Raw genomic sequence first — 57671 nt, 5'->3', positions numbered from 1 at the left:
GGCCGCCACCGCGGCCTGGTCCCCGACGCTGCGGATCGGCACCGGCATCGTCCCGGTGCACACCCGCGGCCCGGCCGTGCTCGCCCAGACCGCCGCGACGCTCGCCCAACTCGCCCCGGGCCGGCTCCTGCTGGGCATCGGCGCCTCCGTCCCCGCACACGTCACCGACATCAACGGCATCCCGTTCGACGAACCGTTCAAGCGCACCCGGGACGTGCTGCGGTTCGTCACCCGGGCGCTGCGCGGCGAATACGTCTCGGGCGGGTTCGACACCTTCGACATCACCGGCTACCGGCTGCCGCACCCGCCGGCCGAACCGGTCAAGGTGATCCTGGGCGCGCTGCGGCCCAACATGCTCCGGCTCGGCTTCAACGAGGGCGACGGCGCCATCACCAACCTGCTGTTCCCGCACGACGTGCCGAAGATCCTGGACGCCGTCGGTCCGCAGCCGCCCGGGAAGGAGCTGGTGGTCAAGGTCTTCGTCTGCCCCACCGAGGACACCGACTACGCCCACCGCGCCACCCGCCCGTTCCTGGCCTGGATCCTCAACCGCGAGCCGTACCGCAAGTTCCACGAGTGGCTGGGCCACGGCGACCTGCTCGCCGAGACCCACCGTCTCTGGGCCTCCGGCGACCCGGAGGGCGCCCAGAAGGCGCTGCCCGACGAGGTCGTCGACGGACTGTTCGTCAGCGGCTCGCCGGAGGAGTGCCGGGAGCGCATCCTCGCCTACCACCGCCCCGGCGTCACCACGATCCAGCTGTACGTGTCGCTGCCGCCCGAGGTGTTCGTCAGCCGGGCCAAGCTGCTCGACACCCTGGCCCGGCTCGGCCCGGCCGCCCACTGACCGTCGCCCTGCATCCCATCCGTCCTCCGCCCCATCCGCCCTGCCCACCATCCGTCCTGCACCCCCATCCGTTCTCACCGCATCCGTCCTCACAGCCCGAGGAGAGCCGTGCCCCTCGAAATCCGCGGCGGGGTTCGCGCCGCACCCGTACCCGGTCGCACCCCGCAGGAGCGCCAGGCGCTGCGCTGGGCCCCCGACGGCCGCGACCGCACCGCCGACCCCGAGCACGTCGCCCGCACCGCGCGGGAGAACGAGGAGGACGGGCTGGACAGCGCCCTGGTGGTGCAGTCCAGCTCGTGGCCCGACCCGTGGCTGGTCGCCTCGTGGGCCCTCGCCGCCACCAAACGGCTCCGCATCGCGGTCGCCCACCGCGTCGGCACCACCGCGCCGACCGTGGCCGCCCGCTCCCTGGCGACCCTGGACCGGCTCTCCGGCGGGCGGGCGGCGGCCCACGTCATCATCGGCTCCAGCGACCACGACACGGCCCGCGACGGCGATCTCCTGGACAAGCAGGACCGCTATCGCAGGGCCGACGAGTACCTCGACCTGTTCACCCGCTACCTGGCCGCCGACCAGGACATCGACCACAAGGGCGAGTTCTACACCGTGGCCGCCGCCCGCCCCGGTCTGCACCCGAGACCGGGCGGCGAGCTGGTCTCCTTCGGCGGCTCGTCACCGCAGGGCCTCGACCTCGCGGCCCGCTACGCGGAGGTGTACGCCGTCAGCCCGCTGCCCCTGCCGGACACCCGCCGGCGGATCGCCCAGGTCCGCGCCGCAGCCGCCGCACACGGCCGGACCCTGCGGATCTGGCGGCACGTCACCCTCGTCCTCGCCGACACCGACGAGGCGGCCCGCGACCGCGTCCGCCAGCTGCGCCGCGACGCCCTGCGCCTCACCGCCGGTGGCGGCGGCGGACGCTGGGCGGAAGCCGTCCAGCTCGACCGGGACCGCGAGCGCGGCCGCTCCGACCCGTCCCGCGGCGACGAGCAGGTGGCCGCCTACATCCGCCGCTCCCTCACCGCCGCCTACGCCGGCTCCCCCGCCACCGTCGCCGCCCGCATCGGCCTCCTCCGCTCGGCGGGCGTGGACATCGTCCAACTCGACCTCCCCGTCGAAACCGACCACGACCGCGATCTCCGCCGCACCCTCATCCGCCACCTCCGCACCGGCCGCGGCACCCCCGCCGACCGCCGCGTCTGGTAACCCGCGCCCTTGCCCCGGGCGCCCCCGCCGTTCTCGCCTCCGCCCACCGTCCGCCCCTCAGGTCGCGGTACCGGGCGTACGAGGCCTCGGGGGCGCGCACCGGCGCGGTTGCTGAGGGGCACCACGGGACGGGCCCGCACCGACAGCCCGGGCCCGCGCCGACAGTCCGGCAGGAAGGCCAGGACATCGCATCGGCACGGGCCCGGTCGGGTCAGGGGACGTGGCCCCTGGTGGAGGTCTACTGCCAGGCGTCGTTGACCGTGGCCGCGTAACGGTCGTTGTTCGTCAGCGGGTTGAGGCCGAGTGCGCCGTCGATGGTGCGCAGCAGGCCGTACTGGTCGGTGCGCTGGTTCGACTGGTAGCCGGTCTTGACGGTGTTCTGCGAGCCGAGCAGCAGGGTCGGGGTCCGGTTGGGGTAGCTCGGGCCGTAGGCCTTGGTCGCGCCCTCGTCCCAGGTCAGGATCAGCAGCGAGCGCTGGGTGGTCCACGCGGGCGAGTTGAGGATGGTCGGCAGGGTCTGCTTGAGCCAGTTGTCGCCCGCGGTGACGCCGCAGGCCTCCATGTCGGTGCAGTCGTCGGCGGCGAACCAGGCGAAGTTCGGGGTGGTCGCCGTGGACCGCAGGTCGGCGGTCAGCTGGGTGAGCGGCTGCATGTGCGCCTGGCAGTAGGCGGCGTTGCTCTTCATGTTCTGGAAGTAGTAGAACGGTGCGTCGTCCGGCGCGTAGTAGCCGTGGCTCGACGTGTCGCAGTTGCCGTTCGCGCCGTCCAGGTACTCCTTCCAGGTCTTGCCGGCCTGTTCCACCGAGTTGCCCAGGTGCGGGGCGTTGATGGTGGTGGTCGAGACGCTGTTGTCGGTCAGCCCGTACAGGCCGCCTCCGGCCAGTGCGACGTAGTTCGGGTCGCTCGGGTGGGTGGTGGCGAACGACTTGGTCAACGACGTCGCCTGCGGGAGCAGGCTGTTGATGTACGGGGCCTGCGAGGTGTTGCCGATGATGTTCTCGTAGTCCTGGTTCTCCATGTAGACCAGGAAGACGTGGTCGTAGCCGGGAACCGAGTTGACCGGAGCGGTCAGTGCCGGGGTCGGCACCGCCGTGGTCAGGGTGAGCGAGAGGTTGTCGGCGTATCCGTCGGTGGTGTTGCCGGCCGTCCAGGTGAAGGCCAGGTCGACCTTGATCGAGCGGGTGCCGGCCGGGACCGTGCCGGTGGCCGTCCGCTGCAGGAGCGCGGTGGCCAGGCCTCGGTCGGTGCTGGTCACCGGGGCGATCTGGGCGGTGGAGAGGGTGGCGCCGCCGGCGTTCAGGAAGGTGGCGGTCAGGCCGACCCGGTCGTTCTGCGCGGCGTAGCCGCCGAGCCAGCCGGAGAGGTTGTAGCCGACGGTGCCGGTGTCGATCGACTGCGCGGCCGCCGAGACGTCGACGCTCTGGGAGAGACCGGAGTTGCCGGTGGCGCCACCGGCGAAGAACGCGGCCCCGCGGCCGGTCGGGCCCGGGGTGCTCGCGTCGGGGTAGCCGCTGGCGCCGTAGCAGACCAGGTTCGGCATGCCGCTGGTGATCGTCCAGCCCGGGACGGTCATGCCGTCCAGGCCGTTGGGCGAGCAGATCGCGACGGACTCGGCACCGGGGTCGACCAGCAGGTTGTCGCTGGTGACGGAGCCGACGGCCGGGCCGGCCCACTGCTGGTTGGCCTGACCGCTGCCGCAGGTCCACAGATCGACCCGGGTGCCATCGGCGGAGCTGCCGCCGAAGACGTCCAGGCAGAGGCCGGAGACCGGGTTGACCAGCGTGGTCCCCCGCACCGCCCACTGCTGGCGGGCCTGGCCGTTGCAGGTGTACAGGTCGGCGTAGGTGCCCGCGGCGGTGCCGCCGGCGGTGGCGTCCAGGCACTTGCCGAGCGTACGGATGGTGCCGTCACCCGGCAGGGTCCAGGTCTGGTTGTCGGCGCCGGTGCAGTGCCACAGGATGATCTGGTTGCCGTCGGCGGTGCCGGCACCGGAGTCGTCCAGGCACTTGCCGGCCAGGCCGGTGATCGGGCTCGACACGGCGGCGGCCTGCGCGGCCGGAGCCGCCACGAAGGCGCCGACCAGGGCGACCAGACAGGAGATGACCGCCGTCAGGGCTGTGGCGCGAACGCGCCCGGGAAGTCTGTGCAGTGGCATGGCGAAGCCTCTCGACACATGGGTTCTGGGAGCACGGAACAGAGTGGTGCGAGGTGGGGCGGAGACATGCTGGGGAGCAAACCTGTATGGCCAACAGCGCTGAAGCAGCCCAAGTATGACGATCAGGCGGACTTTGGGGGGCGAAGTTGTCCGAACAAGTACCCCGCCGCACCGGCCGGGCCCGCGCGACCCCCGCGCTCCTTCCCGCCGCACACCCCCGACCCGCACCCCCGGATGTCGCACGACCCCGCACGGCCCCGATCACGGCGCGCCGGCTGCCGCCCGTACAACGCCTGGTGGACGGCGCCCCAGGGGAGTCTCCGGCCGTGCCCGTGCGTCTCGGTTGACGGCGGTCACAGGGCTGCCAGGGCTGCCTCCAGGTCGTCCAGGCCCAGGGAGCCCTGCCGCAGGGCCTCCAGGTGCCAGCGCTTGAGGTCGAAATCGGCGCCCAGCCTGCGGCGGGCCGCCTCACGGCCGGCCAACCAGGCGCGCTCGCCGAGTTTGTAGCCGATGGCCTGGCCGGGCCGGCCGAGGTAGCGGACGATCTCACTGTGCAGGTGGGCCGGCGCCAGACCGACGTAGTCGGCCATGAAGGCCGTGGCCAGCTCCGGGGTCCAGCGCTCGCCCGGGTGGAACGGGGAGCCCGCGGGGATGACGCTCTCCACGTGCAGACCGATGTCGACGATGACGCGGGCGACGCGCATCATCTGCTTGCCGAGGTAGCCGAGGCGGTGTCCGGGATCGGTGAGGAATCCGAGCTCGTCCATCAGCCGCTCCGCGTACAGGGCCCAGCCCTCCACGTTGGCGCTGATCTTGCCGAGGGTGACCTGGTAGCGGGACAGCTGCTCCGCTGCCGCGGTCCAGGAGGCGAGCTGCAGATGGTGCCCGGGAACGCCCTCGTGATACCAGGTGCTGACCAGGCGCCAGGTGCGGAACCGCTCCTGCGCGTCGCCGTTGGCCAGCGGAAGGAAGGTCCGGCCCGGGCGGGCGAAGTCGAGGCTCGGCCCGCTGTAGTACGGCGCGGCCGCGCTGCCGGCCGGGGCGATCCGGGTGCGGCAGCGTCCAGTTCGGGGCGGAGCCGCTGCGGCGCGGGAACGACGAACTCGGCGAACCAGCCGGGCCCCCCGGCCGGCTCGCCGGTCCACGCGGTCAGCTGCGCGCACAGCACGTCGGCCTGGCGCGGCGCGGCGAGCAGTCCGCGGGCGATGCCCTCCGTCAGCGTGGCCCGGTAACCGTCCAGCGCGGCGGGCAGGTTGCGCAGTCGGCCCAGGACCGGGGCCCAGTCGTCGTCCTCGGCGGTGGGCATCATCGTGAAGATGCTCCGGAGCTGGTGCACCGGCGTGTGCAGGTTCCGCACGGCACGGAAGCTCTCGCCGGCCTCGTGCACCCGCACCTCGGCGTCCAGCCGCTCCCGCAGCAGCCGCGCGCACGTGAGCTCCGCCGGATCCCCGTCGGGCCCGGCCGCCGGGAGGGCGTCCAGGCGCGCCAGCGCCTCCCGTGCGAGCCGGACCGTCTCCTCGACTCCGTCCGGCGACAGATCGGGCATCCGGCCGTCGCCCGGCGCCAGGCCCAGGGACGTGGAGGTGACGGGATCGTGCGCGGCGACCCGGGCCACGTACTCGTCGGCGATCTGTCGTGGAGTCATTGCCAGCTCCTCCTTCGGTCCGCCAGTTGCCGTGGGGCCCACCGAAGCGGTCGGGGCGGCCGTGCTGACGCGGTCACGGAAGTAGCCTGTGCCCCGGGGCACTTCGATGGCGAGCGGACGGGCGGGATTCGACCAGGAACGAACCGTCAAGACCCGGATGGCCCCGGAAGACGGACCGAACCGCCCTGTCGGCGCGTCCGCTACGCCCCCACGCCCCCTGCTGCGCTCGGCCCCGCGCTCCTGACCGGGCGGGGACCCGGGCACGGCTGACGGGCCGTCCGGAGCGGACGGCCCGTCGGTTTGCGACGTGTCGGTCACGAGGCCAGGTCGTCCGACCTCCGCCAGCTCACCAGGTGGGCCCCGTCCGGCGGGAGGTCCACGACCGCCTGTCCGAAGACCCGGTTGATCGAGCTGTCCCCGTTCCGCGAGATGTCGGCGCCGTAGACGTGCAGGGAGACCGCGCGACCGGTGCCGCCGTTCGACACCCGGTGGATGTCCTCGTCGGGCGGCACCAGGAGCTGCACCCGGCCGGGAGAGCAGGTGGTCCGGCCGGACGGCACCAGCACCCTGCGACCGGATCTGGGGAGCCGCCACAGCCGGAACGCCTCGTCCACCTCGACGCCCTCCACCACACCTGACACGCACCAGGAGACGTGGTCGTGGATCGGGGTGGACTGCCCGGGCAGCCAGGTCAGGGCCACCACGGAGTGCGTCCGTGCGGCATGCAGCAGCCGCTGCGAGTAGCCGTCGGTGTCACCGGCGCACAGGTCGTCGGGAACGATCAGCCCGGCCCGCAGGTACTTGCGCAGGGTGTCCGCGGTGAGCTCGGCGGTCAGGACGTCCGCGGCGGCGTAGCGCGCGAGGTCGGCAAGGAACTCGTCGAGGTTGGAGCCTGGTTCCACGGTCTACCGCCCCACCCCGGTGAGCGCGCGGACCTCGAGCTCCTCGAAGCTGCGCCGGTCCGACTCCTCGTCGCGCCGGCGGCGGCGGCCGACCAGGGAACCGAGGACCGCGGCCGCGAACCCGATCGGGATCGAGATGACGCCCGGATTCTGCAGCGGGATCGGTGCGGTGGTGGTGCAGGAGATCAGCGCCGTGGCGTTGCCGACCTGCTTGCTGGACGCCTCCACCCCGCAGTCCTTCGCCTGGGCGGCGGTCAGCTTCACGGCGTGGACCGTGCCGGTCGCGCCACCCCAGCAGATCGGGGAGAGCAGCACCAGGCCGATCGAGCTGACCAGGCCCGCGTAGATGCCGCACTTGGCGCCGACCGTGGTGAAGCGCTTCCAGAACAGGGTCAGCAGGATCGCCGGCAGGTTGGCCGAGGCCGCGATGGCGAAGGCCAGCGCCACCAGGAACGCCACGTTGAGATCCCTCGCGAAGATCGACAGGGCGACCGCGACCGCGCCGATGACCACGGCGGCGATCTTCGCCGTGACCAGCTCCTGCCGCTCCGTGGCCCTGCCCTTGCGGATGACGCTGGCGTACAGGTCATGGGCGAACGACGACGACGAGGTCAGGGTGAGCCCGGCGACGACCGCGAGGATGGTGGCGAACGCCACCGCCGCGATGAAGGCGAGCATCAGGGAGCCGCCGGTGGTGCCCGCGCCACCGCCGAGGTGCTCGGCCAGCAGGGTGGCGGCGGTGTTGCCGGACGGATCCTTCTCCTTGATCGTCGCCGTGCCGACCAGCGCGGCCGCGCCGAAGCCGAGCACCAGGGTCATCAGGTAGAAGACCCCGATGATGCCGATCGCCCAGTTCACCGACTTTCGCGCGTCGCGGCCGGTCGGGACGGTGTAGAAGCGGACCAGCACATGCGGAAGCGCCGCGGTGCCCAGCACCAGGGCGACGCCGAGGCTGACCAGGTCGAGCTTCGACCAGCCGTCGGTCGACCCGTACTTCAGGCCGGGCTGGAGGAAGGCGTCGCCCTTCTTGGACGCCGTGGCGGCGTCCCCGAGCAGGTGGCTGATGTCGAACCCGTACTTCGCCAGTACCCACAGGGTCATCACGGCCGCACCGGCGATCAGCAGCACCGCCTTGACGATCTGCACCCAGGTGGTGCCCTTCATCCCGCCGACCACGACGTAGACGATCATCAGGGCACCGACCCCGACGATGGTCCAGATCTGCGCGGAGGCGCCCTTGACGTCGAGCAGCTGCCCCACGATCGTCGCCGCGCCGACCATCTGCGCGATCAGGTAGAAGATCGAGACCACGATGGTCGACACGCCAGCGGCGGTCCGCATCGGCCCGCTGCGCAGCCGCGCGGCCAGCACGTCGGCCATGGTGAACCGCCCGGTGTTGCGCAGCAGTTCGGCGACCATCAGCAGCGCGACCAGCCAGGCGACCAGGAAGCCGATCGAGTAGAGGAAGCCGTCGTACCCGGAGAGCGCGATGATCCCGGCGATGCCGAGGAAGGAGGCCGCGGACAGGTAGTCGCCCGAGATCGCGATCCCGTTCTGCAGCGCGGAGAACTGGCCGCCGCCGGTGTAGAAGCCGCCGGTGCCCCGGGTGCTGCGCCGTGCCCAGAGGGTGATGCCGAGGGTCAGCGCCACCAGGGCGACGAACAGGCCGATGGTCAGGCCCTTGTTCGATGCCGACTGCGCCGTTGCCGCGGCGAGCGGAAGGTGCTGTGTCATGCCTGGTTCTCCGTCAGTTCCTGGTTGCCGCCGCGGCCGGCCGGGGCCGGGGCGATCGGATGGGACGCCGCCGCGCTCCGCAGGGCCTCGGCCAGCGGGTCCAGCCGCCGAGCGGCGAACCGGCCGTAGGCCAGGGCGATGCCGAAGGTCGAGACGAACTGCAGCAGTCCGAAGACCAGGGCCACGTTGACGCTCCCGACGACCTTGGTCGCCATGAAGTCGCGGGCATAGGCCGAGCAGAGTACGTACGCCAGGAACCAGAGCAGGAACGCCGCCGTCACCGGGAACACGAACCTGCGGTAGGCGGCGCGCAACTCGGTGAATCGCGGATCGTCGCCGATCCAGGGTGTGTCACCGCGCGACGACGCGGCCGGGTCGATCATGGGAATCCTTCTGAGCAGTGCGGAACTTGCCGAAGGCCTGACCGTAGGAGTCCGTGGTAGACAAGCGATCAACGCGCGCGCGGCGACGGTCCCGGCCCGCTTGACGGGCTCTCATCAGCCGTGGATCCGCTCCATCAAGGGCCACGGACGGCTGGGCCCCCGACTCCTACCCACGGAGAACGTCCATGACACACAGGCTTTCCACGCCGTCGGGGCGGCGGTGCGCTGCGTGGTGGACCGGCAGGCCCGGCCGGTCGCCCGCCGGTCCACGGTGCGCCGTGCGGCCCCGGCGGGCTCTCCGGCGCGGTGCGGGAGAGCGTGGACGCCGGCCGGGCGGGGCGCGGGGGGGGCCGCGGGGGGCGGGGCGGGGGGGGCCCCCCGGGGGGGCCCCCCCCCCGGCGGGGGGGGGGGGGCCCCCGGCCCCCCCCGGCCGGTTGGTGCGCTGCGGTGTGTTCAGGCCCGGGTGGGCTCAGTAGCGGGTCTTGATCTCGGTCCGGCCGTACGGCATCGTCCAGTAGTGCTCCTGCCAGACGCCGACGGTGATCTTCACCCCCCTGCTGCCCCGTCGGTTGTTCGCCTGCTCGACCGCCTTGCCGAAGTTCTTGAGCAGGAAGCCGAGGACCTTGAGGATGCCGCCGATGATCTTCGCCGCGTAGTGCGGGAAGAGGCCGACGATCAGGCCGATGATCGAGCTGATGCTGCCGGCCTTCTTCATCTTCTTGGCGAGCCGGGCCGCACTCGCCTTGCTCAGCTTGGTGTGCCACTCCTTCACCCAGCGCAGGCCGTCGAGGTCGTCCATGGTGATCGGGTCGACCGGGTAGCCGTAGGCGTTCGGCGAGCCCTTCAGGACGGGGTCGGTCTGCAGGAAGCGGCCGGTGGTCGGGTCGTAGACCCGCACCCCCATGAGGATCAGGCCGCTGAGCGAGTCGCCGGCCCGCAGCTGGCCGCCGTGCCAGCCGTACTCGGTGGTGCCGGTGGCGTCGACGACGTTGCCGTACTCGTCGTAGTGGTAGACGGCGAGGTCCTGGGTGCCGTCGGGCGACATCTGGACGGAGGCGTCGCCGTGCAGGTTGGTCAGGATCAGGATCGCGCCGCCGTCGGTGCCGGTGGCGGCCACGAGCTGGCCGCCGAGGTCGGTGACGTTGCGGGTGAGCTTGCCGTTGACCTCGCGGGACCACGTGGGCTTGTCGTCGGGGCCGTCGTAGTGGTTGGTGGAGCGGGCGGTGATCGTCCAGGTGCCGTCCTCGCCCTTGGTCTCCGTGGTGGCCGTCGCGAGGCGCCCGGCGGCGTCCAGGTCCCAGGTCTTGCGGGTGTCGCCGAGGGTCTCGCCGCGGACCAGGTCGTTGGCGTAGTAGCTCAGCTGGGTGCCCCGGGGCAGCGTCGTGGTGCGGCCGTAGGCGTCGTACGCGTAACCGGCGTCGGTGATCCGGTCGGCGGCGTCGTACGTGTGGTTCTCGGTGGCGGTGACGGAGTCGGCGGTGGCCGGGTCGCAGTCGTCGCTGACCGTGGTGCGGTTGGTGCGGTTGCTGCTGCGGTCGAAGGCGTAGCCGCGGGTGGCGCACTCCAGGCCGTTGCCGGAGACCGTCTTCAGCAGCCGGCCGGTGGCGTCGTAGGTGTAGTCGTCGGTGGTGCTGTTGCCGTCGGTCTGGGTGCGGCCGGCCTGCTGCCCGTGGACGGTGTAGCTCGCGGTGTCGGCGAGCAGGACGGTGCCGGCCTGGTCGGCGTACGTCTTGCCGGTCTGGATGCCCCGGCTGTCGTAGCTGCCGGTGAGGGTGTTGCCGCCGGGCAGCGTCTGGGAGACCAGGCGGCCCTCGACGTCGTAGCCGGCGATGAAGGTGCCCGCGACCGAGTCGGTCATGGTGGTGGGCAGGCCGCGCGGGTCCTTGGCGGTGTCGTAGCCGTAGGTGACGGTGGAGGGCACCGAGTCGGACTTCTTCACCACCCGGTCGAGCCGGTCGTACTCGGTGGTGGTGACGCTGCCGGCGCCGTCGTCGTAGGAGACGGGGCGGCCGAGCCGGTCGTAGCCCTGGGTGATGGTCGCGGTGCCGTTGCCGACGGTCGACGTCTGGCCGGTGGCCGGGTCGTAGCCGTACACGGTGTCGGCCACGGCGGTGCCGGTGCCGCCCGTCACGGAGACCTTGGTCTGGCGCCCGGCGGCGTCGTAGCTGTGGGTGGTGGTGCGGGTGACGCCGTTGGCGACCTCGGTGAGGACCGTGACGTTGCCCCAGCGGTCGTACTGGTAGGTCTTGGTCGGCAGCTGCGCCGGGGCGCTGCCGCCGGCGACGGCCGCGGCCGGTGCGGTGGAGCAGACCAGCCCGGCCCACTCCGGATGGCCGGCGCACGCGCCGGTGCCGCCCGTGCCGTAGTACGCGGTGACGGTGGTGCCCGCGTCCGAGCCGTTGGAGTTCGGGCGGGACTGCGAGACCACGCGACCGCCGGCGTCGTAGCCGGTGGCGGTGGTGATCTTCAGGCCGGCCGGGTCCTGGACGGACCGGGTGGGCAGGCCCTGGGCCCAGTCGTAGGCGGTGGCGGTGGTGCGCACGTCCGCGTCGGCGGCGTAGCCGTCGATCCGGGCGCCGACCGCGACCGAGGTCTCCCGGTCGCTGGCCGCGGCGTCCGCCGGGCGGTTCTCGTCGTAGGCGGTGACGGTGTGGGCGCGGGCCGCGACCTCGTCACCGGCCGCGAGGGCCGGGCTGGTGCCGGAGGCCGCCAGGTCGTGCTCCAGGGTGACGAGTTGCAGCGGGTCGTACTGCTCGACCAGCCGCTTGCCGTCCGCCGAGTACACCGACAGCGAGGACAGCACCTGGGCGCGGTCGGCGGTGGAACGGCCGGCGATGCCCAGGGCGCGCAGCTTGTTCAGGCCCTCACCGGTGGTGGCCAGGGCGAGGATGCGGTTCTCCGCCGAGAGGGTCCGCACCGGGCCGCCGTGGGCGTCGTACTCGGTGGTGGTGATGCCGCCGCCGGGGGTGGCGATGTTGACCTCGCGCCCGGAGGCGTTGGTGTAGGTCACCGAGGCGCGGGCGTAGGCGGCGGTGCCGAGGGCCTTGCCGTCGTGGCCGGCCGGGACGGCGTCGGGCGGCAGCACTGCGGTGGCGTCGGTCGGGGCGTCGGTCTGGCCCCAGGCGGCGACGTCGGAAGGGGCCAGCGGGTACGGGGCGTTGGCGCCCGACAGCGGCACGTCGTAGACCACCGAGGTGGTCGCGGTGCCGTCGGTGACGTCCTTGCTGCCCTGCTTGAGGGTCGCCCGGGAGGCGGCCAACAGCATGCCCTCGCCGGCGGTGGCGGCGTTGCCGGCCTTGCCGTACTCCAGCGTCCAGGGCAGCTCGCCGGGCTCGGTCACGGTGGTGATCCGACCGGCGGCGTCGTAGGCGTAGGCGGTCTTCAGCGCGGGGCTGATCCGCGGGTCCCACACCTCGCGTAGACGGCCCTGCTCGTCGTAGGCGTACTGGGAGACGGCGACGGGGGTGGCGCTGCCCGCGCCGGGGTCGGTGGACCACAGGCGGATCTGCTTCACCTGGCCGGCGACGTCGCCCAGGGCCGCCGGGGTGGCGGTGGTGGCGGTGGCGTAGACGTACTCCAGGACGCGGCAGCCGGCGGTGGCGGGCACGGCGGCGCAGTCGGCGGAGGCGGTCCCGGTGGTCGGCGCGATGACGTACTTCGGGCGGGCCAGCGTCTTGCCGCCGACCACGACCTTCTCCGAGACCACGGAGGTGGTCGAGTCGGCGCTGGGCAGCGAGGAGCCGGTGGCCTGCCAGGTGGTGGCCGCCGGGTCGACCTTGCCGAAGGTGACGGTGGTGCCGGCGGTGTCCTTCAGCGTGAACGAGCCGGTCAACGCACCGCTCAGGGTCAGGTCCTCGGCGCCCGGTTCGGGCTTCCAGCCGCCCGCGCCGGTCGCGGTGAAGCCGATCTCGCCGCCGTCCGAGGAGACCACCGACAGCGAGGTCGGGGAGGTCTGGCGGACGTAGGTGTAGGCGGTCTCGGTGAGTTCGGCGGTGGTGCCGGCGCTCCACTGCGGGCCGAAGATCGCCGCCTGGCCCTCCTGGGCCGAGCCGTTCAGCGGCCGGCGGGAGGAGAAGGAGCGCTCGGCGCTGAGGCCGAAGCCCTGGGCGTCGGTGGCGGCGAGCGTGAGGTCACCGGTGAGGGTGTTGACCTGGCCGGGGCCGATCGGCGTCTCCGGCGCGTCGCCGGCGTTGCGGTCGACCGTGATGGTGGTCGGCTCGGTGGCGTCGGTGGCGGTGCCGTCGGTGAACACCGCGCGCACCTCCACCGGACCGTTCTCGGTGAGGGTGTCGGTGATGTTCCAGGTCAGCGCGGCCGGCTTGCCGCCCGGGGCGGCGAACGGCCAGGCGGCCACCGGCTTTCCGTCGGTGGTGACGACGTTGCCGAGCGGCACGTCCTTCCACGCGTCGGTCTCACCGCGGCGGTACTGGTAGCGCACGCCGGTGTAGGTGCTGTTGCCCTCCGCCTGGAGCGAGGTGCGACGGGCCGGACGCTCGCCCGGGCCCGGGGCCACCAGCGCGGAGCCCTTGCCCGCGTAGAAGGTGTAGGTCCTGTCGGCGGAGACGTTGCCCGCCGCGTCGCGGGTGTGCGCGGTCACCTTGTGCGCGCCCGCCTTGAAGGTGAGCTTGGCCGAGACCGGCGCACCGGTCGTCGCCACGGTCACCCAGCTGCCGCCGTCCAGCCGGTACTGGACGTCCTTCACGTCGCTGGTCGGCGGGGTGAAGGTGAAGGTCCCGCTGTAGTCGCCGTTCCCGTCCGGGGAGCCCGCCCACTGCCCGGCCGGGAAGTCCCCGGAGGAGACGGTGGTCGCGCCCGGCGCCGTGGTGTCCACGGTGAAGGTGCGGAAGGCCGACCACGCGCTGTTGGCGGTGCCGTCCCAGGAACGCGAGCGCCACTTGTAGGCGCCCGGCGCCAGCGCGGTGCCCGGGGTCCAGTTGAACGTCGAGCCCGAGGCGGCGAGGCCGGTCCGGCCGGACTGGAGGGCGGCGGTGCCGGTGGACGTCCAGACCTCGAAGTCCAGCGCGATGTTCCCGCCGTCCGGGTCGGTCGCCTTGGCGGACAGCGTCGGCTTGGCCTCGTTGATCAGCGCGGCGTTCGCCGGGGAGACCAGGGTGGAGACCGCCGGCGGGGTGTTGTACGTCACCGACAGGTACGGGGTGTTGGACGACGCGTTGCCGGAGTTGAACTTCTTCCAGCCGTACGGGTCGGTCTCGTCGGTGGCCCGGATGCCCAGGGTGTTGTTGGTGTTGCCGTTGGCGGCCCAGGCCTTGACCAGCGCGGTGATGTCCTGGTTCACCCAGCCGTCGTTGCAGGAGCTGGAGTAGCCCTTGGTCGCGGTGGAGGTGGCCCACTTGCGGTTCCAGTTGGGCTGCGCGGTCCAGCGGGTGGCGGTGGTGGCGGTGCCGGTGTCCCAGACCTCCCAGCTCTTCGCGGTGCAGGACCAGCTGTGGAAGTTCCACAGGTTGAGCTTGCCGCCGGTGATCTGCTTCCCGCTGATCTTCGCCATCGGGAACTGCAGGAAGGAGCGGGCGACCTGGCCGGAGCCGTTGTTGCCGAGCTTCAGCTCGGTCTGCGAGGAGACGTCGGTGCCGTAGCCCTGCTGCACGAAGGTGTCGAAGCCGACGCCGATGTTGACCGCGGGGTCGACGGTCACCGGGTACGTGGTCCTCGGGTCGTTCAGGAAGGCCGCGTCCGGGGTGAGCGTCAGGTCTATCGCGTCGCCGTTCTGAGTGACCTTGAGCCCGACCGGCGCGGTGCGGGTGTGCTCGCCGCTGCGCTCGTCGACCTGCGCGTCCCACATCACCGGCGCCGGGAGCTGACCGGCCTCCTGACCGGTCTTCGGGTCGAGGAACGACACCGAGCCGTCCGGGTTCTGCCGGGCCTGGAGGCCGGCCGCGTCGAGGGTGAGCGTCACGCTGCCGTTGGCGGCCACCGCCGAGCGGTCCTTGAGCTCCAGGAACTGCTCGAAGCCGGTCCGGGTGGACTCGATGACCAGGTCGGTGGCGGTGAGCGCGTTCGCGTACCGGGCCCGGGCGCCGTCCACCGTGGGGGCGGGCAGGGTGCCGCGCCAGGACAGCGACATGGCGGTGCCGTTGCCGTTGTCCAGCGAGACCAGCGGCGTGCTCGGGGCCTTCTCGTTCCCGGCCGGGGCGCCGGCGGCCTTGAACTTCGACGCGGCGGCGGGCGGGGTGGCGCCGGCCAGGGTGAGGTCGAGCGGGTGGCCCTTGGCCTTGACGCTGCCGTCCGACTGCCGGGCGAGGTCGACGTCGATCGGCTGGAGGCGACCGGACTTGTCCTTGTAGCGGACCGGTCCGGAGGCGACGTCCAGCGTGGTGGTGCCGTCCGGGTTGATCCAGGTGGTGGTGGACTCGGTGCGCTCGTCCAGCAGCTCGATCCGACGGTTCTCCAGCCGCGCCTTGAGGTGGGCGGTGGCGAGGTCCTTGGCCTCGGCCGGGCCCAGGGCCTGGACGGGCTTCGGGGCCTGCTCCCGGGTGACGGCGACGGCCTGACCGGTCGTCATGATGACGGCGGCCGACTCCGCGGCGAGCACCACGGCCAGGGCGACGGCGGTGTTGCGCAGCGCGGTGCGGCGGCGTGACGGGGCGGGGGGCGGCGAGCCGGCTTCGGCCCGGGGCCGTGGCAGGTCGCCGGTGGGGCGTGACATGGAACTCCTCGACGGTCTGTTCGGGAAGGGGGTTGTTCGGAAAAGGGGGGCGTTCGGGAAAGGGGGGGTTTCGGGGAAGGGGGGGTTTCGGGGAAGGCGCTCTGTTCGGAAGAGGGGGGTTGTCGGGAAAGCAGGACGACTGACTTGTCGCATTCATGTCAGTCACGCCCGAGTAAAGCGATCGCAATGAATCAGCCAACCCCCGGAGCGGTCGGGATCGGTCGAAAACCGCCCGGAAGATCGGAAACCGTTCGGGCCGCGGCCAGGGCCTGTCCAGCCCTATCGGCGGTCGAACGGGTACCGACCCGTGGCCTTCAGGGCCCGGGCCAGCAGGCTCCGCGCCCTCGACCGGGCCGCCGTCCCGTCGTGGGCGCGGACGTAGATCACCAGGCCGACGCCGTCGGACGCGGCGCGTGCGCACACGTGCTCCAGGCCGTCGCCCGGACCGGCGCACGACCACAGAGCGGCCTGGACCTCCGCGGCCGCCACCTCGCCCGACGGCGAGGCGGCAGCGGCCGACAGAGTCAGATGGACCGAGAACACCAGAGGTCAAACCCGCCCGACGGCGTCGGCGGCCGACGGGGCGTCCCAGCCGATCGACCCGGCGGAGGGGCCGTCCCAGCCGATCGACCCGCCGGCGGCGGACGGCGTGACCGCGGGGGCGGTCGGCCCGGCGGCGAAGGCCGGTGCGGCGGAGACGGCGAGGACGAGGGTCACGAGGATGGGGGCGAGGGGACGGACGGACACGACGGAGTCCTGTTCTGTACGGGGAACCACGGTGGGGGAGAGTCGAGTTCGGGGTGTCCGGGCTTTCGGGAAAGTGCGCGCACGGCGCATCCTCCCCGTCCGCGGCCCGCTGCGGGAAGCGAATCCGGGGGCAGGATCAGGTCAGGCAGCTTGCTGCAAGATCGGCCCCGGCGGCCGGGGCGGGGCGTTGACCGGATCACGCCTTGTGAGGGCGTTCCATCCGGAGCAAGGATCGACAGCGGCCGACCGGGCATGCGAAATCGTCCACGGATCAGGGGTCGTGAAGTGCTGGAACTGCTGGGGCTGGACGCCATCGCGGAAGCCGTCTACCGGGAGATGCTCACCGACCCCGAAGGCGGGGTCACCGAACTCTGCGACCGGCTCGCGCTCCCCGAGGCCACCGTGCGCGCCGCCCTCGACCGGCTCGCCGACCTCACCCTGCTACGGGCCTCCCGCGAACAGCCCGGCACCCTGCGACCGGTCAGCCCGGAGCGCGGACTGGATCTCCTGCTGCGCCGCCAGGAGGAGAAACTCGCGCGCCGCCAACAGGAGTTGGCCGCGTCCAAGGCCGCCGTCGCGCGCGCCCTGGCGGGGTACGCGACGCTGCGCGCCGACACCCCGACGGGCGGCCACGAACGGCTGGTCGGTCTGGACGCCATCCAGGACAAGCTCGAGGAGCTGGCCGCCCGGCTGACCGCCGAGGTCCTGGCGGTGACGCCCGGCGGCGCACAGTCCGCCGCCAGCCTCGCCGCCTCCCGCCCGCTGGACGAGGACGCCCTGCTGCGCGGGGTCCGCCTGCGCACCATCTACCAGGACAGCGTCCACGACGACCCGGAGACCCTCGGCTACGCCCGCTGGATGGTCGGCCTCGGCGGCGAGGTGCGGACCGCTCCCGTGCTGCCGCCGCGGATGCTGGTCTTCGACCGGAGCACCGCGGTGGTGCCGATCGACCCGGAGAACACCCGGGCCGGCGCGCTGTGCACCAGGGAACCGGGCATCGTCGCCTCGCTGATCGCCCTGTTCGAGCAGACCTGGGAGACCGCCGTCCCGATCGCCGACGACCGGGCCGCGGGAGAGGAGACGGGCCTGAGCGCCGGCGAGCGCGAGCTGCTGCGGCTGCTGTCCACCGGCCTCACCGACGACGCGGCGGCCAAGCGGCTCGGCGTCTCGGTGCGCACCGTCCGACGGCAGATGGCGGCCCTGATGGAGCGTCTGGAGGCGGCTAGCCGCTTCGAGGCCGGTCTGAAGACCGCCCAGCGCGGCTGGCTCTAGGGTTTGTCTGACAATTCCCGCCGGGCGTGCGGCACGTGCGCCGTTCGGAACGTGCCGCACAGGTGTGCGCCTGCCCGTCACACACGGCGGGCGTGTCAGTCGCGGTCCGGCTCTCCGGGAGGTGCGGGCACGGACCGGCCAGGGCGGCGGGCAGCAGCCGCCGTCCGGCACTGGCGAAGGTGGCGACGGTGAGCACGGTGCGCTCGGCGGCCAGCCGGTCGATGCGCTGCTGGGTGTCGGCCAGTTCGGCGGCGATCGCGTCCGCGGCCTCCACCAGCAGGCGGCCCGCCTTCGTCAGCGTGACGCCGCGGGTGGAGCGTTCGACCGCGGGCGCACCGAGGCTCCCCTCCAGCGCGGCGATCTGCTGCGAGACGGCCGAGGGCGTGCAGTGCGGCGCCAGGGCTGCCTGGTTGAAGCTGCCGTGGCGGGCGACCTCGCGGAGCACGGCCAGCCGCTGGACGTCGATCAACAGTTCCCCTAATGACGAGGTGACACAATCGACACTACCGCTACCGATCACTGCCGAGCAGACTGAACGCCGAGGACGCCAAGGGACGGACCGGGAAAGGGGCCGCGGCATGGACGTGTGCGTGATCGGGGGAAGCCACCGTTTCGGGCGGCGGCTGGTCGTCGAGGAGGCCCGGGGATGACGGGGACCACGACTGCGCACAGCGCCGCACGCACCGTCGGCGGTATCGCGGTGGGCGCCATCGGCCTCGGCGCGATGCCGCTCTCCGTCGAAGGGCGCCCCGACGAGGAGCAGGCCGTCGCCACGATCCACGCCGCGCTCGACGCGGGCGTGCGGCTGATCGACACCGCCGACAGCTACCACTGGCACGCCGGCGAACTCGGCCACAACGAACGGCTGATCGCCCGCGCACTGGCCGCCTACGGCAGCGGGGCGGACGACGTGCTGGTGGCGAGCAAGGGCGGCCGGGGCCGCCCCGGCGACGGATCGTGGACGGTCGACGGCCACCCGCACCACCTGCGCCGCGCGGCCGAGGCCTCGGCGAGCCGGCTCGGCGTGGAGACGATCGGCCTCTACCAGCTGCACAAGCCGGACCCGGCCGTCCCCTTCGCCGACTCGGTCGGCGCGCTGCGGGACCTGGCCGAGGCCGGCACGATCCGGATGGTCGGCCTCTCCAACGTGGACCGTGAGCAGATCCGCACGGCGCGGGAGATCCTCGGTCCACGCCTGGTCTCGGTGCAGAACCGCTTCTCCCCCGCGCACCCCGCCACCCGGGACACCCTCGACCTCTGCACCGAACTCGGCCTGGCCTTCCTGCCCTGGAGCCCGCTCGGCGGGATCTCGCTCAGCGCCGTCGACGATCCGGGAGCCACCGCGCCGACGCCGCACACGCCCTTCCACGCGCTCGCCCGCGCGCACGGCGTCAGCCCGCAACAGGTCTGTCTGGCCTGGCACCTGGCCCAGTCACCCGTCGTGATCCCGATCCCCGGCGCACGCCGGCCGGCCTCCATCCGCGACTCGGCCGCGGCGGCCGGACTCGCCCTGTCGGCGGCCGAGTTGGCAGGGCTGCGCCTCGACCGGGAGGACGGCCTGGAGCTGCGCGACTGACCCTCTGGCGCGCCAGAGGGTCAGCCGCGCCCGCGTCGCGCCTCAGCCGAGCTTCGGCTGCACACCGGCCGTGGCCTGGTGGGTGCCGCAGAAGGCCTCTTCCAGGAAGGCGCCCTCCGCGACGAGCTGCGCGGTGATCTGGCCCAGGTCGCCGTTGGTGGTGACGGACATCGCGACCTGTCGGTCGCCGGAGCTCCACAGTTGCGAGCTGTAGCCGGGCACCCCGCCGTCATGCCCGTAGACCGGCCCGCAGGACAGCTGCATCCGGGCGAGCCCCAGGCCGTAGTCCAGGCCCGTGGGCCGGCCGTCGACCTCCACCGGAATGGTGGTGTTCATCTCCCGCAACAGCCCGGGCGACAGCAACCGGCCGCCCAGCAGGGCCTTTTCGAAGCGGTTCAGGTCGTCCAGGGTGGAGATCAGCTCGCCCGCCGTGGCAGGCCCCCGCCCACCCCTGACGACCAAGCCTTCCCGACTCCCTGACACTCCGTCATCCACCGCCGGGAGGAACCGATCGTACGCCCATCAAAGGAGGTCATACGCCTCAGAGAGGAGGCCTGGCCCACCGGGCTCGGCGACGCCGCCGGGGCCGCTGATGACGGGGCCGTCCGACCGGGACAGGGCGGCCGTTGACGACCCCGGGGCGCCCGCCGGCGCGAGGCCCGTCGGCTCGCCGGTGACGGCGGTTGCCGCGAGAGCACACAGAGCGGTCAGGGCCGTGACGGCGCCGGCGACGGCGCGGAGAAGACGGTTCACAACGAGCTCCTTGAAGTCATAGGTGTGGAGAAGGAGCGAAGGCAGGACCGACAACGGGTGGCGCGGTCATGCCGTGCCGAGATTCTTTCCCCGCGTACCCTCCGGCGACCAGGCACGATGCCCGCCATTAAAGTGTCAGGACACCAGATGATCGATTCCAAGCCGTCAGTGGTCACAGACAGTCAGCGACCGCATGACGGGCTGGCCGGTGTGCTCGTTGTGCCAGATGGCGGCGGTCGGCGCGAGGATTCGCCGAAGCACGCGGATCATCACGCCGCCGGGGGTGCGGCCGCGGTGGCGTCCGAGGTCGAGTTGGCCCTTGAAGGTCTCGTTGATCGACTCGATGACCTGCCGCAACGGCTTGAACAGCTGTGATCCGGCCCGCTCAGCCTCGCCCTTGCGGGCCGGACGCCGGCCGAACTCCCCGAAGACGGGGAAGCGTCCGACCGGTAGGGTGTAACATATGAATAGCGATAATGACCATTACGAGCTGCGCGCGGGTGTGCCCACCACCGAGGTCTTCCGCCGCCTGCGCACCGATGCCGGTCTCTCCGACCGGGCCCCCGAGGCGGTCGCGCTCGCCCTTCCCAACACCTGGTACGGCGTGGTCCTCCACCACGAGGACGAGCCCATCGGCATGGGGCGGATCATCGGCGACGGCGGCGTCGCCTTCCAGATCGTCGACATCTGCGTGCACCCCGCGCACCAGGGCCGCGGCCTCGGCAAGCGGATCATGGCCGCGCTCACCGAGGAACTGGAGCGCCGGGCGCCCGCCACCGCCTACGTCTCGCTGATCGCGGACGGCCCCGCGCGCCACCTCTACGAGAAGTTCGGCTTCGCGGACACCGCCGCGCACGACTCGGTCGGCATGTACCGCCTGATGGGCGCCTGACGGGCGGGAGTTGCGGGCACTGCGCCCGGCCCGCCGCGCGGGCCGGGCGCCCGGGCGGGGCCGGGGGGGGGCCCCGGGGCCCCCCCCCCCCCCCCCCCCCCCCCCCCCCCCCCCCCCCCCCCCCCCCCCCGGGGGGGGCGGGGGGGCGGGGCGGGGGGGGGGGGGGGGCCCGGCCCCCGGCCCCCCGGGGGGGCCGGGGCCCCGGGGGGCCCGGGGGGGGCCCCGGGCCCCCCCCCGGGCCCGCCCGGGTCAGGGCATGATCACGAGCTTCCCGCGGACGTGACCGGTACGGCTGGCCTCGAAGGCCTCCCCCGTCTTCTCCAGCGGATACGTCCCCGCGACCTCCACGCCGAGCACGCCCCGGTCCACCAGCCCCGCCAGCTCGGCCAGCTTCGCACCGTCCGGGCGGACCCAGATCCAGTGGCCGCCGTGCTGTTCGACCGTCGGGTCCGCCACCGAGACGTGCCGACCGCCCGGCGCCAGCACCGCCAGCGTCGTCTCCGACTGCCCGCCGACGAAGTCGGCCACGGCCGTCACTCCGCCGGGCACCAGCTCCCGGACCCGTTCGGGCAGGCCCTGCCCGTACGTCACCGGTTCACCGCCCAGCGCCCGCACGAAGGCGTGGTTGCGTTCGGAGGCGGTGCCGATCACCCGGGCACCCCGGTCCCGCCCGATCTGGACGGCGAGACTTCCCACACCACCGGCCGCGCCGTGCACGAGCAGGACGTCCTGCGGGCCCACCGCCAGCCGGTCGAGACTGCGCAGCGCGGTCAGCCCCGCCAGCGGCAGCCCCCCGGCCCGGGCCCAGTCCAGCCCGGCCGGCTTGCGCGCCACCGCGGAGGCGTCGACCGCGACGTACTCGGCGAAGGTCCCGCCCTGCACCACGTCCTTGCGGGCGTACGCCATCACCTCGTCCCCGACCGCGAACTCGGGGACGTCGGGGCCGGTGCGGGTGACCACCCCGGCCACGTCCCAGCCGGGGACGACCGGGAAGACCGTTTCCATCATGGCGTCCAGACCGCCCGCCATCACCTTCCAGTCGACCGGGTTGACGCCGGCCGCCCGCACCCGGACCAGGACCTGCCCCGGTCCGAGCTTGGGATCGGCCGTCTCCCCGTAGCGCAGCCGGGAGTTGTCCGGTGCGTAGGAGTCGTAGGTCACCGCGCGCATGGAACAGACCTCCCGAAGCCGGTTTCGTCGCCCCCGCACTGAGCCCCGCCCGCACCCGGACGGCCCTGGCCAGCCTACGGGGCCCGGGCCGCACCGGCACCCGGTGCACCTGCCGGTCCGGTGCGGCCGCTCCGTCCTCCATGGGCACGGGCCAGGTGGAGCGCGGCGGCGCTCACTCGCCGCGCAGCTCCTCGATGACCGGGGCGAAGGCCTCCATCGCGGGCTCCACGACGGTGATGTACGTGAAGCCGTACCGCTCCCGCTGCGCGCGCAGCTGGTCGGCCATCTGCCGTACCGTGCCTATGAGGGAGGTCGGCAGCTCGAGGGCCTCGTCCTCGGTGAGGTCCGGGATGGTGAGGTACGGCATGGTGTCGAGGGATGGCCGCAGGGCAGCCCGGCGGTTGTCGGTGACCACGACCGTGTAGATCAGGAGGTTCAGCTCGGCCGGCTCGGCGCGGTCGGCGGCGAAGCGCTGGTACGCGGCGACGCGTTCGTCCAGCTGCGCGGCTGTGAGCATGATCGGCTTGCCGGTCGGGTCCGCGCGCCCTCCGGTGAACGAGGCGATCTCGGCGTGCCGGGCGGTCAGCTTCAGGACGCGGTCTCCGTTGCCGCCGACCAGGAGCGGCGGGCGAGGCCGCTGCAGCGGCTGCGGCACGAAGTCGTCCAAGCCGTACAGACGGTCCAACTCATCGATCGTGCGCTGGAGATGGGTCACGCGCTCGCCGGGAGTGCCGAAGGGCAGGCCCGCCGCATCGTGCTCCCACTTCAAATAGCCGGTGCCGAGCCCCAGCTCAAGGCGGCCGCCGGTGAGCTGGTCCGTGGTGGCGACCTCGCGGGCGAGCAGCGTCGGGTTCCAGAAGCCAGAGTCGAGCACGTACGTGCCGAGCCGGGGTCTCTCGGTGGCATCGGCCGCGGCGACCAGGGCGGGGAACGGCGCGGGCCTGTTCAGGTGGTCGGCGACCGTGATCACGTCGTAGCCGAGCATCTCCGCCGTGCGGCACTTCTCGCGCCACTGGCCGCTCGCCGCCGGGGTGAGCAGAGTGACGCCGAAACGAAACGGGCGGGCCATGAATGCTCCTTGCACGTAGACACATTGGCGGTGCCCGCGCCCAATCGGCGAGCACCGCCGGCCAGTCCACCACCTGTGCGCGATCACCGCCAGCACATTCGTGCGGAACGATGAGCCTGGACACGTCAGCCTCCGTGTTTCGGTTCGGGTCGGCTGATCTGGGGTGATCCCCGCGTCGGAGGCCGCACGGCCGTTGACGGATGCGGGCCTGCCGCAGGCCCCGCGCGCTGACCGCGACGCTCAACTGGTACCGCGCCCCCGCCGGCGTGCTCGCCGTCGAGGCCGGGCGGATCACCGCCCCGACCCTGTACCGGTGGGGCAGCTTGGGCGACGAACGGCTGCCGAGCCGATACGTTCGGGCTACTCCCCACCCGGCACCGGCGCCGGTGCCGTCAGCCGAAGGAGACCCACCCGATGAACGATCAGCACATCGATCTGCTCTCCCAGTTGGACAGCCTCATGACGGAGCGCCACCGCGCGGACCTCGCCGAGGTGGACCGGCTGCCGACCCTTGAGGTCCTGCGCCTGATGAACGCCGAGGACCAGGGGGTGGCGGCGGCGGTGGGCCGGTGTCTGCCCGAACTGGCGGCGGCGGTCGACGCCGTCGCGGAACGGATCGGCCGGGGCGGCCGGCTGGTCTACGCCGGGGCCGGTACGGCGGGGCGGCTGGGCGTCCTGGACGCCAGCGAGTGCCCGCCGACCTTCAACAGCCCGCCGGGCCAGGTGATCGGGCTGATCGCCGGCGGACCGGACGCGGTGGTGACGGCGGTCGAGGGCGCGGAGGACCGCCCCGAGCTCGCGGCGCAGGACCTGGCACGCATCGGTCTCACCGCCGCCGACGCGGTGGTCGGGATCTCCGCGTCGGGACGGACGCCGTACGCGATCGGCGCGGTCGAGACCGCCCGCCGGGCCGGCGCCATGACCATCGCCCTGGCCTGCAACCCGGGCTCGGCCCTCGGGCACGCGGCGGAGATCGCGATCGAGGTGGCGGTCGGACCGGAGTTCCTCACCGGCTCCACCCGGCTCAAGGCCGGGACGGCGCAGAAGCTGGTGCTGAACATGCTCTCCACGGTGGTGATGATCAGGCTGGGCAAGACCTTCGGCAACCTGATGGTCGACCTGCGGGCCACCAACGACAAGCTCCGGGCCCGGAGCCGCCGCATCGTCGCCCTCGCCACCGGCGCCGACGACGCGGCCGTGGAGCAGGCCCTCGCCGCGACCGGCGGGGAGGTCAAGAACGCCATCCTGGTGATCCTGGGCGCGGTCGACGGCCCGACCGCCGCACGGCTGCTCGACCACGCCGACGGCCGTCTGCGCGACGCGCTCCAGCAGGTCTGATCCCCCCGACTCCCCGAGCATCCCGGAGGCCCGTCATGTCGAACGAGAAGGACCGCGCCACCGCCCGAGCCATCCTCCCCCTCGTCGGGGGCGCCGCCAACATCCACTCCGTCGCCCACTGCATGACCCGGATGCGGCTCGGCCTGAACGACCGTTCCCTGGTGGACGAGGACGCGCTCAGGGCCCTGCCCGCCGTGCTCGGCGTCGTCGACGACGACACGTACCAGATCGTCCTGGGCCCGGGCACCGTCGCCCGGATCACGCCCGAACTCCACCGGCTCGTCGCGCAGGAGCCCCCGCGGGCCGATCCCGCCACCAGCGCCGAGGACCTCGCCCGGCGCGGCGCGGAGCTCAGGGCGGAGGCCGGCGCCAGGAACGCGACCCCGGTCAAACTGCTGCTCCGCCGGGTCGCGAACGTCTTCGTGCCGCTGATCCCCGCCCTGATCGGCTGCGGCATCGTGGCGGGCATCAACGGCGCGCTCACCAACCTCGGTTGGGCTCCCGCGCTGGTCCCGGCGCTCACCGCGATCTCCTCGGGGTTCATGTCCCTGCTCGCCGTCTTCGTCGGCTACAACACGGCCAAGGAGTTCGGCGGCACACCGGTCCTCGGCGGCGCCGTGGCCTGCGTGATCGTCTACGCCGGGGTCTCCAAGGTGGAGGCCTTCGGGCACCACCTCGCCCCCGGCCAGGGCGGTGTGATCGGAGCGCTCGGCGCCGCGCTGCTGGCGGTCCAGGTGGAGCGGTGGACCCGGCGGGCGATGCCCGACGCCCTGGACGTCCTGCTCACCCCGACGGTCACCGTCCTCGTCACCGGACTGGTCACCCTGTTCGGCCTGATGTTCCTCGCCGGGGAGGTCTCCACCGCGATCGGCGACCTGGCCACCTGGCTGCTGGCCCACGGCGGCGCCTTCGCCGGGCTGGTGCTCGGCGGCCTGTTCCTCCCGCTGGTCATGCTCGGCCTGCACCAGGCACTGATCCCGATCCACACCACCCTGATCGCACAGCAGGGCTCCACCGTGCTGCTGCCGATCCTCGCCATGGCCGGGGCCGGGCAGGTCGGCTGTGCCGTGGCCGTGTACGTGCGCCTGCGCCACAACCCGTCGATCCGGGCCACCATCAGGTCCGCGCTGCCCGCCGGTTTCCTGGGCGTCGGCGAGCCGCTGATCTACGGTGTCTCGCTGCCGCTCGGCCGCCCGTTCGTCACGGCCTGCCTCGGCGGCGCCTGCGGCGGGGCCGTCGTCGGACTGCTGGGCCAGCTCGGCACCGCCATCGGCTCGACCGCCATCGGCCCCTCCGGCTGGGCCCTGTTCCCCCTGCTGGCCGGCTCGCACGGTTTCGCGGTGAACGCGGCCGTCTACGCCGCCGGCCTGGTGACGGGCTACGCGGCGGGCTTCCTGGCGACGTACTTCTTCGGCTTCACCAAGGGCATGCTCGCCGAGCTCGACGCGCCCGCCCCGGAACCCGGCCCGGACGTGGCCCCCGGCAACGGCAGCAGCGGCAGCGCCGACGACGGCCTCCCGGAAGCCGGGCGCCCGAGCCCCGCGTAGTCGCCGCCGTTCGGGGTGCCCGACCCGGGGCAGCGCGTCGCGCCGGGTCGGGCACCGGGACCGCTCGCCCCCGACGCCTCGAAGGCGCGCCGCCCGGCCGGTACGGTCCGGCCGGTACGGTCCGGCCGTTACGGTCCGGCCGTTACGGTCCGGATCAGTACGGGCCGGCCAGTGCGGCCACCTCCGGGAAGCGGGCGATCGCCTGGTCGGCGGTGGGCGGGGCGGCCCGCCGGGGGCGGAGCGCGGCGAGCGCCACGGCGGGTCTGGCCAGCCGGGCGGGCGGGGCGGCGAGGGAGAACACCTCGAAGTAGGCGGCCGAGACGGCGGGGTCGGTGAGGGCCGCGCCGAGCAGCCGGCGGGTGTACCAGCGGGTGAACACGCCGGCGGGCTTGTCGGCGGTGTCGGGGCGGCTCGACCGCACGTCCGGGAAGCCCTGGTCCTGGTCCCTGGCCATGTGCCAGGGGGTGTCGACGACCCGGGCGATCCGGCGCTGGATCGAGGCGCTCACGCCGGGGTGCAGGCCTTCGGCGTCGAGGACCGCGCGGATCGCGACGGCGCACTGGGCGGCGACCGACATGCCGTGCCCGTACACCGGGTTCAGCGCCGCCACCGCGTCGCCGGTGGCGGCGAACCCGATCGGCGGGCCGCCCTCGTAGGCCTCGTAGCGGCGGCGGCGGTTGAGCATCCCGCGGCAGGTGCGGATCGGGCCGAGCGGGCGGGCGGCGCGGGCGAGGTCGTGGACGACCGGGTGGTCCAGCACCTTCAGGAAGTCCTGGAACCCGCGTTCGCCCCGGGCGGGTTCGCTGCCCCGGGTGCCGGAGAGCGTGACGATCCAGCGGCCGTCCTCGATCGGGATGATGGTGGCACCCCGCCCCGGCCGGCCCCGCCACGGGGCGGGCACGATGCTCACCACCGGGAACCCGTCATTGCCGCCGGGCGTCTCGAACACCCGGGCGGCGTAGGCGAGTCCGGCGTCCACCGTCTCCTCGCGAAGCCCCTCGAAGCCCAGCCCGCGCAGCCACTCGGGGGCGCTGGAGCGGCGGCCGGTCGCGTCCACGACCAGGTCGGCCGGCAGGGTCTCGCGCGATCCGTCCGGGTTCTCGACGTGGACCCCGGCGATCCGGCCCGGATCCCCCGCCAGGCCGAGGACGCGGGTGCCCTCGCGCACCGTCACGGTGGCCTGTTCGCGCAGCCGCCGGCGGATGACGTGGTCGAGCAGGTGCCGGCTGCACGAGATCAGGTAGGCCGGCGAGTCGAAGTCCTGGAGCCAGCCCGGACCGAGGCGCATCAGCAGGCCGGCCGGGATCGAACGGCGGTGGGCGCCGGCGGCGAGCAGGGCGTCGAGGCTGCCCGGCAGAAGGGCCTCGATGGCGTCGGCGCCGCCGCCGAGCAGGATGTGGCTGAACTCGCCCTGCGGCAGGCCCCGGCGCGGGCCGGGCAGGCGGGGCAGGACGTCCTGTTCGAGGACGGTGACGTTCCGGGCGTGCGGGGCCAGGGCAGCAGCCGCCAGCGTCCCGGCCAGGCCGCCGCCGAGGACGAGGGCCGTGCTCACCCGGCGGCTCCGGTCGGCACGTCGCGCAGGAACGGCACCGGGTGCCCGGACAGGGCGGGCGCGCCGGGCAGTCGGGCGATCATCGCGGGGACTCCGTACGGTAGCGGGCGGCCGTCGCCGTCCAGTGGATGAGCACGCGGGCGGGTCGGACCGACCCGAGGACGAGTGCTCGTACCGCGCCGGCCGCCCGCACCCGGCCACGCGCACTGCAGTACGGACATGCCCGTGCCCATGCTCCCCCTCGATCGCCGTCTCCGGCCGGTCGGCCGGTCGGAAATGACCAGTGTGGCCAACCACCGCGACTGTTAAAAGCGCAACCATCGCTTTTCCCCCGCACGAGTGATCACGCCGTCGTCATGACGACGCAGGCCGCAGAGGGTCCCTCCGTACCCGCCCCAACCCGCAGCACCGCCCTGCGGCCCGAACTCCCGTAATCCGCTTGGGGCATGGTGCCGGGGGTGACTACGGTGACGGGATGGCAACCCAGGTGATCGTGTTGAACGGTGGTTCCAGCTCGGGCAAGTCCGGGATCTCCCGGTGCCTGCAGGGAGTGCTGCCGGAGCCCTGGTTGGCGGTCGGGGTCGACACGCTGATCGAGGCGATGCCCGCGTCCATGCAGGAGTCGGACGGGGGCATCGAGTTCGCGGCCGACGGCGGGGTGAGCGTCGGGACGCAGTTCCGGGCTCTGGAGGCGGCGTGGATCACGGGGGTGGCGGCCATGGCACGGGCGGGCGCACGGGTGATCGTCGACGAGGTCTTCCTCGGCCGGGCGGAGTCCCAACGACGCTGGGAGCAGGCGCTCGCGGGCCTGGAGGTGCTGTGGGTCGGGGTCCGGTGCCCGGCGGAGGTCGCGGCCGGCCGTGAGCTCGCCCGGGGGGACCGGATCCGGGGGATGGCCGAGTCGCAGGCGGAACTGGTCCATCAGGGCGTGCGCTACGACCTGGAGGTGGACACCTCGTGCGCCGAGTCGCTGGACTGCGCGCTGAAGATCGCCGCCCAGCTCGCACGGTGACGCGCGCGCCGGACTCGGCGCCGGGGCCGGCATGCCCGGCCCACGGCGCCCGAGTCGGCCGGGGATGGGATCAGGGCGCTTCCCGGTGCCGCCACCGCACCGGGTCGGCGTCGCCCGTCACCGGCGCACCGGCCCCGACTCCGGCCGCCCCGGTCCGCACCGGAGCCCGGTAGTCCGCGCAGGACAGCACAAGCATCTCGTTGTCCCCGGGCTGGAATTCGTAGTCCACCCGCTCCGCCCGGCTCGGGATCCCAAGGGCGTCCAGGTGTCGGCGCAGTTCGTCCAGCGCCCCGTAGCGGACGCCGGTGTCGTACACCATGACCGGGAAGAGCCGGACTTCCCGGCGGGCGATCCGGGCGAGCTCCAGGAGGGCCGCCAGGTGGAAGTCCTCGTCCAGCCGGTTGCCATACGAGAAGAGCAGGTGCGAGCTGAGGACCAGGTCGAAGGAGTCTTCGGCGAACGGGAGTTCGGGCAGTGTGCCGGCGACGTAGCGGTCCGGGCGGGCGGCGATGTCGGCCCGGAAGTCGCGGGCGTTGGCGATCCACTGACGGGTGAGGCGGTCGGGGTCGCCGTACCAGGTCCAGACGAAGTCCGGCGCCTCCTGCTGCAGCCGGCCGAGCTTGTGCCGGGTCTCCCGTTCGACCAGGTCACCGAGTGTCTCCCGGTGGCGGGCGTACTCGCGGTCGACGGCCACCGCGTCGATGCCGCGCCGCCCGGCCTCGGCCGTGAAGCTCGCCGCACCGCCCGGGCAGTCCAGGATGCGTTGACCGGGGGCGAGGTCGCGGTCGGCGAGCGCGAACATCGCGCGGTATTCGTCGAAGGAACGTGCGCTGACCAGCATGGTTCAGCCCCTCCCGAGGTACGGCATGGTGGTCGGCAGGACGGTCAGGAATTGGACGTTGGTGTCCGGCGGCATCGAGGCCATCAGCACGACCGCCTCGGTGAAGCGCTCCACCGGGATGGTCGCCTCCACCGTCATCGTGCCGTCCGCCTGCATCGCGGCCGGCTGCGGGCTGCCGTCGACCGGGGCGACGTTGCCGACGTCGATCTGGCCGACCGCGATGCCGTACGCGCGGCCGTCCAGGGACAGCACCCGGGTGAGGCCGAGGACGGCGTGCTTGGCGGCCGTGTACGCGACGGAGTTGGGCCGGGGCACGTGCGCGGACGGTGCGCCGTTGTTGATGATGCGCCCGCCCTGCGGGGACTGGGCGCTCATCACCCGGAAGGCCTCACGCGCGCAGAGGAAGCCGCCGGTGACGATCGTGTCCAGGACCCGGTTCCAGTCCTCGAACGGGGTCTCGGTGATCGGCCGGCGCGGGGCGGCGGCGCCGGCGTTGTTGAACAGCAGGTCCACCCGGCCGAACCGGTCGCGGACGGCGTCGAACAGGGCGGCGACCTCCTCCGGGTCGCGGATGTCGGTCGGGACGGCCAGCACCCGGGCCGGCTCGACGCCCGCGCGGGCGATGGTCTCCTGCAGGGCGTCCTTGCGCCGCCCGGCCAGGGCGACGGACCAGCCGGCGTCGAGCAGGGCCAGCGAGGCGGCCCGGCCGAGGCCGCTGCCGCCGCCGGTGACGACGGCGATCCGGCCGTGCGGCGGTACCGGCGCCTGTGCCTGCGCGGTCACAGCTCCTCCCCCGTGTTCATCCAGATCCGCAGCATCCGCCGGGAGTTCGACCCGGGCTCGTCCGCGTAGGCGGACCGCCCGTGCAGGACACGGCTGTTGCGGATGATCAGCAGGTCTCCGGCGGCCATCGGCAGGCCGAAGGCGATCTCGGGCCGGTAGAGCACCTCGTCGAGCACGCCGAGCGCCTCCCATTGACGGTCCGTCAGCGGCGGGCCGCCACGGTCGGGGGACGAACGGACGGTGCGGGTCTGGTAGTAGCAGGCGATGGTCCCGTCCTTCTGGGTGTAGAGGATCGGGGAGACCACGACCTGGGGCCCGGCCCTTCCGGTCCGGTCGAAGGTCCAGTCCTCGGTGAGGGTGGCGAGGGCGTCCGGCCGCTCCCGCCCGATCAGGTCGTAGACGTGCCGAGCGCTCGCCAGCTTGGTCAACCCGCCGCCGCGGTAAGCGGGTTGCAGGCAGAGCAGGACGAGCAGGTCGCAGGTGTCGCAGTGGAAGCCGAGTTCGGTGTTGCCGTCGCCGTCCTGGTCGCGCAGCACCTGGGTGAGGTCGCCGCGCCCGTTCTGCGGGACGATCTCGCCGAAGTCCCGCAGCAGAAAGGACAGGGCGGCCGTGACGTCCGCCTCCGGGGCGGTCGGATCGACCAGCCCGCCGACGTGGGTAACGCCGACGGAGCCGGTGCTGCCGTGGACGAACGCGCGCAGCTTCGCCCGGACCGGCTCGGCCGCGCCCCAGCGTTCGGCCCGCGCGTCCGCCCAGAGCAGCCGCCGCTCCCCCTCGTCGAGCGCGAGCGACCACAGCTCCCGGCGCGCCTCCAGGTCCGCGCTGCTCCAGCCGATTTCGGACACCGTGTCGTCGTACATGTGCTGAACCACTCCTCTCTCCTCCTGTGCCGCGGCTGTCGCTACCGGTCAGGCGGCGCTCGCCGCCACCGCCTTCGACCAGAGCGCCAGCGCCTCGTCGATCTGCTCGGCCGTGACCACCAGCGCCGGGATCATCCGGACCACGTTGAGGTGGACGCCGCAGATCAACAGCAGCAGGCCGAGGTCGGCGGCCGTCTGCTGGGCGCGCCGGGCCGTGTCCGGGTCGGGGGAGCCGTCCGGGTGGCAGAACTCGTTGCCGATCATCAGCCCGGGCCCCCGGACGTCCGCGACGTCAGGAGCTGCGGCGGCGACCGCCCGCAGGCCGTCGAGCAGGCGCCGCCCCTGCTCGGCGGCGTTGTCGACCAGCCGCTCGTCCCGGATGACGTCCAGTGTGGCCAGCGCGGCGGCGCAGGCCACCGGGTTGCCGCCGTAGGTGCCGCCCTGCGAGCCGGGCCAGGCCCGCCGCATCAGCTCGGTCGGCGCGGCGATCGCGGACAGCGGGAAGCCGCTGGCCAGGCCCTTGGCGGTGATCAGGATGTCGGGCACCACGCCGTCGTGGTGCAGATGGGCCCAGAACCGGCCGGTGCGGCCGAAGCCGGTCTGGATCTCGTCGACGACCAGCAGGATGCCGTGCCGGTCGGCGCGCTCGCGCAGCCCGGCGAGGAACCCGGCCGGGGCGGGCACGTAGCCGCCCTCACCCAGCACCGGTTCGACGAACATGGCCGCCGTCTCGGCGGGGGCGCTGGCGGTCGCGAGCACCTGGTCGAGTCCGCGCAGGGCGTGCTCGACCGCCTCCTCCTCGCTCAGCCCGAGGCTCAGGCCGAGCCGGAAGGCGTCCGGGAACGGCGCCACCGCGACACCGGGCATCACCGGGCCGATGCCCGCGCGGAAGCGGGTGCCGGCCGTGGTGAGCGCGGCCGCGCCCATGGTGCGGCCGTGGAAGGAGCCCTCGAAGACGATCACGTTCGGCCGCCCGGTGGCGTGCCGGGCGAGCCGCAGCGCGGCCTCCACCGCCTCGGTGCCGGCGGTGGCGTAGAACAGCGAGTCCAGGCCGGGCGGCAGCACCTCGCCGAGCCGCTCGGTGAGGGTGAGCAGGGGGTCGTGCAGCACGGTGGTGTACTGGCCGTGGATCAGCCGGCCGGCCTGCTCGCGGACCGCCTCGACCACGCGCGGGTGGCAGTGACCGGTGCTGGTCACCCCCACGCCGGAGGTGAAGTCGAGGTAGCGGCGGCCGTCGGCGTCGAAGAGGTGGAGTCCCTCGCCGCGGGTGGCGACGACGGGGGTGGCCTGCTTGAGCACCGGGGAGAGCTGGGACACGGGGTCCGCCTTCCATGGGGTCTGGGTGAACGGGATCGGTGGCGCGCGTGGTCGGCGGATCGGTCGGCAGGTGGGTCGACGGGTCGATGGGCGGCTCGGTGGGCGGCTCGGCGGCGCGGCCCGGTGGCCGGGTCAGTGCGGCGGCGCGACGGGCGGCAGGTAGCCGACCTCGGCGGCCCGGGTGAGCGCGGCCGACCACCACTGCGGAGTGGCGGCGGCGAACCGGACGCCCAGCCGGTCGAGTAGGGAGGTGGTGTAGGTGCTGTCCACGACGACGTTGCGCTCCTCCTGCAGGGACCACGCGGCGGCCAGCCCGGCCTCCGTCGGATGGTCGCGCTCGGCCCGGGCGATCGCCGCCGCGAAGGTCTCGTCGTCGGTGAGCCGGACGGGGTGGCCGTGGGCGGCGAGCCAGCGCACGAGTTCGTCGTGCGGCGTCTCGTGCGGCGTCTCGACGTGGTAGGCGCCGGGCGCGGCGTACGGGTCCAGCGCGATCGCGGCGATCCCGGCGGCCACGGTGTCGACGTGGGAGAACGCGAAGGCGGTGTGCGGCCGATGCGGGGCCGCCCCGGCCAGCAGGTAGCCGCGGATGAGCTGGTAGATCCGGTTGTCGCCGATGTTGGCCTGGAACGCGCCGGTGCGGCTGTGCGCGGCGATGTGTCCGCTGCGGTACAGGTAGGCGGCGCGGCCGGTGGCCGCCCAGGCGCGGACGGCCTGCTCGGCGGCGAACTTGGTCCGTTCGTACGGGGTGCGGAAGTGCTGGCCGATCCGCAGGTCGGCCTCGCTGAAGCGGCGGGGCGGGCCGTCGACGCCGCCCGCGACGGCGAGCGTGGAGACGTGGTGGACCCGGGCCGTCGGGGCGTGCTCGTCGACCCAGCCGAGCAGCCGCCGCACCGCGGTGTGGTTGGTCCGCTCCAGGTCGTCCGGCGAGGCCACCAGCCGTACGTCCGCGGCGGCGTGCACGACGATCTGCGCGCCGCGGGCCCACACCAGCCCGGCCCGGGACAGACCGAGCCCCTCCCGGTCGATGTCCCCGGCGACGACCTGGGCCCGGCCGTCGTCGACGGCGACGGCGCCCAACCGCCGGACGGCGGCGGCGTCGTGCTCGGCCCGGACCAGGCAGGTGACCCGGGCACCCCGCTGGACGAAGGCGTCGAGCAGGTGCCGCCCCAGGTAGCCGGTGGCGCCGGTGAGCAGTACCCGGGCGGGTTCGCGCACCGTGGCCCGGGCCGCCGATGAGACGGGTGCGGCCGGTGCTCGGGTGCCGGGGTGGAGCAGCTGACCGGAGGTCGACAGCGGAGCCCGGACGGGCTGCGCGGCCCGTGCCCCGCCTCCCGCATCAGCCCGGGTACCGGCCCCGACGGCCTCGGCCTCGGCCTCGGCAGCCACGGTCTCAGCCTCAGCCTCGGCGGCCACGGTCTCGGCGAAGGCGGCGACGATCCGCTCGGCGGCGGGGTGCGGCAGACCGGGCCACCCGTAGACCAGGTCGGCGACCAGCCGGTTCGCCACGATCCGGGCGGTGAGGCGCAGGTCGTACAGCGGGTCTCCCCCGGCGCAGCGGGCCACACCGGCCTGTTCGTCCGCGACGGTCCAGTCCAGCGCGGGCTCGTCGGGCAGCCGGAAGGTGCCGAGGAAGTTGAACCCGGCGGCGGGGCGGGGGCCGGGCCCGTCCATCGGCTGGACCGGGGCCTCGCGCAGCCGCCGCGCCGCCGCCTCGGGACCGCCCGACGCCTCGACCACCAGCCGCTTGACGGCGGTGAACCAGCCGACGGTGTCGAGGAATTCGCCCGGGTCACCGGCGGTGTCCCGGCCGTGGGTCTCCACCTCGACGGCGAGGTCCGGCCGGCCGCTCCAGCCGGTCACGGCCCCGGCGAAGGCGGCCAGCAGGAAGGCCTCCAGGCCGGTCCCGCCGCCGTGGCGGCCGACCAGCCGGGCGGTGCCGTCCTCGTCGAGCGTCCAGCCGACGGCGGCCGGCTGCGTACGGACCACGGGCTCCGGCGCCGGGGCGGGAGGCGCCGGTACGAGAGGCGCCGGGGCGGGAGGCGCCGGTACGAGAGGCGCCGGGGCGGGAGGCGCCGGTACGAGAGGCGCCGGGGCGGGAGCGGCGGAGGCCCACTGGTAGAAGTCCGGGGTCGGCGGCAGGTCGGCCGGTTTCTGGTCGAGCGCCGCCCGGTAGGCGTGGGCGAGGTCGTCCAGCAGGATGCGCCAGGACAGCCCGTCGACCACCAGGTGGTGCGCGATCAGGGCGAGCCGGTCGTCGGTGCCGGGCGGTCCGGTGAACAGGTGGGCGCGCAGCAGCCGGCCGGCCAACGGGTCCATGCTGCGGTGGAGTTCGGTGCAGACCCCGGCGACGGTCTCGGCGATCGGGCCCGCCGTCCGCGGGATCCGGGAGAAGGAGAGCGGGTCGAGGTCGGCCACCGGCCGGGGTTCGCCGTAGCCGTCCGGGGAGAGGGGCCGCCGCAGCGCCGGGTGGCGTTCCAGGACGGCCGCGAGGGCGGTCGAGAGCGCGGCCGGGTCGACGGCCGTTCGGCAGCGCAGCAGGACGGACTGGTTCCAGTGCCGCAGGTCGTCGACGGACCGCTGCTGATACAACCACCTCTGGGCGGGCGCGAGTTGAACCCCCCGGTCGCCGTCGCCGGTCCGCGCGGCGGGCAGCGCGGGGGCGTCCGGCCCGGCGGGGGCCGTCGCCGTGGCGGCCGAGGCCAGGCCGTGCGCGGTCGGGTGCCGGTAGAAGTCGTCGTAGTGGACGCGCAGGCCCGACCGGCGCAGCAGGGCGACGGTGCGCATCGCGAGGATGGAGTCCCCGCCGAGGCCCAGCACGTCGGTGTGCGGCCCGACCGCGGGCAGGCCCAGGGCGCCCGCCCAGAACTCGGCTATCGTCCGGGCCAGCGCGAGCCCGCCCGTGGACGGCCCCGACTCCGCCCGGGCCTCGACCAGTTCGGTCACCAGCTCGGCCAGCCGCTCCCGGTCGAGCTTGCCGTTCGGCCCGACCGGGAACTCCGGCAGCGCGAGGATCGGCTGCGGCACCGAGTACCCGGGCAGCCGGTCGCGCAGGTAGGAGCCGATCCCGGCCGGTTCGCCGGCTCCGCCCACCATCCGTACCGCACCGAGGAGTTGGTTCCCCACCGCGGTCTCCCTGACCAGCACGGCGGAGCGGGCCACGCCCGGGAAGCCGTCCATGGCCCGTTCGATCTCGGCGAGGTCGACCCGGTAGCCCCGGATCTTGACCTGGCGGTCCACCCGGCCGAGGAAGACCAGCTCCCCGTCCGCCCGGCGGCGACACAAGTCGCCGGTGCGGTACATGAGTTCACCGTCGTGCCGGACGAAGCCGCGCGCCGTCTCGGCGGGCCGGCCGAAGTAGCCGGCGCTGACGCCCCGGCCGCCGATCAACAGCTCCCCCACCGCGCCGTCGGGCACCGGGTGGCCCTCGCCGTCCAGCACGGTGAGCCGCACCTCGCCGATCCCGGTGCCGATCGGGACGGTCGGCTCGTCGGCCGGGAGCCGGCGGGCGGAGGTGGCGAGGAAACAGGTGGCGCCGACGGTCGTCTCGGTCGGGCCGTAGTGGTTGACCAGCCGGGCGGTGGCACCGGTGTCGAGCAGGGCGGCGGCGAGCGGGCGGGGCAGTGCCTCACCGCCCAGCAGCAGGGTGTGCAGGGTCGGGGTGTCGGCGGGCCGGCCCTCCAGCAGGGCGGTCAGGTGCGAGGGGGTGGTCTTGAGCACGGACACTCCGGCGCGCCGCAGGGACGCCCAGAAGGCCTCCGGGTCGCGCACCTCGCCGTCCGGCACGACGTGCACCGAGCCGCCGACCGCGAGGGCGAGCAGCCAGGCGGTGTGGCCGAGGTCGGCGGCCAGCGTGGTGACGTGCGCGATGCACGGGACGTCGGCCTCGGAGAACCCGAGCCGGTCGGCCAGTGCCTCGGCGTAGTGCACCGCGTTCGCGTGGGTGACGACCACCGCCTTGGGCTCGCCGCTCGACCCCGAGGTGAAGGACAGGTACGCGGGGTCGTCGGCCGCACCGGGAGCGGCACCCGACTCCGCGGCGCCGGGCTCGGCAGCGGTCGGCTCGCCGGGCAGGGACCCGACCGCCCCGTCGACGTCCACCAGCTCGGCCGGGTGGCCCGCCGGCCCCCGGAAGGCCGTCTCGGTGCTGAGCACCCGGCCGACCCGGACGGCCGCCAGCCGCCGGGCGAGGTCGGCGGCCGACCAGTCCGGATCGGCCATCACCGCCGCCGCGCCCGAGCGCAGCACGCCGTGCAGCAGCACCAGCATGCGGGCGTCCCGGGGCCCGAGCAGGGCGACCCGGTCGCCCGGGCCGGTGCCGGACGCGGCCAGCCGGGCCGCGATCCGCGCCGCCGCCGCGTCGAGGGCCCGGTAGTCGAGGGCGCGGTCGCCGTCGGTCAGGGCGGGCCGGTCCGGGTGGACCCGGGCGAGGTGCGAGAGGAGCCCGGACAGCGACCGGGTGGACGGCGTCGACCGGACGTGCTGGGTCGCGGAGGTCACGCCGGCTCGTCTCCCGTCCGGGTGGCCCCGGCGGCGCGGACCGTCCGGGCCGGGCCCGGTCCCACCAGCCGGGGGTCGCCCGCGAGGAACCCGTCCAGCCGGGGCCGGTCGGGCAGGCGCCCGGCCAGTTCCCAGGCCAGCATGCGGTGCAGGCCGTCGATGTGGATCAGTCCCTCCCGGACCAGCAGGTCCGTGTAGTCGGAGTGGTCGACCGGGCCGGTGCCGAGGTAGACGGGGGTGAACGGGGCCCACCGCAGCAGCCGGAGCTTGGCCGCGCAGACCGGGTTCGCGGCGGACCAGGCGGGCCCGTCGGAGCGGATGCGCTCGGCCGCCTCGGCCACCGTCAGGCCGGAGCGGGGCACGAGCTCGCGCGCGCCGCCCTCGCTCAGGTGCCAGGGCAGGACGACGCCGAGGACGTCCGCGCGCGAGAGCCGGACCCGCCACCAGCCGCCGGGGATCCGGTCGGCGCGTTCGAGGTTCTCCTCGCCGGCCTGGTTGCTGTTCGCCTCGTGGGTGCGCTCCACCGGGTGGTCCCGCAGGTAGGCGTCGCGGACCTCGGCGTAGGCGACGGCGGTGACGATCTCCACGCGATGCTCCTCAGACGGTTCTCGTGTACTCGGTGAAGTGCCGTTCCGCGAACAGCTCCGGCCACTGGCCCGCCGCGAGGCCCAGTTCGCGGGCCCGGGCGAGCATCTGCCGCCAGTACGGCTTCACCGGGCGCCAGCGCGCCCCCACCTGGCAGTAGGACGCGTCGATGAAGTACCGGGGTCTGCCCGGGCCTTCCGGCGCGGGTCTGCGGGTGTGGAACAGCGCCGAGTTGAGCAGCACGGTGGAGCCGGCCGGCAGCCGGTCGATGACCACCTCGCCGGGCAGTTCGGCGGTGCCGTGGTGGGCGAACGCCGCTTTCCCGACGGTCCGCCGGTGCGAGCCCGGCAGGACGGCCAGGCTACCGACCTTCTCGTCCAGGCCGCCGAGGTAGTGCAGTGCGTGGATCATCAGCAGCGACGGGTCGGAGCGGTCGTTGGGCTCGCAGTCGTGGTGCCAGGACTTGCCGGGGATGCCCGGGGCCTGGCGGTCGCTGTGCAGGTGGTGGAAGACGAAGGACGGCCCCATCAGGCGGGACAGCATCCGTAACAGCGCCGGGTGGGTGAGGAGTTCGCCATGGGCCGGCAGTTCCAGCTCCAGCAGCGGGGGCGGGCCGTACCGGGCGGGGTCGGCGCAGGCGGCTATCGACCGGGCCCGCAGGCCGTCGTCCACCCACCGGTCCACCTCGGGGACGAGTCTGGCCCCGAGCGGTTCCGGCACCAGACCGGGCAGGACCAGGTACCCGGACTCCAGGAACTGGCGGTGCTGCTCGGTGTCCAGGGCGTCATGCCCTCCGGAAGTCAGCGTCAACGAACCGGCCCCCTCCTTCAGGACGACGGGACGCACAGCCGGGCGCGGACGCACAGCCGGGCGCGGCTGATCGGACCTGGACGGGTTCAAGGAAACGCACGGGATCATCCAGACGTCGGGTGGCGCCGGATTCGTCCATCGCGCCACAGCTGACACTCGTTCACCACGAAGGGGCATGAAGTGATCACGCAAGGTAGTTCCGGTAGGGAGTATGAACCGGTGCTCGCGTTCACGACAAGACCACGGCCGACTCCCGGACACCTTCCCGCCACCATGGCGTTCAGCTCCGGCCACCAGTCGACACGCGCCCCGCCGGACACTCGGGGCCCGTTTCGCCCCGGTGATTCGCCGCCGGAACAGCGGATGCGGCACAGTGACGTCATGAGCGAGCAGAGTCATGCGAGCGCCGGACGGACCCTCGCGACCAGACGCCGTCCGGTCCAGCAGCGCAGCCAGGAGCGGTACGGCCGGATCCTCGACGCCTGCGCCGGGCTGCTCGACGAGGTCGGCGCCACCGCGCTCACCACCAAGGAGGTCGCCCAGCGCGCCCAGGTGCCGATCGGCACCTTGTACCAGTTCTTCGCCGGCAAGGAGGACCTGCTCGCCGCCCTCGCCACCCGCAACCTCGACCAGTACCTCCAGCGGCTCGACCACCGGCTCGCGGCCGACGCACCGGTCGGCCCGGCCCGGTTCACCGACCTCGCGGTGGACGAGTTCGTGGCGATGAAGCGCGCGGTGCCCGGCTTCGGCCAGATCGACTTCGGGCTCGCCGACGTGGCCGCCCCCACCGGGCTCCGGGACGACCGGCACCTGCTCGACGCGGGCGTGGACAACAACACCGCCGTCGCACTGCGCCTGCAGACCCTCGGCGGCGAGGTGTTCGCGACGGGCGATCCGGCGGCGTTCACCCTCGCCCTGCGGGTGGCCCTGGAGGCCGCCGACGCGGTGCTCAAGCTGGCCTTCCGCGGGAGCCCGGAGGGCGATCCGGCGCTGATCGCCGAGTGCAAGCGGCTGCTCCGCTCCTACCTCGTGGAGCAGCCGCCCGCCGGCTGAGGCCCCCGCCGGGGCCCGGCACCACCCGCCCCGCACGTCCCGTCCGCCCGAGCCGTTGCGAGCCCGCCGCCGTCGCAGCACAGTGGAGAACAGCGGAAAGCGGACGGCCGCGGAGGCGGCCGCCACGACCCGAGGAGCAGACGATGCACGCAGCGGTAGGTGACCAGCTCCACATCCACAGCAGGTCGGTGGGCATGGTGGACCAGAAGGGCGAGATCGTCGAGGTGCGCGGCGTGGACGGCGAACCGCCGTACGTGGTCCGCTTCGAGGACGGCCACGAGGGTCTGATCTACCCAGGCCCCGACTGCAACATCGAACACCGCACGGCGAACCGCTGACCGACGCCCCCACCGCCCCGCATCCCACCGGGACGAGGTGGTGAGGAGCGGTGTCCGCCCCCACGACCCCGCTGCCCGGGGCCCTCGCCGGGCTCGCGCCCTTGCTGGACCACTACGGGTATCTCGCGGTGGCGCTGCTCGTGCTGCTCGACAACTGCGGCATCCCGGTGCCCGGGCAGACCATCCTGGTGCTGGCCTCGGTCTACGCCGGCACCGGACACCTGGACTTCGCCGTCGTCGTCCTGATCGCCTTCGCCGCCGCCGCGCTCGGCAACAGTCTCGGCTACCTGATCGGCCACACCGGCGGGCGCGCCTTCGTCCACCGCTGGGGCCGTTACGTGCTGCTCACCCCGGCCCGGATGGAACGCGCGGACGGCTTCTTCGCCCGGCACGGCGGGAAGGTCGTCACGGTCGCCCGCTTCGTGGACGGGCTGCGCCAGGCCAACGGCATCATCGCCGGGACGACCGAGATGCCCTGGCGCCGGTTCCAGCCGTTCAACCTGCTCGGCGCCGCGCTGTGGACGGGTGTCTGGGCGACCTTCGGCTACCTGGCCGGGGCGAACATCGGCACCGTCTACCGGACGGCCATCCGCTACCAGCTCTGGTTCGCGGTCGGCCTCGGGCTGCTGGTCGCGGCCCTCCTGCTCCGGCAGGTGCTGCGCTACCGACGCCGGAGCCGCACGGACCCGGGCACCGACGCCGGCTCCGGCTCCGACTCCGACTCCGACGCCGGCTCCGACACGGATGCCGGAAGCGACCCCGACCCCGACGCCCGATAGCGCGGCTCAGCGCAGCGGGAACACCTCGAACGGCACCGCGAACCGCACCCCGAGTCGGCTGCCCGCCCCCCGCCCGAAGCCCTCCAGGAACTCGCGGGCGTCCGCCATCGCCCCACCGAGCCCGGCCAGGTACGCCTTGTGCTCCTCCAGCGAGGCCACCCCCAGGTCGAAGTGCTCGGTGGTGTCCACCGCGTGCCTCGACTCCGGCGAGGCCGCCGCCCACACCTGCCGCACCCCGTTCCACGGCTCGTGGCCCTCGGCCAGCAGCTCCCGGAACACCCACCGGTTGCCGGCGTCCCGCGCCGCGTCCAGGGTGGCCCGCCCGACCGCGATGTGGTCGGCCTGGTTGGGGAACGTCCCGCCGTACGTCTCCCGGAAGTTGCTGGTGATCACCACGTCCGGCCGGTGCCGGCGCACCGCCCGGGCGATGTCCCGGCGCAGCGGCAGCCCGTACTCCACCACGCCGTCCGGGTGACCGAGGAACTCGACGGTGTCCACCCCGACCACGCGAGCCGAGGCGATCTGCTCCGCCTCCCGCAGCGGCCCGCACTCCTCGGGGCTCATCGAGTCGATCCCGGCCTCACCGCTGGTGACCATCACGTAGACGACCTTCTTGCCCTGCGCCGTCCACCGCGCGACGGCCGCGGCGCCGCCGTACTCCATGTCGTCCGGGTGCGCGACGACGGCCAGCGCGGTCTGCCAGTCCTCGTCGACGGGCAGGTACGGCTCGGGGGCCTGCTCACTCATGGTGCTCTCGCCTCTCAGTGCGGCTCACAGTCATACGGTCATACCGCAGGCGACTCTAGAAGACCCTCGACGCCGACACACCGTCACACACCGCCCCGACCGGCGGGCTTGCCCCTGCCGCACGGGTCGGGGACGCCACGACCGCCGCAGAACGCGGCTCGCCCGGAACGCCGCGACGGGGGAAGGCGCGGCGTTCCGGGCGAGGTCCGGGGGGCGGACGCTCAGGAAGCGTCCGGGGCGAGCCGACCGTCGAGCGGCTCGGGGCGGGGCTCCGCCGCGGGCCAGCCGATCCGGGTCGCGCAGAGCGCGACGATCGCGGCGGAGGCGGCGACGGCGGCCATGCCCCACACCAGGCCGGTGGCGTCGGCGATGAAGCCGATCACGGCGGGCCCGGCGAGCAGCCCGGTGGTGCCCATCGCGGCGACCAGGGAGAGCGCGTCGGCGCCCCGGCGGGCCGCGGCGACGTAGACGCACGGGGTGACCGCCGCGACGCCGAGGCCGACGCAGGCGAAGCCGAACAGGGTCGGCACGACGCCGCCGACGAGCAGGGCGAGGGCCAGCCCGGCGCCGGCCAGCAGGCTGCCGGCCCGGACGATCCGGCCGTCGCCGAAGCGGGTGCGCCAGCCGTCCGCGAAGATCCGGGCGAGCACCATCATCACCGAGACGACCGCGATGCCCATCGGGGCGATCCCGGCACCGGCGTCGACGACGTCCTTGAGGTAGAGCGCGGACCAGTCGTTCATGGCGCCTTCGGTGACGGTGCCGAACACCATCGCCAGGCCCATCCACAGGGTCGCCGCGGCGGGGAGGACGAACCGGCGGCGGTCCTTCTTCGACGCCGGGGTCTCCGGCGCCGTGGTCTGCCCCTCATCCGTCAGCAGTCCGGGCCGGGCGACCACGACCAGCACCACGAGCAGCGCGGCGGCCACTCCGAAGTGGACCACCATCGTGCCGGTGACGGCGGTGACGCCGGAGGCGAGCAGCGCGGCGAACAGCGAGCCGGCGCTGAAGGTGGCGTGCAGGCGGGACATGGTGGTCCGCTCGTAGCGGGCCTCCAGTGCCGCTCCCTGGGCGTTCATCGCGACGTTCAGGCAGCCGACGGCGACGCCGTCGCAGAACAGCACCAGCAGGGTGACCGGGTAGTTGGGCACCACGGACAGCGCGAGCAGGACGCCGCCGAGGGCGAGCGCGGAGACCACCGACAGCAGGCGGGAGCCGAACCGCCGCATCATGACGGCGACCAGCGGGAAGGACACCGCCGCGCCGACCCCGCAGGTCATCAGCAGCAGGCCGATCTGGGCCTCGCCGAGGCCGAGCCCGGTCTTCAGCGCGGGGATCCGGGAGACCCAGGTCGCGTACTGGAAGCCGAGCAGGAAGAACAGTGCGGCGATGGCCAGTTGGGACCGGCGGAAGTCGTCGCGAACGGGGGACATGTGCATCAGCCCACTTCGGCTCTGGGTGGGAACCCGAGGGACGGGTCGGTGGAGGGGGTCGGCGACCAGGCCGGGGCCGCAGCCGCAGCCGCAGCCGCAGCCGGGGTCAGGACCGCAGCGGAGGCGGCGGCCGGGCTCAGCGGCATCGCCATGTAGACCGCCTCGGGGCCGTAGCTCGCGGGCAGTCCGATCTCGGGCCGGGCCCGGTAGCCCAGCGGGTCCCAGAGCACCTGCGAGCCGCGGACGGCGACCAGGGAGAGGGTCCGGTAGCCGCCCGCACGGGCGGACTCCTCCAGGTGGCGCAGCATCCGGCGGGCCAGTCCGCGACCGCGCAGCTCCTCGGCGACGACCACGTCGTGGGCGTGCAGGTTGGTGGCGCGGACGCCGCCGGCCTCGGGCCGGCTGAGGTCCGGGCACCGGAACAGCGGGTAGGGCAGGGCCAGCAGGTAGCCGCCGAAGCCGCCGGCGTGCTCCAGGACGAAGCAGGTGTCGGGCGAGGCGCGGTGGCGCGAGCGCAGCGCCTCGCGGCCCTCGGACAGGCCGCTGGCCGCGTAGGCGCGCTCCTCCAGCGCGACCACGCCGTCCCAGTCGTCCTCCTGGAGCAGCCGGATCCGGATGTCGGTCATCTACGCGGTACCTCCGTCCGAGCCGCCGGTCCCGCCGATGCAGGTGTACGGCAGCGGCTCGAAGCCGTTGAACCCCCGGGTGGTGTAGGCGGTGGCGTACGCGCCGCAGGAGTGGATCCAGACCGGCTCGCCGGAGGCGATCGCGCGCGGGACGCGGACCAGGCCGTCCTCCGGGGCGTACGCGTCGTCGCTGTCGCAGGTCGGCCCGGCGACGACGGCGTTGACGAACTGGCCGCCGGGGTGGGTGGGGAATTCGAGCCGGTACTGGAGCTCGTCCATCTCGTACAGGCCGTTGAACTTCCCGCAGCTCAGGTAGAGCCAGTCCTCGCGGGTGCCGTCGAGCTGGCGGCGGGAGGAGAGCCGGGCGACGTGGGCGCGGATCGCGCCGTGATCGGCGACCAGGTGACGGCCGGGCTCCATCAGGAACTCCAACGGCGCGGCGTTGACGGTGCGCAGCCGCTCCATGCCGTCGCGGATGACCGCGAACATCTTGTCCAGCGGCGGGTCGAGCGGGCGGCCGTGCCGGTCGAGCACCCCGAGGGCGGGCAGGCCGCCGCCGAGGTTGATCCGCTCCAGGGTGATGCCGCGCCAGTTGAGCGCCTCCAGGACGGCGGCGAGCGAGTCCACGGCGGCGCACCAGGCCTCGGCGGTCATCTGCTGGGAGCCGACGTGCACGGAGAGTCCGGACGGGGTGAGGCCGGCCGCGCGGGCCGCGTCCAGGACGCGCAGGGCGTCCTCGGGCGAGCAGCCGAACTTGCGGCTCAGGCCCCACAGGGCGCCGTCGCCGGTGGTGGCGACCCGGCAGAACACCCGGGCGCCGGGGGCGTGTTCGGCGATCGCGGCGACGTCCTCCAGGCTGTCGGTGGCGAAGTCGCGCACGCCCAGCCGGTAGGCCTCCGCGATGTTGCGGTCGGACTTGATGGTGTTGCCGTAGTGGATCCGGTCCGGGCTCACCCCGGTGCGCAGCGCCTGGTCGATCTCCTGCGGGCTGGCCGCGTCGAAGCCGGAGCCGAGCGCGGCGAGGTGGTCGAGCACCTCGTCCACCGGGCAGGCCTTCATCGCGAACCGGACGGCGACGCCCGGCAGTTCGCCGATCAGGGCGGCGTACTGGCGCTCGATGCCGTCGAGGTCGTAGATGATCCGGTCGTCGGTGGCGGCGGCGAGGGCGGCGCGGATCGCCGTCCGGTCGTACGCGGCCGGGGCCGGCGCGGTGCCGGTGTGCGCGGTGCTGTGGTGCGCGGTGGCGTGGTGCGCCGGGGCGCGGTGGGCGGTGGTCTGACGTATCACGAATGGCTCCCGGTGCGGCTACCGCGGCAGCCGGTCGGCGGGGGTGGCCTTGCTCGCCCGCATGAGCGGGCCCCACGCGTCGATCAGCAGCGCGAAGTCCTCGATGTCCGCCTGCGCCTCGTCGAGCAGACGCGCCCGCAGGGGCGCCAGTTGGTCGGCGAACTCGGCGTACTTCCCGCCGAGTTGCCGGTAGCAGTGGTCCAGTGCGGCGAGCCGCCGGTGGTTCTCCGCACGGTCCGTCGCGGCGCTGCGGCGGGCCGAGTCGGCGATGACGTCGGGGCGGACGTGGTGCGCCTCGTCGAGGAGGGCACCGCCGGCCGCCTCCATCTCGAAGTAGACCGGGTACAGGTAGAGCATGGAGAGCAGGAACTTGGCGTAGCGCAGCTGGTAGGCGGTGAAGCCGGGGCCGGTACGCCGTTCCGGGGTGTAGTAGTTGACGATGTGGCGGTTGTGCACCACGCCGGGCAGGGTGGCGTCGCGGACGAGGTGCAGCAGGAAGTAGTCGCTGCCGATGGTGGCGGTGGCGGGCGGCAGCGGGACGCGGTCGTAGACCTCGTGGTCCAGCGCGACGTTGCACATGTCGATCCGCCAGATGTCGGGCAGGTCGAGCACGGCCCGGTCGGCGGTGAACGGGTCGGTGCCGCCGCCGGTGAAGGACTCGGCGACGAGCTCGCGCCGGTCCTCCTCACTGGCGCCGGTGGGCGCCCAGAGGGCGACGACCCGGTGGTAGACGTCCGGGTCGAGTGCGCGGATCTCGCCGATGTCGACGGAGAGTTCACCGACGAAGGAGCCGCCGACCAGGGCGACGGGCTTGTCGGCGTGCACCGGGTCGAGGGTGTCCTCGGTGACGGCGGCGGCCGCGTCGGCGGCCTTGAGCCCGAGCGTGGCGAGCTCGTGCTCGATCGGGAACACCGTCTCGCCGTCGAGGAGTTGGTAGGCGCTGTCGGAGTCGCGGCGGTGCACGGAGTCGCAGCCGAGCGCGCCGGCCAGCAGGAACGCCCGGTTGGTGCAGGCGCCGTAGGAGACGGCGTCGGGGAGCATCAGGTCGAGCAGCTTGTCGGGCTCGGCGGCCCCGGAGCGCTCGATCACGTCGCGCAGGAAGGTGCGCTGGACGGCCTCGTCGAGGTGGTGGACGACCACCTCCCCGACGGCCGTCCGCCCGGGGTCCACCTGCCCCGCGTCCAGCCGCCCGGCGGCGGGCAGGGTCACCGCGGGCAGGGCGGCGACGGCCTCGGCGTGCCGCTCGAAGGTGGCGGGATCGGCGGAGTCCAGGATCAGCAGGTGCACCCGGACGCCGAACCGCCGTGCGGCGTAGGCGGCTTCGGCGCCGATCGCGGCGATGGTGGCCGCGCACTCGCGATTGGTGGGCAGGGTCAGGCAGACGGCGCGCATGCCGGCTCCCCCGTGGACTCGGCGGGCGTGTGGTCGGCGGGCGTGTGGTCCGCGAACTCCCGGCCGCCCCAGGAGCGCAGGCCGAGCAACTTCTCGCCGAGCTCGGTGAGTTCGGCGGGCCCGTAGCGCAGCGACTCGTGGCGGGTCGCGTCGCCGACCAGCGTGCGGTTCCAGTCCGGGGTGGCGAGGGTGCGCCAGGACTCCACCCGGGAGCGGCGCATCTGCTCGGCCTCCTCCAGCGCGGGCATCATCGACAGGTACTGCACGGCGCGCACGCCGTTCTCGGAGGTGTTGCGGGCGACGCCGTGGGCGAGCAGGCCGTTCCAGATCAGCAGGTCGCCGGCCTTCAACTCGGGCCGCACCACCGGGAACTCGGCGCGGTCGACGTCCGGGCGGATCGGGTCGCGGTCGGCCGGCTGGGCGGCCTGCCACTCGTTGAAGCGGCGGAACAGCTCCGGGTTGCACTGGAAGCCGCCGTGGTCGGGGTGGGTGTCGTCGAGCGCGATGATGCCCTGGACGCGCTGGGGCAGCATGCCCTGGACGGTGTCGACGTCCCAGTGCAGTTCGATGTCGAAGCCCTTGTCGGTGGGCTCGATGAGCGCGCGGTCGCGGTTGCGGATGTTCGGCGGGTTGAGGTTGAGCCGGTCGAGGGTGACCCAGAGCTCCTCGCAGTCCCAGACGTCGACGAAGGCGTCGTAGACCCGCCGGGCCTGCCGGCTGTCCCAGATCAGCTGGTGGTGGTAGGCCTCGACGAAGCCGTAGATGTGCAGGTGCTGGTCGAGTTCGTCGCGGTAGTCGCGCTCGCGGTACCAGTCCTCGGGGTGGTCGGGCGACAGGCCCTGGAAGTCCCAGGCGAAGTCGAGCAGGCGGCGCGCGGCCTCGGCCGGGACGGCCTCCTTGACCACGATGTAGCCGTAGGTCTGCCAGAAGGCGTAGTCCTCCTCGGAGAGCACCCGCAGCGGGCGTGTCTTGCGGACCTCGCGCAGTGCCGTCCGCGCGAGGTAGCTCTCCCCGTCCTCGCTGAAGTAGGGGCGCTCCGAGGCGGCTCGGTGCAGATATCCGTCAGGGCTCGGCATGGGCAGTCACTCCATGGTTCGTAGTCGGCGCAGCGCTTCCTGGACGCACAAAGCGGACACGGCGAGCCGATGTCCCGTCACTCGCCGCATGTGGAATTCGGCCCGCGGACCGCACGCTGGTCCGCATACGCTCCGTCCCGCCCGGACCCCGCCCACGGGGTTCCGCCACGTCAGAGGGCCAACTCGCCCGTCCGGCAAGGACTCTCACCCTGCCTCAGCCTTTGCCGAACCGCGCTCCTCATACGTTGGACTAGACCAACTAATGGTGTCAACCCTCGACGGCCGGTTACCAATAGGGAAATCCGTGCAGTTCAGGCGCCCCTTGGGGTTCGCTTTATGTTTCGGAGGCTGACATAACCGCCCTGGTATGTTTCGGGAATTGACATAAACCCGACGTGAACCGGAACGGCCTCCCGCCCGTTGCACCCCGCCGTCAGGCGGGCCGCGCTCCGGGGCGGGTCGTACGTTGGCCCTATGGCACGCCGCCCCGGAGCCGTCCGGCTCGCCCCGCCCAGCTGGCTGACCGAGAGCCTGCGGCCCAAGGCCGCGCCGATCCCGTGGGCGGCGGTGGCCCGGGCCTCGGTGGCGCTCGCCGCGCCGCTCGCCGTCGGCACCGCCACCGGGCGGCCCGGGTACGGCGCGCTGGTGTCGATGGGCGCACTGTCCGGGGTCATCGGGGACACCGCGGACGCGTACCGGATGCGGGTGTTCAACATCGCCGTGCCGCAGCTGTTCGGCGCGCTCGGGATCCTGCTCGGCACCCTCGTGTACGGAGCCGGCTGGACGGCCGTCGCCGTGCTGACCGCCGTCGCCCTGGTCTCCGGCATGATCTCCTCGATCGGCGCGGTCGCCTCGGTGTCCGGACTGCTCCTGCTCCTCAACGCGGTCGTCGGCGCCGGCCTGCGGCTGCCCTCCCCCTGGTGGCTGCCGTCCTGCCTGCTGCTGCTCGGCGGCCTGGTGGTGCTCGGCCTCACCCTGCTCGCCTGGCCGCTGCGCGGCGGGACGCCGGAACGCTCCGCAGTGGCCGGCACCTACCGGGCGGTCGCCGCCTTCCTGGAGGCCACCGGCACCCCCGGGTACGACGGCGAGCGGCAGGCGCTCACCCGGTCGCTGAACCAGTCCTACGACCTCCTGCTCGCCCGCCGCACCCGCCGGCACGGCCGCTCCCCCGCCCTGGTGCGGCTGCTCGCCCAGCTCAACGCCGTCGTCCCGGTGGTGGAGGCCACCTCGGCGGCGCAGCTGCGCCCGCGCGAGTGCGGCCCGCTGCCGCCCGCCTACCCCGCTGCGGTGCGCGAACTCGCCGAGGCCGTCGGGCAGGGACGCACCGGGCCGGCCCCGCCGCCCTGGCTGCCCGACCCGGCCGGGCCGTCCACCCGTGCCCTGGTGGAGGCGATCGGCCACGCCTGGGCCGTCGCGCACGAGGCCGCGCCGGACCCGTACACCACCGCCGACCGGCTCGGCCGGCCCGCCGCACTGCAGGTCCGCGCCCGCCGGGCCGCCCACGCGCTGCTGCTGTCCGGCGCGTCCTGGCGCTACGGGCTGCGGCTGGCGCTGTGCATCGGCGCCGCCCAGATCCTGGTGTCGGTGATCGCGGTGCCCCGCTCGTACTGGGTGTCGCTCACCGTCACCTTCGTGATGAAGCCCGACTTCGGCTCGGTGTTCTCCCGGGCGGTACTGCGCGCGCTCGGCACCGCCGCCGGGCTGCTGATCGCCGCCCCCGTGCTGGCCGAGGTGCCGCACGGCTGGTGGGACGTACCGGTGATGGCGGCGCTGGCGACGCTCGTCCCGGCGCTGTCGGCGAAGGGGTACGCGTTCCAGACCGCGGCCATCACCCCGGTGATCCTGCTGCTCTCAGACCTGCTCAACCACCAGGGCTTCCACCTGGTGCTGCCCCGGCTGTACGACTCGCTGATCGGCTGCGGCATCTCGCTGCTGGCCGGCTACCTGCTGTGGCCGGAGTCCTGGCACACCCGGATCGGGGAACGGCTGGCCGACGCCGTCGCGGACACCGCCACGTACGTCTCGCTGGCCTTCACCACCGGGCCCGGCATCGACCAGCCGGCCCGTGCCCGGTGCCGGCGGCGGCTCTACCGGGACCTGTCCGCCGTGCGCAGCGAGTTCCAGCGAGCGCTCACCGAGCCGCCACCGGTGGGGGCCCGGGCCGAGGCCTGGTGGCCGCTGGTGATCGCGGTCGAGCGGATCGTGGACACCACGACCGCCACCCGGGTCCGGGTGGAGCACGGCGCGCCGGCGCCGTCCCCGGCCGAGGTCGGTGCCCTGACCCGGGAGCTGACCGACCTGGCCGACGCGCTGCGCAGCCGCGGGCCGCTGCCCGAGGCCGGGCCGGACGGCGTCTCCCCCGACTGCGCGCTGGCCCGGCTGCACCACGAGGTGCGGGCGGCGCGGGCGGTGGTGTCGGGCTGAGGGCCGCCCTGGACCCCCGCCGGTCCCGGGCCCGATCAGTCCCGGGCCCGATCAGTCCCGGACCCGATCAGTCCCGGACCCGGTCAGTCCTGGATCCCGCCGGTCCCAGCCCGATCGGTCCCGGAGACGGTCAGTCCTGGATCCGCCGCCAGGGCCGGTCCGCCTCCAGCTCGAAGGCCAGCTCCAGCAGCAGCCGCTCCTGCCCGTGCGCGGCCGAGAGGTGGACGCCGATCGGCAGGCCGCTCGGCGCGGCGCCGGTGGGCAGGGCGATGCCGGGCCCGCCGGTCACGTTGTTGACCGGAGTGAAGGCCACGTAGCGCCGCAGCCGCTCGATCAGCTCGTCGAAGGCCACGTTGGGGCTCAGGTGGCCGATCGGCGGGGCGGTGTGGGCGAGCACCGGGGAGAGGATCACGTCGTGAGTGCGGAACACGCCCGCGTACGCGGCCTCGGCGCCGCGCAGCCGGCGCAGGACGGCCGGGGTGCGCAGGAACTCCCGCTGGTACAGCCGCCGCAGCCCGGTGGTCAGGCCGTCCAGCCGGTTGATCCGGAAGCTGCGGTCCAGCATCAGCCGGCCACTGAGCGCGATGGCGAGGGCGATGTAGCCCCAGTACAGGACGAAGTCGCGGGAGAACTCCTCGCCGAACGGCAGGGTGGTCTCCTCGACGTGGTGGCCGAGCGCCGCCAGCCGGGCGGCGGTCTCCACCACGGCCGCACGGGTGGGTTCGTCGGTGGTGGCCGTCGGCGAGTCCGTCACCAGTCCGATCCGCAGCCTGCGCCGCCCCGGGCCCTCGACCAGGCCGAGCGGGGGCAGCCGAGGGTTGCGGTGGTGGCGCTCGGCGGCGGCGAAGAAGGCGGCGGTGTCGCGGACCGAGCGGGTCAGCACGCCGTCGGTGACGAGGTCGATCGGCAGCTTGCCGCCCTGGGCGTTGGAGACCAGGCGGCCCCGGGTGGGCTTGAGGCCGACCAGCCCGCAACAGGCCGCCGGGATGCGGATCGACCCGCCGCCGTCGTTGGCGTGCGCGATCGGCACCACTCCGGCGGCCACCAGTGCGGCGGAGCCGCCGGAGGAGGCGCCGGCCGAGTGCGAGGGCTTCCAGGGGTTGCGCACCGGCTGGGCGGTGGCGAACTCGGTGGAGGCGTTGAGGCCGAACTCGGGCAGCCGGGTCTTGCCGAGGACGGCCAGGCCGGTGGCGAGGAACTGGTCGGTGAAGCGGGCGTTGCGCCGGGCCGGGCGGGCCCGGAAGGCCTCGCTGCCCATGGTGGTCGGCAGCCCGCGCAGGTCGACGTTGTCCTTGAGGAAGGTGGGGACGCCGTACAGCGGGCCGTCGGCGCCGCCCGGGCCGAGCCGCGGCCGGTCGTAGGAGGCGTGGGCGACGGGAGTGAGCGTCCCGTCGATCCGGGCGGCGCGCGCGGCGGCGGCCGCGGCCAGTTCCGCGGGGGCCACCTCTCCGGCGCGGACGAGGGCGGCCAGCGCCACGGCGTCGTGCTCGCCGAGTGCGTCGTCGGTGAAGCCGTGGGCCCGCTCGTCGGCGACACCGTGGGCCCGCTCGTCGGTCATCCGAACTCCCCATTCCCTACTGACCGGTAGTCTCGCAAGAGCTTCGCAGTGTAGGGGCGGGGCGGCGCCCGGGGATACCCCCTGTCGCCCCGGAAACCCACCCGCGGACCCCGGACTCCGACGGCGCACGGGCGTTCGGCCTGCGCCCCCGCGTTCACCCCGCCCGCCGGTCGCAGATCGTTTCGCCGACGGCCTCCGGGAAAGATCGGGAGCGCGAACCATTCCCGGTCCTCCCCTCCACCCCAAGGTGACGCCCGTGCCCACCCAGTACACCTCGGCCACCGCCCCCGGCGCCCTCCCCCTGCTCGGCCACGCCCCTGCCTTCCTCCACCGCCCGCTCGCCTTCGTCGCCGGACTGCCCGCCCACGGCGACCTGGTCCGGCTGCGGCTCGGCCCGCTGGACGCGTACGTCGCCTGCCACCCCGAGCTGGTCCGCCGACTGCTCACCGAGGACCGCACCTACGACAAGGGCGGGATCGTCCTCGACAAGGCCCGCGAGGTCTTCGGCGACGGCCTGGCCACCTGCCCCGCCGCCGCGCACCGGCGCCAACGCCGGATGCTGCAGCCCGCGTTCCACCGCGACCGGCTGCCCGGCTACGCCGCGCTGATGGCCGAGGAGATCGCCGGCACCACCGCCACCTGGCGCGACGGCGACGTGGTCGACGTCCCCGCCGCGATGTACCGCCTCACCACCGCGGTGACGGCCCGCTGCCTGTTCGCCGCCCACGAGCGGGCCGGGTCTCTTCCCGTCCACGCCAGCATGGACACCATCGCCCGCGGCGTCGGCCGGCGCGTCATGCTGCCGCTGCCCGGCACCGACCGCGTCCCCACCCCGGAGAACCGCCGCTTCCGCCGCGCCCGGCAGGACCTGCAGGAGATCACCCGGCGGCTGATCGCCGACTACCGCGCCGCCGGCACCGACCACCACGACCTGCTGTCCATGCTGCTCAGCGCCCGCGACGAGGACGGGCAGGGGCTCTCCGACGCCGAGATCCACGACCAGGTGGTCACCTTCCTGCTCGCCGGCACGGAGGCCACCGCCGCCACCCTCGCCTGGGCCTGGACCCTGCTCGCCACCCACCCGGCCATCCGCGACCGCTTGCACAGCGAACTGGACACCGTGCTCGACGGCCGCCCCGCCCACCACGAGGACCTGCCCGCGCTGCCACTCACCGCCCGCGTGGTCGCCGAGACGCTGCGGCTCTACCCTCCGTCCTGGATCCTCAGCCGCACCGTCGCCGCCGACGCCGAACTCGGCGGCCACCGCGTCCCGGCCGGCGCCACCATCCTGTACAGCCCCTACCTGCTGCACCGCCGGGCCGACGTGTTCACCTGCCCCGACCGCTTCGACCCGGACCGCTGGCTCACCACCGCCCGCCCCGTGCCCGGCACCTACGCCCCCTTCGGCCTCGGCGCCCGCCGCTGCATCGGCGACGCCTTCGGCACCACCGAGGCCGTCCTCGCCATCGCCACCATCGCCGCCCGCTGGACCGTCGTCCCCACTCCCGGCCGCCGGATCCGCCCGGCCCGCAGCGCCTCGCTGTCCCCGCGCCCCTTCACGGCCACCCTCACCCGCCGGGCGCGCTGACACTCCGGGCGTACGTCCCGACGTCCGGGAACACCCGCCGCACGACGCACTGCCGCGCCGGCGTCACCGGCGCCGGCAGCGGCACCAACTGTCCGTAGCCCGGCAGGAATTCACGTTCGGTCACGGCCGGCGCCGTCCCGGCCGCCGGGCCGGAGGCAGCCGTTCCGATCCCGGGCCCCTGGGCTGCCGCCCGGGTCAGCGGTCCTCGGACCGGTCGGCCGCCAGTGTGGTGAGCAGGCGCTCGATGGTGTCCAGCCGACGCCGCAGGTCCTCCACGTCGCCGCGGGTGGCGCCCTGCTCGTCGGGCTTGAGGGTGATCACCAGCTGACCGTCGGGCTCCAAGCGGCCGACCGCGACGTCGCGGATGGTGTCGCCGTTCTGGACGCGGACGGCGTGCTCGATCTCGGAGGCCCGCAGCGCCAGCCCGCGCAGCGCGCCCGGGACCAGCGCGCCGTCGCGCACCACGGTGGTCGGCGTGCCCTCCAACAACCGTGCGGCCCGCGGGTCGTGGGCCAGCCAGCGGGTGACGGCGGAGTTCACCGCGATCAGCGTGACCGCGCCGATGGCACCGCCGAGCAGGCTGTTGTCATTGCCGATGATCGCGTTCTGCACCACGTTGGACAGCAGGAAGACGACCACCATGTCGAAGGTGTTCAACCCCGCCAACCCGCGCTTGCCCGCGACCCGGAACAGCAGCAGGATCAACGCGTAGACCGCGATCGTCCGGAGGATCTTCTCCACGATCGGAATCTGGACGATCACCAGGTCGTGCCACATGGCCCGCTCCTTCAACCCCTCGACGGATGGGGCGGGCAGCGCCCGGAGCCCGACGGTACGCGCCCCGCCGGGCTCCGGCCAGCACCTGGGCCCTACGAGATCCGGGCCCTACGAACGGCGCTTCGGCTTGCCGCGCTTGGGGGTGGCCGAGCCCCGGCCGCCCGCCGAGGGCCTCGGCTTGCCCTTCTGCGGACCGCCCTTCTGTGCGCCGGCCTTCTGTGCGCCGCCCTTCTGCGGCTGGGGCTTGCGTGGTGCGGCGGCCTTCTTCGGCTCCTCCGCCGGCTGGGCACCGCGCCCGCGCGAGCTGTTGACCGTACGGCCCCGGACGATGCCGATGAACTCCTCCACCAGGTCCGTCGTGCGGTCCTGCGGCCAGGCCAGCGCCACCTGGGACTGCGGCGCCTCGGCGACCGGCCGGTAGGTGAGGTCCCGGCGGTGGTGCAGCCGGGCCAGCGACTGCGGCACCAGCAGCACGCCGACGTTGGCCGCGACCAGCTCGATCGCGTCGGCCGTGGTGGCCGGGCGCTCGATCGCCGGGCGCCCGGGCAGCCCGGCCGGCCAGCCGAGCGTGTCGTCGAGCGGGTGGAACACCACCTCCTCGGCGAGGTCGCCCAGCTCGGCCTCCTCGGCGGCGGCGAGGAAGTGGTCCTTGGGGAAGACCACGACGGTGGTCTCGGTGTAGAGCGGGATCGCGCTGAGCACGTCCCGGTCGACGGGCAGCCGGACCAGTCCGGCGTCCGCGGTGCCCTCGCGCAGGGCCGCCTCGCCGTCCTCGGCCGAGAGCGCGAGGAGGTCGAGCGGGACGTCCGGGAGCCGCTCGGCCCACACCCGGACCCATTTGCCGGGGGTCACGCCCGGGACGTACGCGAGCCGGAAGGACGGGTTCACCTGCATCTCTGTCACAGGGCAAGGCTACCGACCGTGACCGTAGGCGCCCGCGCACTCCCTTACCCTTGTCACCATGACATCGCTCAAGCAGAAGACCAGCCAGACCATGAAGCCGGCCACCGCCGCCAAGAAGCTGGGGATCTACCTCGACGCGGCGCCGACCGGCTTCCAGGAGGGTGTGGTCTCCCGCGAGGAGCTCAGCGCGCTTCAGGCCGACCCGCCGCAGTGGCTCCAGGACCTGCGCAAGAACGGCCCGCACCCGCGCCCGGTGGTCGCCGCCAAGCTCGGCATCTCCATCTCGGGCCTGGCCCGCGGCGGCGTGACCGAGGCGCTCACCACCGAGCAGATCGAGGCGATCAAGGCCGAGAACCCGCTCTGGCTGCAGCACGAGCGCGCCAACCAGGTGGACGTCCGCAAGGAGGCCGCCCGGATCAAGGACAAGCACGAGAAGGAGGCCGCCGCCCAGGCCGCCAAGGCTGCGAAGGCCGGCTGACCCCCGCGCCCGGCCGCCGTCCGGGCCCGATTGTCAGACCCCTGCGCAACGATGGTGCCGACGTCCGTGGAACGGGCGTCGGCATGGTCGTCGGCAGACAGGGAGGTCACGGATGGCACGGGTGGCAGGGGCACTGGACGGTCGGATCGCCCTGGTCGCGGGCGCGACCAGGGGCGCGGGGCGGGGCATCGCGGTCGAGCTGGGTGCCGCCGGGGCGACGGTGTACGTCACCGGGCGCAGCACCCGGGAGCGGCGCTCGGAGTACGACCGCCCGGAGACCATCGAGGACACCGCCGACCTGGTCACCGCCGCCGGCGGCCGGGGCATCGCGGTGCCGACGGACCACCTGGACCCGTCCCAGGTGGCCGCCCTGGTGCAGCAGATCGACGCCGAACAGGGCCGGCTGGACGTCCTGGTCAACGACATCTGGGGCGGCGAGAACCTGTTCGCCTGGAACGTCCCGGTCTGGGAGCACGACCTGGACGACGGCCTGCGGCTGCTGCGCCTCGCGGTGGAGACGCATGCCGTCACCAGCCACCACGCCCTCCCGCTGCTGCTGCGGCGCCCGGGCGGCCTGGTCGTCGAGATGACCGACGGCACCACCGAGTACAACGGCGCCACCTACCGGAACTCCTTCTTCTACGACCTCGCCAAGGCCTCCGTGCTGCGGATGGCCTTCTCCCTCGGCCACGAGCTGGGCCCCCGCGGCGCCACCGCCCTGGCGCTCACCCCCGGGTGGATGCGCTCCGAGATCATGCTGGAGCACTTCGGCGTCACCGAGGAGAACTGGCGCGACGCCGTGGCCCGGGAGCCGCACTTCGGCATCTCCGAGACGCCGTACTTCGTCGGCCGGGCGGTCGCCGCTCTCGCCGCCGACCCCGGGGTCTCCCGTTGGAACGGGCAGTCGCTGTCCAGCGGGCAGCTGGCCCGGGAGTACGGCTTCACCGACCGCGACGGCAGCCGGCCGGACTGCTGGCGCTACCTGGTCGAGGTGCAGGACGCGGGCAGGCCGGCCGCCCCGGCGGGCTACCGCTGACGGCGGGTCGGCGACGTGCCGCTGGGGGCAGGGGGGAACTCCTGCCCCAGCGCCGCGTATTGACCGCTCCGTGTATTGACCGCGTCGCCGCCGACTCCGAATAATCGGCGCAACCGGGGCGCCCCAGGGAACCCTCGTCACACTGACCACACCGGACCCGGGAGCGACCGATGACCGACCAGCCACACCAAGGCGAACCCACCGCGCCGGCCACACCCGCCGCATCCGCCACATCTTCCGCGCTCGCCGCACTCGCGACGGAGTTCTTCGCCGCCGAGAACACCTACGCCCCGTTCGACGCGACGCTCAGCGGGGTCGAGGGCTACGCCCACGAGGTGCCCGACCCGTCCCGCGGGGCCGCGCTGCGCCACCGGGAGGTACTGGCGGGCTTCGGGGCGCGGCTGGCAGCGCTGCCGGTGGACGCGCTGACCGGCGACGACAAGATCACCCACCGCGTGCTCGGGCGACTGATCGACAACGGCACCGGTCAGATCACCCACGGGCTGGCCGACTTCAGCGTCTCGGCGACCATCACCGCACCGCAGAACGAGGCCTTCACCTCCCTCACCATGACCGCCGTCGACCACGAGGGCGCCGACTCCTACCTGGAGCGCCTCGCCGGCCTGCCCGGCTACTTCGACGCCGTCCTGCAGCGCTTCCTGGACACCGCCGCCGCCGGCCGCCGGCCGCTGCGCAGCGGCGTCGACGCCGCCGTCACCCAGCTGGACGCCTACCTGGCCACCGGCCCCGCCGACGACCAGCTGCTGCGCCCGCTGCAGGGCCGCCCGGAGGCCGAGCGGGCCCGGGTGATCGTGCGCGACGGCGTCCGCCCGGCCGTGGCCCGCTACCGGGCCGGGCTGGCCCAGCGGCTGGCCGCGGACGCCCGGCCGGACGACGAGGCCGGGGTCTGCCACGTGCCCGGCGGCGTCGAGGGCTACGCCGACGCCGTGACCCGCTTCACCCGGCCCGGGCTCACCCCGGAGGAGGTCCACCGGATCGGCCTGGACGCCTTGGCGGTGCTGCGCGAGGAGCTCGCCGAGCTGGGCGGCAAGGTGCTCGGCATCACCGGCCCCGAGGCCGTGCTCGCCGCGCTGCGCGAGGACCGCACGCTGCGCTTCGACAGCGCCGGGGAGATCATCGCCCTGGTCGACGACGCGCTGGAGCGCGCCCGCCGCGCCTCGGCCGACTACTTCCGCAGCTACCCGATCGTCGACTGCGTGACCCGGGAGATCGACCCGATCGAGGCGGAGACCGCGCCGCTGGCCTACTACCAGCCGCCCGGCCCGGGCGGCCTGCCCGGCACCCACTGGATCAACACCCTGCGCCCGCAGACCCGGTTCCGGTACGAGTACGAGGCGATCGCCTTCCACGAGAGCGTGCCCGGCCACCACCTCCAGATCGCCGTCGCCCAGACGCTGCACCACCTGCCGGAGTTCCGGCGCCGGCCGAGCAGCCAGCTGACCGCCCACGTCGAGGGCTGGGGCCTGTACACCGAGCGGCTGGCGGACGAGATGGGGCTGTACAGCTCCGACCTCTCCCGTTTCGGCATGCTGTCGCTCGACGCGCTGCGGGCCGTGCGCCTGGTCGTGGACACCGGACTGCACCACTACGGCTGGTCGCGGGAGCGGGCGATCGCCTTCATGCGGGACAACACGGCCACCACCGAGGCCAACGTCCGCAACGAGATCGACCGCTACATCGCCTGGCCCGGCCAGGCCACCGCGTACCTGATCGGCCGCCGGGAGCTCGTCCGGCACCGCGAGCGCGCGCAGGCCGCGCTGGGCGGGCGGTTCGACATCCGGGAGTTCCACCACCAGCTGATCGGGCACGGCAGCCTGCCGCTGGGAGTGCTGGACGAGCTGGTCTCGGACTGGATCGCGGCGCAGTAGCCACCCCCGCAGTGCCGCGGGGGGGGGGGGGCGCGCCCCCCCCCCCCCCCGGGGGGCGGGGGGGGGGGGGGCGGCGGGGGGGGCCCCCCCCCCCCACCACCCCCGTTGGTCACCGGGGCAAAATGTTGGAGGACCA

43 protein-coding genes and 3 pseudogenes (1 of these 46 running past the window's edge) are annotated in these 57671 nt (G+C 73.8%); 16 read left to right on the top strand and 30 right to left on the bottom strand.

The window, feature by feature from the left end:
• Both ACIO5E_RS10070 and ACIO5E_RS10065 read left to right on the top strand, forming a co-directional pair.
• A protein-coding gene (locus tag ACIO5E_RS10070) for an LLM class F420-dependent oxidoreductase (protein WP_400665623.1) crosses the window boundary here: on the top strand, window positions 1–844 show its 3' portion. It extends 218 nt beyond the left edge of the window; 844 of the gene's 1062 nt are visible here — the last part of the coding sequence; its start codon lies beyond the left edge, outside the window; it ends in the stop codon at window positions 842–844.
• Between the two features lie 108 nt (window positions 845–952).
• Window positions 953–2047, top strand: a complete 1095-nt coding sequence (locus ACIO5E_RS10065; RefSeq protein ID WP_400665621.1) for an LLM class flavin-dependent oxidoreductase — start codon at window positions 953–955, stop codon at window positions 2045–2047.
• A 238-nt stretch (window positions 2048–2285) separates the two neighbouring features.
• Here the strand turns inward: ACIO5E_RS10065 and ACIO5E_RS10060 are convergent, their stop codons facing one another.
• From ACIO5E_RS10060 to ACIO5E_RS10025, 8 genes and pseudogenes are all read right to left on the bottom strand, one after another.
• Window positions 2286–4202 (bottom strand): ricin-type beta-trefoil lectin domain protein, encoded by a 1917-nt coding sequence (locus ACIO5E_RS10060; RefSeq protein ID WP_400665619.1) that lies wholly within the window; start codon window positions 4200–4202, stop codon window positions 2286–2288.
• Between the two features lie 353 nt (window positions 4203–4555).
• Window positions 4556–5847: pseudogene (locus tag ACIO5E_RS10055) on the bottom strand (DUF885 domain-containing protein).
• A gap of 314 nt (window positions 5848–6161) precedes the next feature.
• Window positions 6162–6749, bottom strand: coding sequence for a cysteine dioxygenase (locus ACIO5E_RS10050; protein ID WP_400665617.1), 588 nt, complete (start codon window positions 6747–6749; stop codon window positions 6162–6164).
• A gap of 3 nt (window positions 6750–6752) precedes the next feature.
• Window positions 6753–8483 carry a cation acetate symporter gene (locus ACIO5E_RS10045; RefSeq protein WP_400665615.1) on the bottom strand — a complete coding sequence of 577 codons (1731 nt, stop codon included), beginning with the start codon at window positions 8481–8483 and terminating at the stop codon, window positions 6753–6755.
• Complete coding sequence (locus tag ACIO5E_RS10040; RefSeq protein WP_400665613.1) at window positions 8480–8866, bottom strand: DUF485 domain-containing protein; 387 nt, start codon at window positions 8864–8866, stop codon at window positions 8480–8482. The genes ACIO5E_RS10045 and ACIO5E_RS10040 overlap by 4 nt, the downstream gene beginning before the upstream one ends.
• Before the next feature lie 469 nt (window positions 8867–9335).
• Complete coding sequence (locus ACIO5E_RS10035) at window positions 9336–15530, bottom strand: DNRLRE domain-containing protein (RefSeq protein ID WP_400665611.1); 6195 nt, start codon at window positions 15528–15530, stop codon at window positions 9336–9338.
• A gap of 279 nt (window positions 15531–15809) precedes the next feature.
• Window positions 15810–16073: a hypothetical protein gene (locus ACIO5E_RS10030; protein WP_400665609.1), complete on the bottom strand. Its 264-nt coding sequence runs from the start codon at window positions 16071–16073 to the stop codon at window positions 15810–15812.
• A gap of 6 nt (window positions 16074–16079) precedes the next feature.
• A complete protein-coding gene (locus ACIO5E_RS10025) occupies window positions 16080–16277 on the bottom strand; it encodes a hypothetical protein (RefSeq protein WP_400665607.1) in 198 nt (65 codons plus the stop codon).
• Between the two features lie 285 nt (window positions 16278–16562).
• Between ACIO5E_RS10025 and ACIO5E_RS10020 the strand changes: the two genes are divergently transcribed.
• On the top strand, window positions 16563–17549 hold the full coding sequence (locus ACIO5E_RS10020; RefSeq protein ID WP_400665605.1) for a LuxR C-terminal-related transcriptional regulator: 987 nt from the start codon (window positions 16563–16565) through the stop codon (window positions 17547–17549).
• A gap of 136 nt (window positions 17550–17685) precedes the next feature.
• Here ACIO5E_RS10020 and ACIO5E_RS10015 read toward each other — a convergent pair.
• Window positions 17686–18018, bottom strand: a pseudogene (locus ACIO5E_RS10015) (LysR family transcriptional regulator); the annotation flags it as partial.
• A 177-nt stretch (window positions 18019–18195) separates the two neighbouring features.
• Between ACIO5E_RS10015 and ACIO5E_RS10010 the strand changes: the two are divergent.
• Window positions 18196–19125: an aldo/keto reductase gene (locus tag ACIO5E_RS10010; protein WP_400665603.1), complete on the top strand. Its 930-nt coding sequence runs from the start codon at window positions 18196–18198 to the stop codon at window positions 19123–19125.
• 42 nt (window positions 19126–19167) lie between these two features.
• Here ACIO5E_RS10010 and ACIO5E_RS10005 read toward each other — a convergent pair whose 3' ends face one another.
• Together ACIO5E_RS10005 and ACIO5E_RS10000 are read right to left on the bottom strand one after the other, a co-directional pair.
• Window positions 19168–19587 carry a serine hydrolase gene (locus tag ACIO5E_RS10005; RefSeq protein WP_400665601.1) on the bottom strand — a complete coding sequence of 140 codons (420 nt, stop codon included), beginning with the start codon at window positions 19585–19587 and terminating at the stop codon, window positions 19168–19170.
• A 456-nt stretch (window positions 19588–20043) separates the two neighbouring features.
• Window positions 20044–20289: pseudogene (locus tag ACIO5E_RS10000) on the bottom strand (IS982 family transposase); the annotation flags it as partial.
• Between the two features lie 52 nt (window positions 20290–20341).
• Between ACIO5E_RS10000 and ACIO5E_RS09995 the strand changes: the two are divergent.
• The gene (locus ACIO5E_RS09995; RefSeq protein ID WP_400665599.1) at window positions 20342–20770 is read left to right on the top strand and encodes a GNAT family N-acetyltransferase; all 429 of its coding nucleotides are present in this window, start codon (window positions 20342–20344) and stop codon (window positions 20768–20770) included.
• A 249-nt stretch (window positions 20771–21019) separates the two neighbouring features.
• Here ACIO5E_RS09995 and ACIO5E_RS09990 read toward each other — a convergent pair whose 3' ends face one another.
• A complete protein-coding gene (locus tag ACIO5E_RS09990) occupies window positions 21020–21940 on the bottom strand; it encodes an NADP-dependent oxidoreductase (protein ID WP_400665597.1) in 921 nt (306 codons plus the stop codon).
• A 172-nt stretch (window positions 21941–22112) separates the two neighbouring features.
• Window positions 22113–23009 carry a TIGR03621 family F420-dependent LLM class oxidoreductase gene (locus ACIO5E_RS09985; protein ID WP_400665595.1) on the bottom strand — a complete coding sequence of 299 codons (897 nt, stop codon included), beginning with the start codon at window positions 23007–23009 and terminating at the stop codon, window positions 22113–22115.
• 414 nt (window positions 23010–23423) lie between these two features.
• On the opposite strand from ACIO5E_RS09985, the gene murQ reads away from it, so the two are divergent.
• Together murQ and ACIO5E_RS09975 are read left to right on the top strand one after the other, a co-directional pair.
• Window positions 23424–24347, top strand: coding sequence for an N-acetylmuramic acid 6-phosphate etherase (gene murQ, locus ACIO5E_RS09980; protein ID WP_400665593.1), 924 nt, complete (start codon window positions 23424–23426; stop codon window positions 24345–24347).
• 35 nt (window positions 24348–24382) lie between these two features.
• Window positions 24383–25894, top strand: coding sequence for a PTS transporter subunit EIIC (locus ACIO5E_RS09975; RefSeq protein ID WP_400665591.1), 1512 nt, complete (start codon window positions 24383–24385; stop codon window positions 25892–25894).
• A gap of 154 nt (window positions 25895–26048) precedes the next feature.
• Here the strand turns inward: ACIO5E_RS09975 and ACIO5E_RS09970 are convergent, their stop codons facing one another.
• Window positions 26049–27446: an NAD(P)/FAD-dependent oxidoreductase gene (locus ACIO5E_RS09970; protein WP_400665589.1), complete on the bottom strand. Its 1398-nt coding sequence runs from the start codon at window positions 27444–27446 to the stop codon at window positions 26049–26051.
• Window positions 27447–27921: 475 nt separating this feature from the next.
• Here ACIO5E_RS09970 and cpt point away from each other — a divergent pair, with 475 nt between their 5' ends.
• Window positions 27922–28458 (top strand): chloramphenicol phosphotransferase CPT, encoded by a 537-nt coding sequence (gene cpt, locus ACIO5E_RS09965; protein ID WP_400665587.1) that lies wholly within the window; start codon window positions 27922–27924, stop codon window positions 28456–28458.
• A 70-nt stretch (window positions 28459–28528) separates the two neighbouring features.
• Here the strand turns inward: cpt and ACIO5E_RS09960 are convergent, their stop codons facing one another.
• The 7 genes from ACIO5E_RS09960 to ACIO5E_RS09930 form a co-directional block, all read right to left on the bottom strand.
• Window positions 28529–29299 (bottom strand): methyltransferase domain-containing protein, encoded by a 771-nt coding sequence (locus ACIO5E_RS09960; protein ID WP_400665585.1) that lies wholly within the window; start codon window positions 29297–29299, stop codon window positions 28529–28531.
• 3 nt (window positions 29300–29302) lie between these two features.
• A complete protein-coding gene (locus ACIO5E_RS09955) occupies window positions 29303–30082 on the bottom strand; it encodes an SDR family oxidoreductase (protein ID WP_400665583.1) in 780 nt (259 codons plus the stop codon).
• Complete coding sequence (locus tag ACIO5E_RS09950) at window positions 30079–30954, bottom strand: TauD/TfdA family dioxygenase (RefSeq protein WP_400665581.1); 876 nt, start codon at window positions 30952–30954, stop codon at window positions 30079–30081. Before ACIO5E_RS09950 ends, ACIO5E_RS09955 begins: the two co-directional genes overlap by 4 nt.
• 36 nt (window positions 30955–30990) lie before the next feature.
• The gene (locus tag ACIO5E_RS09945) at window positions 30991–32259 is read right to left on the bottom strand and encodes an aspartate aminotransferase family protein (RefSeq protein WP_400665579.1); all 1269 of its coding nucleotides are present in this window, start codon (window positions 32257–32259) and stop codon (window positions 30991–30993) included.
• Between the two features lie 132 nt (window positions 32260–32391).
• Window positions 32392–36756 (bottom strand): amino acid adenylation domain-containing protein, encoded by a 4365-nt coding sequence (locus ACIO5E_RS09940; protein WP_400665577.1) that lies wholly within the window; start codon window positions 36754–36756, stop codon window positions 32392–32394.
• Window positions 36753–37343 (bottom strand): DUF6309 family protein, encoded by a 591-nt coding sequence (locus tag ACIO5E_RS09935; RefSeq protein ID WP_400665575.1) that lies wholly within the window; start codon window positions 37341–37343, stop codon window positions 36753–36755. Before ACIO5E_RS09935 ends, ACIO5E_RS09940 begins: the two co-directional genes overlap by 4 nt.
• Window positions 37344–37353: 10 nt before the next feature.
• Window positions 37354–38151, bottom strand: a complete 798-nt coding sequence (locus ACIO5E_RS09930) for a phytanoyl-CoA dioxygenase family protein (RefSeq protein ID WP_400665573.1) — start codon at window positions 38149–38151, stop codon at window positions 37354–37356.
• A gap of 381 nt (window positions 38152–38532) precedes the next feature.
• On the opposite strand from ACIO5E_RS09930, the gene ACIO5E_RS09925 reads away from it, so the two are divergent.
• The 3 genes from ACIO5E_RS09925 (at window position 38533) to ACIO5E_RS09915 (ending at window position 40321) form a co-directional block, all read left to right on the top strand.
• Window positions 38533–39204 carry a TetR/AcrR family transcriptional regulator gene (locus tag ACIO5E_RS09925; RefSeq protein ID WP_400665572.1) on the top strand — a complete coding sequence of 224 codons (672 nt, stop codon included), beginning with the start codon at window positions 38533–38535 and terminating at the stop codon, window positions 39202–39204.
• Window positions 39205–39347: 143 nt separating this feature from the next.
• Window positions 39348–39542, top strand: a complete 195-nt coding sequence (locus ACIO5E_RS09920) for a DUF1918 domain-containing protein (RefSeq protein WP_400665570.1) — start codon at window positions 39348–39350, stop codon at window positions 39540–39542.
• A gap of 50 nt (window positions 39543–39592) precedes the next feature.
• Window positions 39593–40321, top strand: coding sequence for a DedA family protein (locus ACIO5E_RS09915; protein ID WP_400665568.1), 729 nt, complete (start codon window positions 39593–39595; stop codon window positions 40319–40321).
• 6 nt (window positions 40322–40327) lie between these two features.
• Here the strand turns inward: ACIO5E_RS09915 and ACIO5E_RS09910 are convergent, their stop codons facing one another.
• The 6 genes from ACIO5E_RS09910 to ACIO5E_RS09885 all read right to left on the bottom strand — a co-directional run bounded on the left by ACIO5E_RS09910 (window position 40328) and on the right by ACIO5E_RS09885 (window position 46882).
• Window positions 40328–41068: a PIG-L deacetylase family protein gene (locus tag ACIO5E_RS09910; protein WP_400665566.1), complete on the bottom strand. Its 741-nt coding sequence runs from the start codon at window positions 41066–41068 to the stop codon at window positions 40328–40330.
• 221 nt (window positions 41069–41289) lie between these two features.
• Window positions 41290–42501 (bottom strand): MFS transporter, encoded by a 1212-nt coding sequence (locus ACIO5E_RS09905; RefSeq protein ID WP_400665564.1) that lies wholly within the window; start codon window positions 42499–42501, stop codon window positions 41290–41292.
• A 5-nt stretch (window positions 42502–42506) separates the two neighbouring features.
• Window positions 42507–43127: a GNAT family N-acetyltransferase gene (locus ACIO5E_RS09900; protein WP_400665562.1), complete on the bottom strand. Its 621-nt coding sequence runs from the start codon at window positions 43125–43127 to the stop codon at window positions 42507–42509.
• Complete coding sequence (locus ACIO5E_RS09895) at window positions 43128–44303, bottom strand: type III PLP-dependent enzyme (RefSeq protein ID WP_400666242.1); 1176 nt, start codon at window positions 44301–44303, stop codon at window positions 43128–43130.
• A gap of 129 nt (window positions 44304–44432) precedes the next feature.
• On the bottom strand, window positions 44433–45806 hold the full coding sequence (locus ACIO5E_RS09890) for a DUF6271 family protein (protein ID WP_400665560.1): 1374 nt from the start codon (window positions 45804–45806) through the stop codon (window positions 44433–44435).
• The gene (locus ACIO5E_RS09885) at window positions 45788–46882 is read right to left on the bottom strand and encodes a phytanoyl-CoA dioxygenase family protein (protein ID WP_400665558.1); all 1095 of its coding nucleotides are present in this window, start codon (window positions 46880–46882) and stop codon (window positions 45788–45790) included. Before ACIO5E_RS09885 ends, ACIO5E_RS09890 begins: the two co-directional genes overlap by 19 nt.
• Before the next feature lie 474 nt (window positions 46883–47356).
• Here ACIO5E_RS09885 and ACIO5E_RS09880 point away from each other — a divergent pair, with 474 nt between their 5' ends.
• Complete coding sequence (locus ACIO5E_RS09880) at window positions 47357–49306, top strand: FUSC family protein (protein WP_400665556.1); 1950 nt, start codon at window positions 47357–47359, stop codon at window positions 49304–49306.
• A gap of 130 nt (window positions 49307–49436) precedes the next feature.
• Here the strand turns inward: ACIO5E_RS09880 and ACIO5E_RS09875 are convergent, their stop codons facing one another.
• On the bottom strand, window positions 49437–50864 hold the full coding sequence (locus tag ACIO5E_RS09875; RefSeq protein ID WP_400665554.1) for an amidase: 1428 nt from the start codon (window positions 50862–50864) through the stop codon (window positions 49437–49439).
• Between the two features lie 256 nt (window positions 50865–51120).
• On the opposite strand from ACIO5E_RS09875, the gene ACIO5E_RS09870 reads away from it, so the two are divergent.
• Entirely contained in the window at window positions 51121–52452 is a 1332-nt protein-coding gene (locus ACIO5E_RS09870) for a cytochrome P450 (protein WP_400665552.1), read from the top strand.
• 195 nt (window positions 52453–52647) lie between these two features.
• Here ACIO5E_RS09870 and ACIO5E_RS09865 read toward each other — a convergent pair whose 3' ends face one another.
• Complete coding sequence (locus ACIO5E_RS09865) at window positions 52648–53229, bottom strand: DUF421 domain-containing protein (protein ID WP_400665550.1); 582 nt, start codon at window positions 53227–53229, stop codon at window positions 52648–52650.
• Between the two features lie 108 nt (window positions 53230–53337).
• Complete coding sequence (locus ACIO5E_RS09860) at window positions 53338–54123, bottom strand: LysR family substrate-binding domain-containing protein (RefSeq protein WP_400666240.1); 786 nt, start codon at window positions 54121–54123, stop codon at window positions 53338–53340.
• Between the two features lie 67 nt (window positions 54124–54190).
• Here ACIO5E_RS09860 and ACIO5E_RS09855 point away from each other — a divergent pair, with 67 nt between their 5' ends.
• From ACIO5E_RS09855 to ACIO5E_RS09845, 3 genes are all read left to right on the top strand, one after another.
• On the top strand, window positions 54191–54610 hold the full coding sequence (locus ACIO5E_RS09855; RefSeq protein ID WP_400665548.1) for a DUF5997 family protein: 420 nt from the start codon (window positions 54191–54193) through the stop codon (window positions 54608–54610).
• 112 nt (window positions 54611–54722) lie between these two features.
• The gene (locus ACIO5E_RS09850) at window positions 54723–55646 is read left to right on the top strand and encodes an SDR family oxidoreductase (protein WP_400665546.1); all 924 of its coding nucleotides are present in this window, start codon (window positions 54723–54725) and stop codon (window positions 55644–55646) included.
• A gap of 170 nt (window positions 55647–55816) precedes the next feature.
• Window positions 55817–57535, top strand: a complete 1719-nt coding sequence (locus tag ACIO5E_RS09845) for a DUF885 domain-containing protein (RefSeq protein WP_400665544.1) — start codon at window positions 55817–55819, stop codon at window positions 57533–57535.
• The last annotated feature ends 136 nt before the right edge of the window (window positions 57536–57671 follow it).

Source organism: Kitasatospora sp. NPDC087314, assembly GCF_044744365.1.
Lineage (GTDB): Bacteria > Actinomycetota > Actinomycetes > Streptomycetales > Streptomycetaceae > Kitasatospora.
Note: the sequence above shows the minus strand (reverse complement) of the source record. Positions and strands in the feature narration are given on the sequence as shown.

What these genes read in the sequence shown, in the direction of transcription:
- ACIO5E_RS10060 (WP_400665619.1), bottom strand. Translation starts at nt 4,202, where the DNA reads ATGCCACTGCACAGACTTCCCGGGCGCGTTCGCGCCACAGCCCTGACG.
- ACIO5E_RS10045 (WP_400665615.1), bottom strand. Translation starts at nt 8,483, where the DNA reads ATGACACAGCACCTTCCGCTCGCCGCGGCAACGGCGCAGTCGGCATCG.
- ACIO5E_RS10040 (WP_400665613.1), bottom strand. Translation starts at nt 8,866, where the DNA reads ATGATCGACCCGGCCGCGTCGTCGCGCGGTGACACACCCTGGATCGGC.
- ACIO5E_RS10035 (WP_400665611.1), bottom strand. Translation starts at nt 15,530, where the DNA reads ATGTCACGCCCCACCGGCGACCTGCCACGGCCCCGGGCCGAAGCCGGC.
- ACIO5E_RS10010 (WP_400665603.1), top strand. Translation starts at nt 18,196, where the DNA reads ATGACGGGGACCACGACTGCGCACAGCGCCGCACGCACCGTCGGCGGT.
- ACIO5E_RS09995 (WP_400665599.1), top strand. Translation starts at nt 20,342, where the DNA reads ATGAATAGCGATAATGACCATTACGAGCTGCGCGCGGGTGTGCCCACC.
- ACIO5E_RS09990 (WP_400665597.1), bottom strand. Translation starts at nt 21,940, where the DNA reads ATGCGCGCGGTGACCTACGACTCCTACGCACCGGACAACTCCCGGCTG.
- ACIO5E_RS09985 (WP_400665595.1), bottom strand. Translation starts at nt 23,009, where the DNA reads ATGGCCCGCCCGTTTCGTTTCGGCGTCACTCTGCTCACCCCGGCGGCG.
- murQ (WP_400665593.1), top strand. Translation starts at nt 23,424, where the DNA reads ATGAACGATCAGCACATCGATCTGCTCTCCCAGTTGGACAGCCTCATG.
- ACIO5E_RS09975 (WP_400665591.1), top strand. Translation starts at nt 24,383, where the DNA reads ATGTCGAACGAGAAGGACCGCGCCACCGCCCGAGCCATCCTCCCCCTC.
- cpt (WP_400665587.1), top strand. Translation starts at nt 27,922, where the DNA reads ATGGCAACCCAGGTGATCGTGTTGAACGGTGGTTCCAGCTCGGGCAAG.
- ACIO5E_RS09960 (WP_400665585.1), bottom strand. Translation starts at nt 29,299, where the DNA reads ATGCTGGTCAGCGCACGTTCCTTCGACGAATACCGCGCGATGTTCGCG.
- ACIO5E_RS09925 (WP_400665572.1), top strand. Translation starts at nt 38,533, where the DNA reads ATGAGCGAGCAGAGTCATGCGAGCGCCGGACGGACCCTCGCGACCAGA.
- ACIO5E_RS09920 (WP_400665570.1), top strand. Translation starts at nt 39,348, where the DNA reads ATGCACGCAGCGGTAGGTGACCAGCTCCACATCCACAGCAGGTCGGTG.
- ACIO5E_RS09910 (WP_400665566.1), bottom strand. Translation starts at nt 41,068, where the DNA reads ATGAGTGAGCAGGCCCCCGAGCCGTACCTGCCCGTCGACGAGGACTGG.
- ACIO5E_RS09905 (WP_400665564.1), bottom strand. Translation starts at nt 42,501, where the DNA reads ATGTCCCCCGTTCGCGACGACTTCCGCCGGTCCCAACTGGCCATCGCC.
- ACIO5E_RS09900 (WP_400665562.1), bottom strand. Translation starts at nt 43,127, where the DNA reads ATGACCGACATCCGGATCCGGCTGCTCCAGGAGGACGACTGGGACGGC.
- ACIO5E_RS09890 (WP_400665560.1), bottom strand. Translation starts at nt 45,806, where the DNA reads ATGCGCGCCGTCTGCCTGACCCTGCCCACCAATCGCGAGTGCGCGGCC.
- ACIO5E_RS09885 (WP_400665558.1), bottom strand. Translation starts at nt 46,882, where the DNA reads ATGCCGAGCCCTGACGGATATCTGCACCGAGCCGCCTCGGAGCGCCCC.
- ACIO5E_RS09880 (WP_400665556.1), top strand. Translation starts at nt 47,357, where the DNA reads ATGGCACGCCGCCCCGGAGCCGTCCGGCTCGCCCCGCCCAGCTGGCTG.
- ACIO5E_RS09875 (WP_400665554.1), bottom strand. Translation starts at nt 50,864, where the DNA reads ATGACCGACGAGCGGGCCCACGGTGTCGCCGACGAGCGGGCCCACGGC.
- ACIO5E_RS09865 (WP_400665550.1), bottom strand. Translation starts at nt 53,229, where the DNA reads ATGTGGCACGACCTGGTGATCGTCCAGATTCCGATCGTGGAGAAGATC.
- ACIO5E_RS09860 (WP_400666240.1), bottom strand. Translation starts at nt 54,123, where the DNA reads ATGCAGGTGAACCCGTCCTTCCGGCTCGCGTACGTCCCGGGCGTGACC.
- ACIO5E_RS09855 (WP_400665548.1), top strand. Translation starts at nt 54,191, where the DNA reads ATGACATCGCTCAAGCAGAAGACCAGCCAGACCATGAAGCCGGCCACC.
- ACIO5E_RS09850 (WP_400665546.1), top strand. Translation starts at nt 54,723, where the DNA reads ATGGCACGGGTGGCAGGGGCACTGGACGGTCGGATCGCCCTGGTCGCG.
- ACIO5E_RS09845 (WP_400665544.1), top strand. Translation starts at nt 55,817, where the DNA reads ATGACCGACCAGCCACACCAAGGCGAACCCACCGCGCCGGCCACACCC.